General features: G+C 53.6%; 51 protein-coding genes (1 of these 51 running past the window's edge). 14 read left to right on the plus strand and 37 right to left on the minus strand.

What is annotated here, in order from left to right; translation table 11 throughout:
• On the minus strand, positions 1-340 hold a 340-nt coding region (locus ACYVHX_RS17480; RefSeq protein ID WP_460672961.1), incomplete at its 3' end, for a T9SS type A sorting domain-containing protein.
• A 190-nt stretch (positions 341-530) separates the two neighbouring features.
• Here ACYVHX_RS17480 and ACYVHX_RS17485 point away from each other — a divergent pair.
• From ACYVHX_RS17485 to ACYVHX_RS17520, 8 genes are all read left to right on the plus strand, one after another.
• Positions 531-965: a DUF1810 domain-containing protein gene (locus tag ACYVHX_RS17485; protein ID WP_460672962.1), complete on the plus strand. Its 435-nt coding sequence runs from the start codon at positions 531-533 to the stop codon at positions 963-965.
• 144 nt (positions 966-1,109) lie between these two features.
• Positions 1,110-1,997, plus strand: coding sequence for a YihY/virulence factor BrkB family protein (locus tag ACYVHX_RS17490; RefSeq protein WP_460672963.1), 888 nt, complete (start codon positions 1,110-1,112; stop codon positions 1,995-1,997).
• Between the two features lie 89 nt (positions 1,998-2,086).
• Positions 2,087-3,472 (plus strand): sulfatase-like hydrolase/transferase, encoded by a 1,386-nt coding sequence (locus tag ACYVHX_RS17495; RefSeq protein ID WP_460672964.1) that lies wholly within the window; start codon positions 2,087-2,089, stop codon positions 3,470-3,472.
• Positions 3,473-3,674: 202 nt separating this feature from the next.
• The gene (locus tag ACYVHX_RS17500; RefSeq protein ID WP_460672965.1) at positions 3,675-4,298 is read left to right on the plus strand and encodes a hypothetical protein; all 624 of its coding nucleotides are present in this window, start codon (positions 3,675-3,677) and stop codon (positions 4,296-4,298) included.
• A 2-nt stretch (positions 4,299-4,300) separates the two neighbouring features.
• Positions 4,301-5,641: a hypothetical protein gene (locus ACYVHX_RS17505; protein ID WP_460672966.1), complete on the plus strand. Its 1,341-nt coding sequence runs from the start codon at positions 4,301-4,303 to the stop codon at positions 5,639-5,641.
• Positions 5,642-5,875: 234 nt separating this feature from the next.
• Positions 5,876-7,093: a Tm-1-like ATP-binding domain-containing protein gene (locus ACYVHX_RS17510; RefSeq protein WP_460672967.1), complete on the plus strand. Its 1,218-nt coding sequence runs from the start codon at positions 5,876-5,878 to the stop codon at positions 7,091-7,093.
• A gap of 15 nt (positions 7,094-7,108) precedes the next feature.
• A complete protein-coding gene (locus ACYVHX_RS17515; RefSeq protein WP_460672968.1) occupies positions 7,109-7,966 on the plus strand; it encodes a phosphoenolpyruvate hydrolase family protein in 858 nt (285 codons plus the stop codon).
• 27 nt (positions 7,967-7,993) lie between these two features.
• Positions 7,994-9,034, plus strand: coding sequence for a glycoside hydrolase family 43 protein (locus ACYVHX_RS17520; RefSeq protein WP_460672969.1), 1,041 nt, complete (start codon positions 7,994-7,996; stop codon positions 9,032-9,034).
• Between the two features lie 63 nt (positions 9,035-9,097).
• Here ACYVHX_RS17520 and ACYVHX_RS17525 read toward each other — a convergent pair whose 3' ends face one another.
• Positions 9,098-9,631, minus strand: coding sequence for an RNA polymerase sigma factor (locus ACYVHX_RS17525; RefSeq protein WP_460672970.1), 534 nt, complete (start codon positions 9,629-9,631; stop codon positions 9,098-9,100).
• Between the two features lie 417 nt (positions 9,632-10,048).
• Here ACYVHX_RS17525 and ACYVHX_RS17530 point away from each other — a divergent pair, with 417 nt between their 5' ends.
• Entirely contained in the window at positions 10,049-11,284 is a 1,236-nt protein-coding gene (locus tag ACYVHX_RS17530) for a PQQ-dependent sugar dehydrogenase (RefSeq protein WP_460672971.1), read from the plus strand.
• 355 nt (positions 11,285-11,639) lie between these two features.
• Positions 11,640-12,047 carry a hypothetical protein gene (locus ACYVHX_RS17535; protein ID WP_460672972.1) on the plus strand — a complete coding sequence of 136 codons (408 nt, stop codon included), beginning with the start codon at positions 11,640-11,642 and terminating at the stop codon, positions 12,045-12,047.
• 118 nt (positions 12,048-12,165) lie between these two features.
• Here ACYVHX_RS17535 and ACYVHX_RS17540 read toward each other — a convergent pair whose 3' ends face one another.
• The 22 genes from ACYVHX_RS17540 to ACYVHX_RS17645 all read right to left on the minus strand — a co-directional run bounded on the left by ACYVHX_RS17540 (position 12,166) and on the right by ACYVHX_RS17645 (position 36,732).
• A complete protein-coding gene (locus ACYVHX_RS17540; protein WP_460672973.1) occupies positions 12,166-12,651 on the minus strand; it encodes a hypothetical protein in 486 nt (161 codons plus the stop codon).
• Between the two features lie 196 nt (positions 12,652-12,847).
• Entirely contained in the window at positions 12,848-13,159 is a 312-nt protein-coding gene (locus ACYVHX_RS17545) for a hypothetical protein (protein WP_460672974.1), read from the minus strand.
• A gap of 76 nt (positions 13,160-13,235) precedes the next feature.
• Positions 13,236-14,444 (minus strand): glycosyltransferase family 4 protein, encoded by a 1,209-nt coding sequence (locus tag ACYVHX_RS17550; RefSeq protein ID WP_460672975.1) that lies wholly within the window; start codon positions 14,442-14,444, stop codon positions 13,236-13,238.
• Positions 14,445-14,582: 138 nt separating this feature from the next.
• A complete protein-coding gene (locus ACYVHX_RS17555) occupies positions 14,583-15,335 on the minus strand; it encodes a glycosyltransferase family 2 protein (RefSeq protein WP_460672976.1) in 753 nt (250 codons plus the stop codon).
• The gene (locus ACYVHX_RS17560) at positions 15,332-15,907 is read right to left on the minus strand and encodes a WcaF family extracellular polysaccharide biosynthesis acetyltransferase (RefSeq protein ID WP_460672977.1); all 576 of its coding nucleotides are present in this window, start codon (positions 15,905-15,907) and stop codon (positions 15,332-15,334) included. Before ACYVHX_RS17560 ends, ACYVHX_RS17555 begins: the two co-directional genes overlap by 4 nt.
• Positions 15,867-16,790, minus strand: coding sequence for a glycosyltransferase family 2 protein (locus ACYVHX_RS17565; protein WP_460672978.1), 924 nt, complete (start codon positions 16,788-16,790; stop codon positions 15,867-15,869). Before ACYVHX_RS17565 ends, ACYVHX_RS17560 begins: the two co-directional genes overlap by 41 nt.
• Positions 16,787-17,938, minus strand: coding sequence for a glycosyltransferase (locus tag ACYVHX_RS17570; RefSeq protein ID WP_460672979.1), 1,152 nt, complete (start codon positions 17,936-17,938; stop codon positions 16,787-16,789). The genes ACYVHX_RS17565 and ACYVHX_RS17570 overlap by 4 nt, the downstream gene beginning before the upstream one ends.
• Entirely contained in the window at positions 17,935-19,116 is a 1,182-nt protein-coding gene (locus ACYVHX_RS17575) for a glycosyltransferase family 4 protein (RefSeq protein WP_460672980.1), read from the minus strand. Before ACYVHX_RS17575 ends, ACYVHX_RS17570 begins: the two co-directional genes overlap by 4 nt.
• 17 nt (positions 19,117-19,133) lie before the next feature.
• Positions 19,134-20,480 (minus strand): hypothetical protein, encoded by a 1,347-nt coding sequence (locus tag ACYVHX_RS17580; protein ID WP_460672981.1) that lies wholly within the window; start codon positions 20,478-20,480, stop codon positions 19,134-19,136.
• Between the two features lie 202 nt (positions 20,481-20,682).
• Positions 20,683-21,663 carry a hypothetical protein gene (locus tag ACYVHX_RS17585; protein ID WP_460672982.1) on the minus strand — a complete coding sequence of 327 codons (981 nt, stop codon included), beginning with the start codon at positions 21,661-21,663 and terminating at the stop codon, positions 20,683-20,685.
• 8 nt (positions 21,664-21,671) lie between these two features.
• Entirely contained in the window at positions 21,672-22,700 is a 1,029-nt protein-coding gene (locus ACYVHX_RS17590) for a glycosyltransferase family 2 protein (RefSeq protein WP_460672983.1), read from the minus strand.
• Positions 22,684-23,517, minus strand: a complete 834-nt coding sequence (locus ACYVHX_RS17595; RefSeq protein WP_460672984.1) for a DUF5672 family protein — start codon at positions 23,515-23,517, stop codon at positions 22,684-22,686. The genes ACYVHX_RS17590 and ACYVHX_RS17595 overlap by 17 nt, the downstream gene beginning before the upstream one ends.
• Before the next feature lie 173 nt (positions 23,518-23,690).
• A complete protein-coding gene (locus ACYVHX_RS17600) occupies positions 23,691-24,674 on the minus strand; it encodes a glycosyltransferase family protein (protein WP_460672985.1) in 984 nt (327 codons plus the stop codon).
• Positions 24,675-24,827: 153 nt separating this feature from the next.
• Entirely contained in the window at positions 24,828-26,030 is a 1,203-nt protein-coding gene (locus tag ACYVHX_RS17605) for a glycosyltransferase family 4 protein (RefSeq protein WP_460672986.1), read from the minus strand.
• The gene (locus tag ACYVHX_RS17610) at positions 26,027-26,680 is read right to left on the minus strand and encodes an acetyltransferase (RefSeq protein WP_460672987.1); all 654 of its coding nucleotides are present in this window, start codon (positions 26,678-26,680) and stop codon (positions 26,027-26,029) included. The genes ACYVHX_RS17605 and ACYVHX_RS17610 overlap by 4 nt, the downstream gene beginning before the upstream one ends.
• Before the next feature lie 74 nt (positions 26,681-26,754).
• The gene (locus tag ACYVHX_RS17615; protein ID WP_460672988.1) at positions 26,755-27,453 is read right to left on the minus strand and encodes a WbqC family protein; all 699 of its coding nucleotides are present in this window, start codon (positions 27,451-27,453) and stop codon (positions 26,755-26,757) included.
• 14 nt (positions 27,454-27,467) lie between these two features.
• Positions 27,468-29,495 carry an ArnT family glycosyltransferase gene (locus tag ACYVHX_RS17620; protein ID WP_460672989.1) on the minus strand — a complete coding sequence of 676 codons (2,028 nt, stop codon included), beginning with the start codon at positions 29,493-29,495 and terminating at the stop codon, positions 27,468-27,470.
• Positions 29,496-29,587: 92 nt separating this feature from the next.
• Positions 29,588-30,658, minus strand: a complete 1,071-nt coding sequence (locus tag ACYVHX_RS17625) for a DegT/DnrJ/EryC1/StrS family aminotransferase (protein WP_460672990.1) — start codon at positions 30,656-30,658, stop codon at positions 29,588-29,590.
• Entirely contained in the window at positions 30,651-31,916 is a 1,266-nt protein-coding gene (locus ACYVHX_RS17630) for an ABC transporter ATP-binding protein (RefSeq protein WP_460672991.1), read from the minus strand. Before ACYVHX_RS17630 ends, ACYVHX_RS17625 begins: the two co-directional genes overlap by 8 nt.
• A gap of 93 nt (positions 31,917-32,009) precedes the next feature.
• On the minus strand, positions 32,010-32,849 hold the full coding sequence (locus tag ACYVHX_RS17635; RefSeq protein WP_460672992.1) for an ABC transporter permease: 840 nt from the start codon (positions 32,847-32,849) through the stop codon (positions 32,010-32,012).
• Between the two features lie 159 nt (positions 32,850-33,008).
• Complete coding sequence (locus ACYVHX_RS17640; protein ID WP_460672993.1) at positions 33,009-34,112, minus strand: hypothetical protein; 1,104 nt, start codon at positions 34,110-34,112, stop codon at positions 33,009-33,011.
• 19 nt (positions 34,113-34,131) lie between these two features.
• Complete coding sequence (locus tag ACYVHX_RS17645) at positions 34,132-36,732, minus strand: polysaccharide biosynthesis/export family protein (protein ID WP_460672994.1); 2,601 nt, start codon at positions 36,730-36,732, stop codon at positions 34,132-34,134.
• Positions 36,733-37,051: 319 nt separating this feature from the next.
• On the opposite strand from ACYVHX_RS17645, the gene ACYVHX_RS17650 reads away from it, so the two are divergent.
• Positions 37,052-38,938: a DNA topoisomerase IV subunit B gene (locus ACYVHX_RS17650; RefSeq protein WP_460672995.1), complete on the plus strand. Its 1,887-nt coding sequence runs from the start codon at positions 37,052-37,054 to the stop codon at positions 38,936-38,938.
• A gap of 83 nt (positions 38,939-39,021) precedes the next feature.
• On the opposite strand, the gene ACYVHX_RS17655 is transcribed toward ACYVHX_RS17650, so the two are convergent.
• Positions 39,022-39,753: a LytR/AlgR family response regulator transcription factor gene (locus ACYVHX_RS17655; RefSeq protein ID WP_460672996.1), complete on the minus strand. Its 732-nt coding sequence runs from the start codon at positions 39,751-39,753 to the stop codon at positions 39,022-39,024.
• Complete coding sequence (locus tag ACYVHX_RS17660; protein ID WP_460672997.1) at positions 39,750-40,889, minus strand: sensor histidine kinase; 1,140 nt, start codon at positions 40,887-40,889, stop codon at positions 39,750-39,752. Before ACYVHX_RS17660 ends, ACYVHX_RS17655 begins: the two co-directional genes overlap by 4 nt.
• 267 nt (positions 40,890-41,156) lie before the next feature.
• On the opposite strand from ACYVHX_RS17660, the gene ACYVHX_RS17665 reads away from it, so the two are divergent.
• Positions 41,157-43,622, plus strand: coding sequence for a TonB-dependent receptor domain-containing protein (locus ACYVHX_RS17665; RefSeq protein WP_460672998.1), 2,466 nt, complete (start codon positions 41,157-41,159; stop codon positions 43,620-43,622).
• Between the two features lie 100 nt (positions 43,623-43,722).
• A complete protein-coding gene (gene pheA, locus ACYVHX_RS17670; protein ID WP_460673196.1) occupies positions 43,723-44,799 on the plus strand; it encodes a prephenate dehydratase in 1,077 nt (358 codons plus the stop codon).
• A gap of 63 nt (positions 44,800-44,862) precedes the next feature.
• Here the strand turns inward: pheA and ACYVHX_RS17675 are convergent, their stop codons facing one another.
• From ACYVHX_RS17675 to ACYVHX_RS17710, 8 genes are all read right to left on the minus strand, one after another.
• On the minus strand, positions 44,863-45,645 hold the full coding sequence (locus ACYVHX_RS17675) for a sterol desaturase family protein (protein ID WP_460672999.1): 783 nt from the start codon (positions 45,643-45,645) through the stop codon (positions 44,863-44,865).
• A 95-nt stretch (positions 45,646-45,740) separates the two neighbouring features.
• Positions 45,741-46,685, minus strand: a complete 945-nt coding sequence (locus ACYVHX_RS17680) for a bifunctional riboflavin kinase/FAD synthetase (RefSeq protein ID WP_460673000.1) — start codon at positions 46,683-46,685, stop codon at positions 45,741-45,743.
• Positions 46,682-47,368 carry a tRNA pseudouridine(55) synthase TruB gene (gene truB, locus ACYVHX_RS17685; RefSeq protein WP_460673001.1) on the minus strand — a complete coding sequence of 229 codons (687 nt, stop codon included), beginning with the start codon at positions 47,366-47,368 and terminating at the stop codon, positions 46,682-46,684. Before truB ends, ACYVHX_RS17680 begins: the two co-directional genes overlap by 4 nt.
• A 120-nt stretch (positions 47,369-47,488) precedes the next feature.
• Positions 47,489-48,265 carry an undecaprenyl-diphosphate phosphatase gene (locus tag ACYVHX_RS17690; protein ID WP_460673002.1) on the minus strand — a complete coding sequence of 259 codons (777 nt, stop codon included), beginning with the start codon at positions 48,263-48,265 and terminating at the stop codon, positions 47,489-47,491.
• Positions 48,262-48,465 (minus strand): DUF3098 domain-containing protein, encoded by a 204-nt coding sequence (locus ACYVHX_RS17695; RefSeq protein ID WP_460673003.1) that lies wholly within the window; start codon positions 48,463-48,465, stop codon positions 48,262-48,264. Before ACYVHX_RS17695 ends, ACYVHX_RS17690 begins: the two co-directional genes overlap by 4 nt.
• Before the next feature lie 40 nt (positions 48,466-48,505).
• The gene (locus tag ACYVHX_RS17700; RefSeq protein WP_460673197.1) at positions 48,506-49,387 is read right to left on the minus strand and encodes a cell division protein FtsX; all 882 of its coding nucleotides are present in this window, start codon (positions 49,385-49,387) and stop codon (positions 48,506-48,508) included.
• Positions 49,388-49,630: 243 nt separating this feature from the next.
• A complete protein-coding gene (locus ACYVHX_RS17705; protein ID WP_460673004.1) occupies positions 49,631-50,014 on the minus strand; it encodes a DUF779 domain-containing protein in 384 nt (127 codons plus the stop codon).
• Positions 50,015-50,113: 99 nt separating this feature from the next.
• Positions 50,114-51,652, minus strand: a complete 1,539-nt coding sequence (locus ACYVHX_RS17710) for an aldehyde dehydrogenase family protein (protein WP_460673005.1) — start codon at positions 51,650-51,652, stop codon at positions 50,114-50,116.
• Between the two features lie 199 nt (positions 51,653-51,851).
• Here ACYVHX_RS17710 and ACYVHX_RS17715 point away from each other — a divergent pair, with 199 nt between their 5' ends.
• Positions 51,852-52,781: an AraC family transcriptional regulator gene (locus tag ACYVHX_RS17715; protein WP_460673006.1), complete on the plus strand. Its 930-nt coding sequence runs from the start codon at positions 51,852-51,854 to the stop codon at positions 52,779-52,781.
• Between the two features lie 6 nt (positions 52,782-52,787).
• Here the strand turns inward: ACYVHX_RS17715 and ACYVHX_RS17720 are convergent, their stop codons facing one another.
• The 3 genes from ACYVHX_RS17720 to ACYVHX_RS17730 all read right to left on the minus strand — a co-directional run.
• On the minus strand, positions 52,788-53,222 hold the full coding sequence (locus ACYVHX_RS17720) for a DoxX family protein (RefSeq protein ID WP_460673007.1): 435 nt from the start codon (positions 53,220-53,222) through the stop codon (positions 52,788-52,790).
• 156 nt (positions 53,223-53,378) lie between these two features.
• Positions 53,379-55,535, minus strand: a complete 2,157-nt coding sequence (locus ACYVHX_RS17725) for a tetratricopeptide repeat protein (RefSeq protein WP_460673008.1) — start codon at positions 55,533-55,535, stop codon at positions 53,379-53,381.
• A 284-nt stretch (positions 55,536-55,819) separates the two neighbouring features.
• On the minus strand, positions 55,820-57,671 hold the 3' portion of the coding sequence (locus ACYVHX_RS17730; RefSeq protein ID WP_460673009.1) for an MGH1-like glycoside hydrolase domain-containing protein. It continues 842 nt past the right edge of the window; only the last 1,852 of its 2,694 coding nucleotides appear in the window; the start codon falls outside the window, past its right edge; its stop codon occupies positions 55,820-55,822.

Consider the following 57,671-nt stretch of genomic DNA (forward strand, 5'->3'; position numbering starts at 1 on the left):
GCGTCACTTCTTTGGTCGTCGTCTCCACCCCGTTGCTGATGGACACCTGGTAGACGCCGTCGGGCAGATTGCTTACATCAAATTTGTACCGGATGGCGTCCTGCCGTTTGCCAATTTTCTGATAATAAACCGCGTTGCCTTTCTGATCCAGCAACTGCACCATCACCGCACTGGTGGTTTCCTTCTGAACGGCAATCTGGAGTTTGCCGTCGATGGTCGTGAAGATGCCACTCTGGAAGGCAGCTACTTTTTTAGGTTCTTTCGGGTTAGCCTCAGCGGCATTGAAACTGGCCGCGGTCAAGGTCAGGGCGACGAGCAGGGTGTTGAAGATGGTTTTCATGGCGTATCTTGTTTAGAGTGTTTTTGTGTCTGTTTGGATAGATCAAAGGTCGGCACGCGGGCGCTGAAAGCCTGTCACAAATGGGTCAACTCCTGGTACTTTTGGGAAAACCGGAAGGATCCTGCTGAAACAATGTTTAGCGAAACCCGGTATTTGTATTGATTACCTGATTCACCTATCCTTATAGCCCATGGAAACCGATCACACCCTGCCGCGGTTTTTGGATGCCCAGCAAGCGGATTACCAACAGGCCCTGGCCGAAATCAAAAAGGGTCGTAAGCAGAGCCACTGGATGTGGTACATTTTTCCGCAGATCGCGGGACTGGGTTTTAGTGAAACGGCCCGGTTTTACGCCATTCGCCATCTGGAAGAAGCCCGGGCGTATCTGGAACATCCCGTCCTGGGCCGACGGCTGGTTGAAATTTCTCACGCCCTCCTGGAGCATGACGGAAAGACCGCCCGCCAGATTCTGGGCAGTCCGGATGATTTGAAACTGCGGTCAAGCATGACCTTGTTCGGCCTGCTCGAAAAAACCGACCCGGTTTTTCAGGCGGTTCTGGATAAGTACTTTGACGGTTTAAAGGATGAACGAACGGTGGAGCTGGTGCAGGCCGGAGGGGAATAAACGTGGTCCCGGTCCTTCCGTGAACTATAGCGTAGTCCTACCGTTTTAAGTTGTGATCATCCATCGAGCTCACTACCTGTTCGTTAGAATTGTAAACTTTGGTGCCTGAAAACGGTTGTGATCTGGATAGTAACTCATCGCGTATTGAAAAAGGTAGCGGTTTTTCTTCGGCTGTTTAAGCAAACCCTGACGAACTTTCAGGACAATGATCCGGTTCGCATGGCAGCCGCAACGGCGTTCTTTACCTTTTTTGCGCTGCCACCCAGTGTCATTATTCTGAGTACGGTTTTTAGTCCGGTTTTCAATCAGCAACAAGTGCGAGGGCAGGTTTTTCGGCAGTTGGGCCAATTATTTGGCTACCAAAGTGCCCGCCAATTGAACGACATCTCCAACCATTTGCAGCCCAATCCTTCCCATTTTTTGTGGACCGCCCTGAGCGTTGTTCTGGTGTTACTGGCCTCAACGGCTTTGTTCATGGTCATCAAAAATTCCCTGAATCAACTCTGGAATGTGAAAGCCACCGCCGAGCGAACAATTTTGAACACGCTGAAAGACCGGCTGGTGGCCCTGGGCATTATCATCTTTACCGGTTTACTGGTGACGGGCTCTTTGGCACTGGATCAGCTGGCTTCGCAGGTGGAAAGGGGGTCGATCCTGGATGAAACCGTGAACGGCGTCCTTTCGATTTTATTCATGGCGGTCTGGTTTGCTGCGCTTTTCAAGTGCCTGCCCGACCTGCGCGTGCCCTGGAAAGCCGTCTGGGTGGGGGCCTTTGTCACGAGCCTGCTGTACGAGCTGGGCGAAGCCCTTCTGGGCCGTCTCCTCGTTCCGGATCTGATCAATTCCCGGTATGGCGCTTCCGGTGCCTTTATTCTTCTGCTGTTATTTGTCTTTTATAGTTCCTTGATTTTCTATTACGGAGCCGTCTTTACCCGGCAGTATACCCAATGGCTTCACCTGGATGCCCAGCCTAAAAAGAGCGCGGTTCTTTACGAGATTACCGAAATAAGTGATTCCAAAAAGACGCCATGAGTTTGTATCGGTAAACGTTTCGCGTATACATTCGCTGGAATCTACCGGGAATCGCTTCTTTTACTTTCTAATTCGATGGCTTTGCGAAGATGAAAATTCACCTGTTCCTTCCCCTGTTTTGTATTGCGGTGCTGTTTAGCAGCTTTGAAACCTCAACTCCTGCGTTCAGGGCGAAGCCAATCCAGCGGCCACCCACGATTATCCTGATTCTGATTGATGATATGGGGGCTGCCGATGTCGGTTGTTACCGATCCAGCCTGACTGCCAATTCGTTGCCCCCGACCCCCAACATTGATCGCCTGGCTGCGGAGGGAATCCGGTTCACCAACTACTACAGTGCGGCTCCCATCTGTTCGCCTTCGCGCGTGGGCCTGATGACGGGCACCGTTCCCGGCAAATGGCGGATTACCTCGTTTCTGGCCGATCGAAAACACAACCGCACCTGCGAACAGGCTGACTTTCTGGCCGCTTCGGCGCCATCCGTGGCGCGTGAACTCAAAACGCAGGGGTATGTTACGGCGCACTTCGGGAAATGGCACATGGGGGGTGGGCGCGATGTGGATAATGCCCCCGGAATTCGCCAGTACGGTTTTGATGAATACGCCAGCACCTGGGAAAGCCCCGATCCGGACCCGCTGCTTACGTCCACCGACTGGATCTGGGCGAAATCGGACAGCGTCAAACGCTGGAACCGCACGGCCTACTTTGTCGATAGAACGCTCGATTTTCTGAAGCGCAACCCGGACAAGCCCTGCTACATTAACCTCTGGCCCGACGATGTGCACACCCCCTGGGTACCCGACGAAACAACCCTCAACGAGTTTCCGAAGGGCACCGAAAAACCCCGGGAATTCAACTTGGTTTTGTCCGAGCTGGACCAGCAGATTGGCCGGCTGATGGCCGGTCTGAAGGCCTTAGGCATCGATGAAAACACGCTTGTTGTTTTTACCAGCGACAACGGAGCGTTACCGACCTTTCAGGGAAGCCGGTCGGGAACCTTCCGGGGCAGTAAGCTTTCCCTCTACGAAGGTGGCATTCGAATGCCCTTCATCGTTCGCTATCCGGCCCGGTCGCCAAAAAACCGGGTTGATAACCAGACCATCGTGAGTGCCGTCGACCTGATGCCCACCTTTACGAATCTGGCCGGTAAAAAAAGAAAACGTTCTGAAGCCGACGGGGAAAACATGGCCGCAGCATTCCTGGGAAAACCGGCGGTTCGTAAAACCGCTTTATTTTGGGAATATGGTCGCAATTCGGAATCATTTCGCTACCCGGCCGGTCGCGCCAAAAGCCCAAATCTGGCCATGCGGCAGGGCAACTGGAAGTTGTTGGTCAACGACGATGGTTCGGGCATCGAACTGTATGATCTGGCCACCGATCCGTCCGAACAAACGGATGTAGCCGGTCAGCAGCCCGGGCTGGTCAACACCATGCGGCCAAAACTGCTGGCGTGGCGAGCGGGACTACCCAAGTAGCAACGAACCGGTGAACGACCCACCTACCTGCCTTATCCCCGCTTTCCCCTGATCCGCAGCGGAATGGCTGCTACAATTCAAACCCAGGTGCGTGCAATTGGCGAATCAAAGATCGCAATTGGTGCGGGATTGGATTTGGGTCGGGCCATTTGGAGGCCACTTTTGCCAATCGAAACGCAGAAGATCCCGCGTTTTGCCTCCTATGAACACGAAACAACTTTGTCTTCTGGCCCTGATGGGCGCCCCCTTTTTGGCCATCGGCGTGTACGTCGAAGCGTATTACGCCCCACTCGGAAACTCCTGGTGGACCGGTGTCTGGGGACTCTTGTACATCACCGGTTGGATGGGGGCCGTAGAAGCCATGCGCCGATTGCGGCTCACGGGAACCGACTGGCTGGGCCGACGAATTACCCCACTGGTCCTGGGTACGTTGTTGATTGCCAACCTGTCCAACCTCTGGCAACTGGTGGCGCCTACCTACAAGCCCCTGCCATTTATGGTCCTGGATCTGGCCTGGCCGCTGAGTAATCTGCTCATGCTGGTTGTTGGGGTAGCCACGCTGCGGGCCCGACAGCTCCGGGGCGTTGGGCGCTGGATTCCGCTGGCCGTGGGGCTGTGGTTCCCGCTGACGATGGCCGTCAGCCGAACTTCCATAGTTCTGCATTTTTCAAATCTGTACTCCGCTCTGCTGTGGAGCTTAATGGCGCTGGTCGTATGGCGGGCTGCCAACCACCAAAAATCGGATGGGGCACTCCGCGATCCATCCAGCCCCGAGAGTAACCGCGTCGAATCCAATCCCATCATCCCCACCGCATCCTCTTTTTAAGCATGAAATTTACCAGACTTTTACCCATTCTCGCCTTTGGCGCCCTGCTGGCCTGCCAGACGCCTTCGGATTCGATTGCACCCGTCGAAACCGGCACAACACCCGCCGACACGCTGGGAACTCCAACGCAGGTCGGAAAACTAACCGGTGCCCCCACCACAAAAGTCATTGGTCCGGCTGGCGGGACGATAGCGACATCCGATGGCCAGTTTGCGCTCAGCTTTCCGGCTGGTGCGGTTGGTAAGGAAACTACCATTACGATACAGCCGGGCGAAAACCAGGCCCCCAACGGCGTTGGTGCAGGAATCAGCATTAGCCCCGCCGGCTTGACGTTTCAGCAGCCGGTAACGCTGACGTACACGTACCGGGAGCAGGAACTCACCGGAGCCTCGGTGGATGCGATGGGCGTGGCGTTCCAGGATGCACGGAATGCCTGGCAGTTAACGGGACAGGCTACGATCAATACAGGGAAGAAAACCGTAACGACCCGGTTGAAAAAAACCGCCTGGTGGGCGCTGATCACCCAGTATAAGTTATCGCCGGAGCAAACCACCATCAACGTCAATGAAACGCTGGAACTGAAACTGACCCGCGTTGGGGGCGATGGGACCACGTTTGCCGAAGGGGATTTGCTCAGCGCGTTGCAGCTGCAGGATGCCAGCAAAGATGTTGCCAGGCTCTTTATCAACGGCACTGACTGGACAGCCTCCGCTCCGAAAGACCACCGGTACGGGACCATCTCCCAAAACCGGCAAACCGGAAAAATTCTGTATGTGGCACCCGCCCAAAAACCGGAGCCGAATCCGGTCGCCCTATCCCTTGAGTTGAAAAATCCGGGATCGAAGGCGGTTTTGCTGCTCCTTAGCAATGTAACCATCGCCAAAGGCGATTACCTGACCATCAATGGCCATTCGTTTGACAATCGCCTGAATGCACTGGCCGCGATGGTAAACGGACAGGTGGTGGTCTCGGTAATCGGCGACAATGGGGTAGGCAAAGACGGGACCCTTCAGATCACATTGGATAACCTGTCGGTCGGCGCCCACGCCTTTACGGCTGATTACCAGCACGGAACCACGATTCAGGCGATGGATTTTTCGGGGAAGCAGGATTACATCTCGGGGACTTCCTACTTCGATAAATGCCGGGAGGCACTGACCGAAGCCGGTACGGTGGATGTGGTGAGCGCCGAGCGGGTGACCGGAGCGGTGAAGGTCGTCCTGAAGCTCAGCGGCTCGGTGGTTACCGTCCACGAATCGGGTCCAACCGATGGGGGATGCGTGGTCACATCACATAAAACGATGCCGGTTCAAGCAGGGATCACCGTCCTGGTGAAACAATAGCCGGTTTTGTGGTTTAGGGTTTACGGTTATCGATGGCTCCAACGGCACCACGCTCAGGGCCATCGATAACCGTTAAATTACATTCGATTTTCCGGAAGAATAATGGGGGAATGTGCCGGATCGGCGGGGTGTTGCAATAACGCCAGGCACCGGTTTTTGTCATTTTCCGGGCCGAAAGTTTCGATAAATCAGCCCGTGGAGGGTTAGATTTTTACAAATCGCTCTTTCTGGTATATGCACCCCTCCATCGTCGTTATTGGCTGTTTTGATACGAAAGGCCCCGCCTTTTCCTGCCTGCTGAACGGCATTCGGGCGCGGGGTGAATCCGTTATTACCGTTAATTCCGGTGTGATGGAAACCTTCGTCGATTTTCCGATTGATTACGATGCGGAAGTCGTTGCCAAAGCCGCCAACCAGTCGCTGGCGGACCTGCGGGCAAGCCGTGACCGGGGCCGGGCCATCGAGATGATGGGCGCGGGTGCAGCCGCCATTGTGGCGCAACTGGTTCAGAAAGGACTGGTGAAGGGGGCCATTGGTATGGGCGGTGGGGGCGGCACGTTCGTGTCGCTCGCGGCCATGCAGCCCATTCCGTTCGGCGTGCCCAAGCTTTGCCTATCGACGATGGCCGCCAAGGACTTGACCCGGCAGGTGGGCACCAAAGACATCACCCTGATGACCTCGGTGGTCGACGTGGCCGGTCTGAATGGAATGCTGTCGAAGCTTATCGAACAGGCGGCTGCGGCCATTTGTGCCATGGTGACAGTGCCTCCGGCAATGCACCAAAAACCGGTCGGCCGGATTGCGATCAGTATGTTTGGCAATACCACCGCCTGCGTCGATCGTTGCACCGCTCAACTGGAATCCCTGGGCTACGAAGTCATCGCGTTTCATGCCAACGGCAACGGCGGACACACGATGGAAAGCCTGATTGAGGAAGGCCATTTTGATGCCGTTCTGGACGTAACCACAACCGAGCTCGCCGACGAATTATGCGGAGGGGTTTGCAGCGCCGGACCCGACCGGCTAATGGCGGCAGCCCGGATGAATATCCCGCAGGTGGTGGCACCGGGTTGTCTGGATATGGTGAATTTCAGCCAGCCGGACACGGTTCCGCCCCACTACCAGCACCGGCAACTGTACAGCTGGGCGCCCAGCGTCACCCTTTTGCGAACCGATGCCGCCGAGAACGAGCAGCTCGGCCGGCTGCTGGCCCACAAAGTCAACCAGTCGAAGGCCGGTGTAACGGTCGTTCTGCCGCTGAAGGGTCTTTCGCAGATTGACGCTGCCGGAAACATTTTTTACCAGCCCGAAGTCGACCGGGTGCTATTTGACGCCATCAAATCCAATCTGTCCGGGCGGGTCCGACTGATTGAGTCGCCCACGCACATTAATGATCCGGCCTTCGCGGAGGTACTGGTCGCAAGTTTACTGGAATTAGTAGATCGAAAATAAAGCAAGACGTATCTTATGCCGAACCAATGGACGGGAAAAGGAAATCCCTATACGAGAGCTGAAGTCCGGGCGCGCCTGCAAGCTACCCTGAATAACCAGAAAGCCATCATTGCCGCCGGAGCCGGAACGGGCATCAGTGCCAAATTTATCGAAAAAGGGGGCGCCGACCTGCTGATCATTTACAATTCCGGACGGTTTAGAATGTCGGGTCATGGTTCGACTGCGGGGCTGATGGCGTACGGTGATGCCAATGCGGTGGCGATGGAAATCGGTGAGTTTGAAGTCCTGCCGGTGGTGGAGGAAATTCCGGTGATTTGCGGAGTGCACGGTTCTGATCCCCGCCGGCGGATGTGGCACCATCTGCTGAAAGTGAAGGACATGGGCTTTTCCGGGATTAACAATTTCCCCACCCACTGCATTGTCGACGGACAGTTCCGGCAGGTGCTGGAAGAAACCGGCATGGGGTTTAAAAAGGAAGTGGAGATGGTGGAGCTGGCGAGTAAAATGGATTTGTTTTCCATCGTTTATGTCGCCACCCCCGAGGAAGCCCGCCAAATGGCCGAAGCCGGTGCGGACGCGGTAATTGCCCACGTCGGCACCACGGTCGGTGGGTCCATCGGCGTGACCGATGCCAGCTGCTCGATGGACGAAGCGATCGAGCGTACGCAGCAAATCATCGATGCGGCCAAAGCGGTCAATCCCGGCATCTTTTTTCTGGCGCACGGCGGACCCATCAACACGCCCGACGATGTTCGCGTGGTGCTGGAACGGACGAGCGTGCAGGGTTTTGTGGGCGCATCGTCGCTGGAGCGCATGGGTGTGGAAGAATCGCTGACCGAGTTGACCCGTAAATTCAAATCGCTCGCCCGTTAACGCTTTCCACTCTATTTCTTTCCGCCAATGATGTTCATTGTTGCCCGACCGGTTCTGGTGCTGCTGTTGCTGGTCAGTTTGTCCCATTGCGCTGCTGGCCAGAATCTTTCCAATGAAGCAACTTTCACGAATCCACTACTGGCTGCTGGCGCCGACCCGTGGGTTATTTTTAAGGATGGCTTTTATTATTATACCAACACAACCGGCCGTAATCTGACACTTTGGCGCACGCCGGACTTCACCAATTTAAGCCAGGCCGAAAAAAAGATCGTTTGGACACCGCCCGCTGCGGGGCCTAACTCGAAGGATATCTGGGCCCCCGAACTCCACAGCCTGAACGGGAAATGGTATTTGTATTATACCGCAACGGATCAGGCAAAACCGGGTGATTCGAATCGGTACGTTTTTGTGCTGGAGAACGAGTCGCCCAATCCGCTGATGGGCACCTGGACCGATAAAGGCAAGATAAACACAAACTATACCGGTCTGGACGGCTCGGTTTTTGAACACCGCGGCAAACACTATTTTTTGTACTCAGGCTATGTGGGTCCGCAAAGTAATTTGTTTATTGCGGAGCTGATTAATCCCTGGACGATCAGTGCGAAACAGGTGGAAATTGCCCGGCCGAGCCTGCCGTGGGAAAAATACGATGGGCGGGAAATTTGTGAAGGACCGCAGTTTTTGAAGGGAAAACGGGGACAGCTTTTCATCATCTACTCGGCCAGCGCCTGCTGGGACGACCATTATTCCCTGGGGATGTTGACTGCGTCCGAAACGAGTGATGTATTGCAGCCTTCCTCCTGGACCAAATCAAGCCAGCCCGTTTTTGCCCAGTCCCCCGCCCACAACGTTTTTGGTCCCGGCCATAACTGCTTCACCCAATCAGCCGATGGTCAGCAGGACTGGATTGTGTATCACGCTAAAACGGAAGCCAACAAGGCCTGCAAAGACCGAACTCCCCGGGCGCAACGCTTTCGCTGGCGAAGCGATGGCACTCCGGATTTTGGCATTCCCGTCAGTGTGGGGACGCCGTTGCCCAAGCCGGCAACGGCAACGAAAAAACAGTAGCCGGTTTGTTAATTTCAGTTCTCATTTTACCAGACCCACCCAAAGTATACTTCAAAAGCCTTTTCATTCTGCCGAAAAAGCCTTTTTTAGTTCCAGCAGTGCCTGCCGGACCCGGGTTTTGACCGTGCCCAGCGGTAACGATAACTGTTCGGCCACTTCCTGATGAGTGAAACCCCGGAAATAAATCATCTCAATAATGGGCTGGTGTTGAGACGAAAGCGCGGCCAGAACCGTCTCCTTCAACCCGATCAGGGTGACGTCGGTAAAAGTTAGTTCCCCCATCCGCACCTGAAACTCGGCTGCCTGTTCGTGCTGGGTACTCCGCAAATAATCCAGGGCGGTGTTGCGGGCCACCTGCGCCAGCCAGGTAAACAGCCGCCCCCGGGCCGGATCGTAGCGGTGCACATTCTTCCATACTTTGATGAACGTTTCCTGCAACAAATCCTGCGCAACCTCCTCGTGGTGAACCATCCGCTGAATTATACCCAGCAACGTGCTGGCATAGCGGTCGTACAACTCGTTGTAGGCTTTGCGGCTGTGCGTAATCAGGCCTTCCAGAAACAAGGCTTCCTGATCCGGCGAACTGGACTTTTTCAATAGAAATGGACAATTGGCGGAGTAGAGAACGTGCGCTAATCGAAGATAGTCTGGGGGTTGAACTCAGCTATACCTACGATGGTCAGGGGAAAACCGATTTTTATAAATTGAATTAGTTACATTTTTCAATACGAAAACCGCCGAAAAATCCCCCAGACCGAAAAGCCAATTTCGCGCCGGACGGGAGTTCTGAAATGCCGGATGCCAAGCGCTCCCCGCCGTCTTTCTGGACCATAGGATCATTCCTAAAACCCTCCGGGTACGAATCAGTTATGTAGGAGCACGGTTTTTTGTGTATTCCGTAGCAGCCAACCAATCCTTTCCCGCCTTTGGTTCCCTTCCGCAAACCAGCGGCCATTGAGCGGTATTAAAGAAACCGATACAGCTGGTTTGTTATACTCTATGATCACTTTATACATGAAAAATGTACGTTTTCTGTTGCCGCTGGCGGGTCTGGCGGGCCTGACTTTTCTCAATTCCTGTTCAAAAGATCACCTGATTGGTGCTCAGATTCCCGAGACCAACAAAGAACCGACTTCGGCCAGCATTCAGGGAAACGTCTTTGAACCGGCCCTGGTTGATGCCACCGATGAGCGGGTGGCCCAGCTACAACTGCCGGCCGGATTCCGCATTGCTAAGTTTGCCGACAAGCTCGTCAAGCCCCGGATGCTGGCGATCAGCGCGTCGGGGAACGTGTACGTCACCAGCCGGGAAGCGGGTACGGTCACCCTGCTGCGCGATACCAATGGGGATGGAAAATCGGATCAAAGCGTCGAAGTAGCTAAAATAAAGGCGGTTCACGGGATCACCATTCACCAGGATAAAATGTATATGGTGTCCGTGAAGGAGGTGTACCGGGCCGATATTGATCCAAACGACGGTACCCTAAAAAACCAGCAGCAACTGATCAACAACCTGCCCGATGGCGGACAGCACCCCAACCGGACCATCGGTTTTGGCCCGGACGGTTTGATGTACCTGACGGTGGGCAGCACCTGCAATGCCTGCGCGGAACCCAATGCCGAACACGCGACGATTCTGCGGGCCAATGCCGACGGCGGAAACCGGATTGTTTTCGCGAATGGCCTGCGCAACACCATCGGGTTTGGCTGGCATCCCGAAACCAAAGAACTCTGGGGACTGGACCACGGTATTGACTGGCTGGGCGATGAGCAGCAGAAGGAAGAACTGAACCTGATCAAGCAGGGCGCGTTTTACGGCTGGCCCTACATTTACGGAGACGGCAGCTACAATCCACACCCCCGGCCGATGGGCGACACCACCTACGCCCAGATTCTGGCCAAAACTACCCTGCCCAGTTTATCGTACGAAGCCCACGCGGCCCCGTTGGGCATGGTGTTTTACACGGGAACAGGCCAGACCGGCGGTTTTCCGGCGGAATATCAGAACGACGTCTTTGCTACCATGCGCGGCTCGTGGAACCGGGCCAAACCCTCGGGCTACAAAGTGGTGCGAATCCATTTTGAGGGCGGGAAACCCACCCGCGTTGATGATTTCGTGACGGGCTTTCTGGTCAATAACAACCAGGCCCAGTTTGGTCGTCCCGTCGGAATTGCCACGATGCCGGATGGATCGTTCCTGTTTACCGATGACAACAATGGCGTAATTTACCGGGTCAGTTACCAGAAGTAAAACCGGTAGAAAGTCAGTTTTGGGCTTTGGTTTTTCTTTGATTTTTCCCGTAAAAGCCTGCTGAATGAGTACGTTGCAAAACCCGGTTTTTTGAAAAACCGGGTTTTGTATTTTAGCCCGTTCTCTGGCAGCCTGGAGCAGGAGAGGTTTGTCGAGAACGAGACTTACGGTTTTTATCCGGCTTCTCCGGAGCAAACTCCAGCCATTTCATTTCTTTGAAATCACAGTTCTGACGCGTAGAAAGCGGTTTTCTCAAAAGTAGCAGGAGTTGACTCATTTGTGACAGGCTTTCAACGCCCCGTTGCGGACCTTTGATCCATCCAAAACGGACACAACAACTCAAACCCTGTACGCCATGAAAACCATCGCCCAAACCCTGCTCGTTGCCTTTTTGCTGACCTTCGGAAGTTTTACGGGTTCCTACGCTACGGCACCAGCTGCCGACGAGCCAAAACCTACCGGAAAAGTACTATCCTACAAAAGCAGTCTTTACACTGATGCCGAAGGGAAACTTCGCGTTGCCGTCGATAAGCTGGTGGGCGGAACCGTTGAGGTGCGGCTGATGAACAGTGCCGGAAAAGAATATTTTATTCAGCGGATTGGGAGACTGCAAAAAGTGGCGCGCATCAAGTTGGATGTAAGCGAGCTGCCCGACGGTGCCTATCAGGTGATCGTGACCGATGGGATCGAAGCGAAAGTAAACAACCTGACGCTGGCTACGCAGCAACCGGTTTTTACGAATCGGCTGATTGCCCTTAACTAAGTCAGCCACGCCATTGTATTCTGAAAACAACAGGCAAAAGTCGGTCCAGTGTTGGGTCGGCTTTTGCTGTTTTGAATAAGCGCAAGCCTGATCGGAACAGCCGGTTTTCGGTCGGGAGCTACTGCGGTTGTTGCGTAAACACAATCCGGATCATTTTGATAGTAGGTTGCTGAATATCCTGAATGGTTTCCAGCGCAACCACCTGCCTGGTCCGATCATCGCGGAATCGGCCGTTTTCTGTTTGTTGGTAGCCCGACGCCAGCAACCGGTTTTTGAGGGTGTCGGCAACCCAGGCTTTCTGGAGCATGGGCGTGCTGATCAGCTGAACGCAGCGGTTTTTGCTGGCCTGCGGAAAGCTGAGCGAATGCGAGAAAAATAAATCGACGCGCTTCGGATCGGCTTCGGTGGCGCTGTAAGAGAGGGTGGTGGCATCGCCCATCGGCGATAGTTGCTCCTGGTAGATAATCCGTTTTTGGGTTAAAGCGGATTTGACTTCGCCCAGCGACTTACCCAGAAATTGATCTTGAGCCACGCAAATTACCCCGGAAGTCACCAGGACGGTCATCAGACAAACGACTTTTCGGATCAGGCAGTGACGATGCATTAAACCGGTTGGGCTAGAAACAGGGTAGCAGTTTAATTCTGTCCCAAATCTACGAGCCGCCGGTTGAATTCCACCAAAATGACGTCCTGATTTTTTTGGTTTTAGGGAGGCTATTAAAACTAAAACGTCACCGTAGCAAACCGGGTAGGAATCACCGCAGAACCGGATCGAACGACACAATTCTGCGGTGAGTGAGCTATACCGTATCGTCGGGGTCAATTTCCACCGTCAAGTCGTCAATATCGCCTTCATACGCCAGCGAATTAGACCGGTTTTCGGCGGTGTTGATGGCCGTATGGGTATCGGTATACAAGAGCGTGTCCATCGCTTCGTCACCCCCTTTGTTGTAAGGGTCTTCAGCGCCTAAGCCGAGGTCGGTGTACATCGGTGCCGTATCGGCTTCCGACATGGGTGGTATGTCGTCCTGATCGTCCGAAGGTTGAGCGGTGCTGTTCTGGTCGGGTTTGCGGGTGTCGGCGTGCCGATCCCCGGTGTTCTGATTTTCCATAAGGCTTGTTAGCTGATTATGGAACTATAACAAGCAGAACAAATGATTGTTGGCAATGAACCCGACCGGTTTTCTTTTATAAATACCGCAAAATGTTTCTTCCGGTGAAAGCATTCGCCAACTGGCTGAGGTAGAGTCCCTTCCGGCGCGGCTTGTCGATAGCCTGAACCCGCGCCCGCATTTTCAGAAAAACGCCGAGCGCCATGTACAAAAAGAACATGCCGATCAGGATAAACAACGAGAGCGTGTTGGAAATGTCCCGGTGAAAGAGGAAAAAGAGCACCGTATTGATGAGCGAAATGCCACAAAGCACCGCCGTAGCAGCCGCGTGCGTCAGGCCGTTGTCGATCATAATGTGGTGCATGTGGTTGCGGTCGGCAGAGAACGGCGATTTTCCGGCCATGATCCTGACCAGAAAAACCCGCAAGGTGTCGAAAATCGGCACAATCAGGATGACGATGGCGATGATGGGGGCGTTGAAAAACGAGGTGGGATCAAACCGGAACGAGTTGTTCAAGTTTATAAATCGGACCGCGAAAAACGACAGCAGAAAGCCCAGAATCAACGACCCGGTATTGCCCATGAAAATCTTGCTGGTGTGCGAAAAATTAAACCGCAGAAAACCGATCAAGGCACCCGCCAGGGTGAACGCCAGACAGGCCATGGCAAAGTGATTGGTGAGCAAAAACCAGCTTCCGAACGTCAGACTGGCCAGGGTAGAAATGGCACCAGCCAAACCATCGATGCCGTCAATGAGGTTAATGGCGTTGATAATGGTGATAAAAATCAGGCAGGTAATCAGGACCGAAAACACGTCGTTGATGTGGTACATCCCGAAAATACCGTACAAATAATCGATGCGAAGTTTTCCGAAGAAAATCAGAATCAGCGAGGGCAGGACCTGGAAGAAAATTTTCTTATTCGGGTCGATGCCCACCATATCGTCTTTGATGCCGATAAAAAACAAAATCGACATGCCCACGATGGAAAGGTTTGTGCGATAAATGTCGGTCTGGTCGATGGCGGGCCAGAGAAAATAACTGATTAGGATGGCCGCGAAAATTGAAATACCGCCGAAAGTCGGCGTGGCAGTTTTGTGGGAACTCCGGTGGCCGGGTTTCTCCATGAGAAACTTCAACTCCGAAATTTTGATGACAACCGGGATGGAAACAACCGCAACAAAACAGGCTACTAGAAAGGATAACAAGCACTGATAAAGCCCTAATTGGAACAGATCGTCGGTTAGCTTGTTTTGGATATAAGAAAGAAGTAATTCAAGATTCATGGCGGTGGTGTGATAATATGTACGAGTATAAAATCACTGGATATAGCACGTAAATGTTACCTATTTCTTCTTTTGGTACAATTTAAAATGACTTTTCGGTCATTAAATTTATCATGCGGTGCAAAAAAAGGCTATTTTTTAGAACTTTGGTAGTACTTGGGTTATTTTTCTTATCGGTTTGAGAAAAAGTGTAAAAAAATAAGGGCGCAGGCCGTTGATGCGCCACGCCTGACGGTCTTCCCGGTTGGCCCGCCAGCGGTGTTTCAGCGTGGCATTGCTCATGCCGCCCGACCGCATGGCGACGGTGACTTCGGGCAGGTAGCTCAGCTTGATTTTATGTTTATGGATAAACCGCAGCAGCAGTTCGTAGTCCGATGAACTCTTGAGCTGCAACGTATAATTGCCGAATTTTTCGTACACTGAGCGTTTGATAAAGCAGGTCAGATGGGGGGGCATCCAGCCCCAGAGAAAATCCCCTTCCTTGTATTCACCGACCTTCCAGTAGCGGTCGATCTTTTCGGTATCCTCGGGATTCACGTAGATTTCATCGCCGTAAACCGCGTCGCAGTCCGTGGTTTCAAAAAGCCGCACCACCTTCTCGACCACCTGATGATGTTTGTAGAAATCGTCGGCGTTGATAAAACCGATGACATCGCCCGTAGCCAGCCGCAGCCCTTTGTTCATCGCATCGTACAAACCTTTATCCGGCTCCGAAACAAATCGCGTAATGCGGGGCCCGTACGAACGGACGAGCTCGGCGGTTTTGTCCTTCGAGTTGCCATCGACAACGATGTACTCAATGTCCGGATACGTCTGATTCAGCACCGATTCGATGCTGTCACGGATCGTTTTTTCGCCGTTATAAACTACCGTTATGATCGTTACTTTCATTCAATTTCGCGGTTTTTGACCCATACGGCCGGATTCCCCTGGTAAATTCCGTAGGCTTCCAGGGATTGCGTGGCCACCGAACCCATGGCCAGAATGGAATGCGAGCGACAGGTAACCCCCGGTGAAACCACCGACTTGGCACCCAGCCAGGCCCCGTTTTCCAAATGGATGGGTTTGATGAATAAATCAAAGGTCCGGATGCGGTAATTGTGGTTGCCGGTTTCCAGCAAGGCCCCCTGCGAAATGCAGACATGATCGCCAATGGTAACCGGCGCCAGGTTATCGATCCAGACTTCCTCGCCAATCCAGACGTAATTGCCGATGGTCAGCAACCAGGGAAATTTGATATTTACCCGCGGTTTGATGGCCAGGCCAACACCAATTTTAGCCCCAAACAGCCGCAGAATGCCCCGCTTGAGCGCCATCGGAACCGGGAGGTACGAATTGATAAAAACCGGGTTAACCAAAAACCACAGAATGATCTTCCACTTGGGTCCGGGTTTCCACCAGCTGTTGTCGTAAACCGACAGGTCAGTGCTGGCCCGGCCTTTGAGCCAGGAGGTCTTTTCCATATTCAGTTCGGAAAAAATCAATAATCGCTTGTCTGTCCGTTCCTACCCGGTGAAACACTTCGTACAGTTTGGCATCGACCAGAAACCGGTACCAGAGTCCCTGCAAAAAATGCCACATCAGACCCGGCCGACCGTCGATCAGTCCCAGCCGTAGAAAATACCGGTAGAAAAAATATAAAAAGGGTCGCGTAAAAAGCGGCAGCGACGCATACCGGAGTTTCAGATACCGCTTGCGCTGTTCCTGCGTCCCAAACAATTTGGGTTCAACCCGAATCGACTGGTCAAAGTTATAGCGGATGTTTAAAATATCGATCACCTCGCGGATGGCATAGAGATTATGTTTTTGCGTCCACCACGTTAAATTATTCAGGTTGTGATCCACAATATCGTGCTCAAACTGGAGGGAGCGTCCCGTCGAAAGCTTGATGTGTTCGTCCATCCAGGTTTCTTCGCAGATGCCCTGCCCGCTGCGCCAGAGCCGGAGCAGCCAGATCGGGTAATAGTCGCCGTGTTTCATCCAGCGGTTCATGAACACCACCCGCCGTTTGACGTAAATGCCGCTTACATCGTTGGGCAGGGTCCCCAGGCGGTTTTTGATTTCGGTCGCCAGTTCGGGCAACACGTACTCGTCGGCGTCCATTCGCATCAGCCAGGTGCTCTGGAAGGGCGTATGCTGAATCCCGTAGTTAAACTGCGTCGCGTAATTGACCCAGGGGTTTTGCACCACCACGGCACCCATCGAGCGGGCAATTTCGACGGTTTGATCGCTGGAAAACGAATCGACAATAAAAACCTGGTCGGTAAACGGCAACAGACTGGCCAGACACCGGCCAATGTGCTTTTCTTCGTTATGCGTCAGAATGATGACGGAAATGCTGGTCATACCGGCTGGGAAACAAGTTGATAATACGCTTCGAGCACCCGCTTGGCTACCACATTAATGTCACACACTTCGCTGATCATGCGCCGGGCGTTGCGGGCCAGCCGGGCCGCGTCGTCGGGATGGTCAAGCAGATACGCCAGTCCTTCGCGCACCGAATCAACGGTGGTATCACTGATGTAGGCGGCATCGTACGCCCGCAGGTAATCACCAAAACCGACATTGTCCGTCAGCAGCGACGGCACGCCCGTCGTCAGGGCTTCCATGGCCGCCACCGAAAACCCTTCCGAATAGGAGGGCAGCGCAAACACATCCGCATCGGCAAAAGCGGCCAGTTTCGCTTCCTTGATGAGCATTCCTGGCAAGACTACGTTTTTCTGCAACTGATGGGTTTCGATAAACCGCTGAATCTCCGTTAAGTAGCCATCGTCAGGGCCAGCCAGCACCAAAACCGCATCAGAATGACTTTTTAACAACTGTTGAAAGGCCGGTAACAAAATATCCAGTCCTTTCTTGATGTGAATCCGGCTCAGAAACAGAATCACCGGCTGGCTGTCGCTAATGCCGTGCTGCCGGCGGAACGTTCCGCGGGCGGGCAGATTCTGGTATTCCGAAATCCGAATGCCGTTGGGAATGATCTGAACGTTCGGGTGTTCATAGCCCAGATACCGCCGGACGTCTTCCAGCTCGCGGGTGTTGTTTATCAGAATCAGGGGCGTTTTTTTCAACAGCCGCTTCTGGAGCAGCCACGACATGATTTTCTTCTTCCAATACCCCTGCCGGATGGTCCAGCGGTCGAGCAGGCCGTGGATGGTGATGACCTTGGCGCCCCGAACCGGCGCAAAAAAAGGCGCAACCGACCCGAAATGCCAGATACCGTGGATATGGATCACATCGTATTCCTGGCCGTGTTCGCGGAGATAGCGGTATAAACCGGGTGAAAATTCGGGGAAAAACCGGGCGAACCAGTGCCGCTTGACCTCCACCACCCGCACCCCCGGTGCAACGGTGTAGAGAACTTCCCCCTCGGACATGGGCGTTAGAATCGTGATTTTTTCGCCCTGATCCGCCTGAACACTGGTGTAATCGTAGATAATTCGGGGCGGTCCGCCAATGTTCCAGGAGTAAGCGCAGATGTGGAGAATGTTCATACGGAAGGCTGAAATAACGACCCACGATTCACTTTTACAAATCCTTCCATCATTTTCTGCCCAACGGTGTGCGGGTCAAAACCGGCGATGATTTGTTCCGAACGCTGGCCCATGGCGCGCCGGTCGGCCTGATTATCGAGGAATTTTTGCAAGCAATCCGCCACCGCATCTTGCCGGAGCGGATCGAACACGTACCCGTTTTGACCCGGCTGCACCAGATCGAACGCGCAGCCGCAACGCTCCGACACCACCACCGGCATACCACACGCCATGGCTTCGTTGACCACCAGCCCCCAGGGTTCGGACCGGCTGGGCAGGACCAGCACGTCGGCCAGTGCCAGCGTTTCGGGCACCCGGTACCAGGGCTGATTGGGTAGAATTTTGACGCAGGATGACAGGTTCAGGTGTTCAATCTGCTGTTGAAGGTTCGCTTTCTGGTCGCCGTCGCCCAGTAGCAGCAGCCCCCAGTCTTTCGCGCCGGTGGCCGCCTGGCGGGCCTGATCAAACGCATTGAGCAAAACCGTCAGATTTTTTTCGGCGGCCAGGCGGCCCACGTAAATAAAATTAGCCGGTTTTAAGCCGAGTTCGGCTTGTTTCGCGGCTCGGTGGGGCAGGGCCGCATCGTGGGTTTTGCGCAGTTTTGCATTGTCCACTACGGCGTTGTTCTGCACCAGAATTCGCTCCGGCCGGACGCCCAGCTGCTTCAGGTAATTGGCCTGTGGGGTGCCAAAACAGAAAAAACCGTCGGCCATTGCAATGATCCGGCTTTTCAACCATTCTTTCGGAGCGCTGCGGGTCAGATCGACGGGGGTTGATTCGGTTTGGATAATGACCTTGATGCCGCTTGCTTTGGCCAGCAGCAGAAGGACGATCTGGGCCGGATCGTAATAACCGGTCAGCAACAGCACATCCGGTTTTATAGCACGCATCCGGCTCACCAGCGCCTTGATTTTCGCCGAGGTGCTGACCTGTTCGATGTAGGTGTCAAACAGCAGTTCGTAGCTATACTGATCCGGCAACTGGTCCGGCTTGCCCAGCAAAACCCGGGATTGCTCGCTTTGGGCAATCTGAAGGACGTGAACAGTGCTTCCGAATTGGGGTGCAAGCCGGTGCAGCTCACTGAAAACCGTTGCCTTATAGTGTGCCCACAGGATGTTGTGAACAATCAGAATCTTCATAGAGATGGGTGTCGACCTTAAACCGCCGGTGCGAGTGTCGGCCCATTTCGCAGGCTGGGCGGATACAGGTGACTGATACCAATAAACCGGATCATGAGGCAGAAGGGGTGCCAGAACGAAATTTCGTAGGGCCGTCCGTTGGTAAACAGCTGGACAAACAGCATGATGTAAAAGTAAGCCAGAAACGTTGAAAGCGAATCAGGATTATCGCGGATGGTTTTCAGGCTGTAAAACAGCATCGAAAAACAGAAGGCCGTAAATGTTACAAAACCGGGAATGCCGTGGTTGATCAGGGCTTCCATCAATGGAACGTCCAGGTACGTCGCTTTGTACCCGCGTCCGAACAGAATCAGGTGCAGGTGACCTTCCAGCACGTTCCGCAGGTATTGAAAGCTGGTGGCCCGGTTTCCGGCCGATGCGTCGAAGGTGGCCGTAAACTGGTTCTGCACCTTAATACCCAGCAGCGCATAGACGTTCTCCATGTTCCGTTCGATAAACGCCACAGCGTAGCCGTACAGAATGGCAATCAGGTCGCCGTTCCGGTTCATGAACACCGTGATGCCGATAAACGCCAGCACCATGAGCGCAATCGAACCCGGCCGAAACAGGCCCCGAATGGCGGTTTTTATCTGACGGGGCCGAATGTTGAACATGAAAAACAGGATAATGATCAGGATCAGGGCGACAATGCTGGAGCGGGTCTGGGTCATCACCAGAATTCCCATGCTGAACACGCAGGCAAAAAGCGACAGAATCCGGGGGATAAACGTGGTATTAGGCTGAAAGGCCCAAATGGCGCAGGCCACCACACTCATCAGCGCGTTTCGGGAAAAAACGTGCGGGTTTCCGGTGCGGTATTCCCCTTCCCCGAACTGGATGGCCGCCCGCTGCCCGATGTTCCAGGTCGGGTCGGTCAGCAGCGCGTAGACCAGCGCAATGTTGGAAACCACCGTAAAAGCCACGGTGATGGGAATAAATACCTTAATAATGTCATTCGGAATGTTGACCAGCAGAAACAGAAAAAGCAGAACGTAGATGTAATAAATCGTGTCCAGCGTACCGTCCTGAAACCACTGATCGCGGTAAAACGCCATGTAAAACAAGATGACGGCAAAGAAGATCAAGGCCTGCTTCAGCAGCGTGGTGTTAATCCGGTAGAGCTTGTGCAGGAAATGGAACGGGATCATCAGAATGAATCCCAGCGCCAGAAAAGCGGCCGTAAACGCCGTGCTGCCCGGCGCCAGCCGCAGCGTCTCCTTGAAAAAGAAAATCAGCGGATAGCCGTCGATAACGATCATGATACCGACCACATACCGCATTAAATTCAGGTTTCGCCAGGAAAATAATTCTGATAAGGACAGCATAAAATAACGGTTTTAAACGACTCTGACCGCTGGCTCGTTGCGTTGGTCCGAGTATTTGAGCAATTGTATTTTTTCAATACCCGTACAAATATAACGAAAAGTATAGGGAAGATGGAATAGCGGCCCGTCAATAAAGAAATATCAAATAACGAATGGTGAATGCTGACTATCGGGGATCGACGGGTCGAATAACGCTACACGCCTAGTTTTTCATATTCCGGGGAACGTCAACGGTTTCGATGAATGCCAGCGTTTGGCGGAGCGATTCGACGGTTTTTTTTCGCCAACCCCGCAAGGGCGGTTTAAAGGGCTGCTGGCCGTACGCCGGAGTCACGCCATCCAGCGGACTGGATAAGCCCGCCCGATTAAACGAGCGGACCCGGTTCTGGTAATCCCGCAGCAACTTTTTGATGACTGGATAAGCCGAAAGCCGGATGCGGTCCTGGGCCTGAAAAAAACCTTCCTGATCCGCTAATCCTTTGTAATTCACAAAAACCGGCTGCGTGTTTTCCGGAATCGGTCGTTCGTGGAGGTTCCAGAGGCCCAGGTGCCAGGCGGAGTTTTTCACGATCGTAACGCCATCGAACAAGCCGGGGGTCAGTACTAGCCAGATCTGGTCGGTGTACATGCCTTCGCAGGGCCGCGCAAATGCCCGTTCCGGCACGCGGCTGCTCCACCAGTCCAGAAACCGCCCTGCTTCGGGCGTTTGCCGCAGCGCCAGAAAACCGGAGCTGTACAAACCGATGTTCTGCACGTACTTTTCATCCGGAAACGCGCTGTCGGTCAGCGGTTTCAGCAGGTGGGGCGTCAGCAAAAGCGTAGCCTGCTGATACCGGCCCGCCAACTCCGTCAGCGGCTGGTACAGATAAACCGACGGATCGAGATACACCAGCCACTCACCCGCCGGGCAGTTTTGAAACCGATGGTTGATAAACAGCGATTTGCAGGCCGCTGCAAACTCGGCGGGCGTGTATTGCTGTGAGAGCTGGGCCACATCCGGAATGCGCAGCTCCGGGAGTGTAACCAGCGCGTACGGACTTTGAAAACCGGCCGGAAGTCGGGCCGCATCGTCGCAAAGCCCGATCACGAACGATTCGCCGGGATGGTGTCGCTGCAAACTTTCGCCCAGCGCGAGCGCCTGGGGAAGTTGCCGGATCGTGCAAACTGTCAAAAATGTACTCATAGCGTCTGTTACTCTACTAAATCGCCCAGTGCCGCAAGGTAGGGCGCATACGGATTGGCTTCCTGGTCGGCGTAGCGGTGATAATTTCCGGCCAGCAACTCCCGCATCACCGGCCCGATGCGCGAAAACCGCCCGTCGGGGATCGTACTCCGGCGGGCGTAGTGGCTCAGCCGCCGATCAAATTGCCGGATACCCGGCGTTTGGGCCGAAACCCGCTCCGTTACCAGCGCATGCAACTGGCTCAGGCCCTGGTATTTGTGAATCAACGGGTCGAGCTTCTCGTGGTGGGCCCGTGAAAACCGGTCTTTCAGGCTCACCGCTTTTCCGGCCGCCGGTGGCCGGGTGCCCACCTGCTGCTTTTCGTGCGTCCGGTAGAGGATAAGCGGTTTTTCGTAAAAGTCAATGGTGCCCTTGGCGGCCGCTACCAGCGCCATCCAACCGTCGTAAATGTAGTTGGGGAGGTTCGGAATGGGCAGAAACGTGGTCAGAAACCGCCGACGCAGGGCCGACGTGCAGCCCATCACCCGGTTTCCGTCCAGCAACACCTCCATCGCTTCACCCCGACGCCACCGCTGCCGGATGGGTTCGGTAAACCGCACCGTATCCCAAAACAAACGACCCGTATCTTTCAGGGTTTCGTCGGCAATGTGGGCGTTGGTAAAAACCAGGTCGGTGTCCGGATGCTGATTCAGGTAAGCGGCCAAGGTCTCGATTTTTTCGGGCAGCCAGGCATCGTCCTGATCACAGATAAAAATCAGATCGCCGGTGCAGAGCGAGAGCGCTTTTTCAAAGTTTTTGTTGAACCCCAGCCGGTTTTGGTTCCGGACAATCCGGACGGCAAACGGAGCCTGCGCGGCAAACTGCTCCAGAATGACCGGCGTCCGATCGCCCGAGTCATCGTCGCAAACGACGAGTTCGTCCGGCAACCGGCTCTGTTGCAGCAGGCTTTGCAGCTGCGTTTCCAGGTAAGCGGCTCCGTTATAGGTACAAAGCGCAATGGAAATGCCCGGCCGGATCGGGTCAGATGGTGTAGCCATAGGTTGCAAAAATAGGCCGCCAGTAGTCGGTTCCGTGAATGTTCCAGGCATGACAGCCGAACGGCAACTGCCCTTGGTTATACACCTGAATGGCCCGCTCGGGATAAAATTCGACCGAAAACCGCATCGCCGTCCGGAAATCCGGAACCTTCAGCAAGGGCAGATACCGGTTGATTTCAATGCCCCAGAAAACATCTTCGTTGTACTGGTGGGCGTGTATTTTTTCGTAATTGGCAATTTTCTTCCGGAAAAACTGGATCCAGCGCAGCAGCGACGGAATTTTCCGCAGCGAAAAACCGCCATTGCCCACCCCGTTAAGGGACGTAATTTCGCGGGGCGTAATGCCGTCTTCTTTTTTCAGATCAAACAAAATAGCCACCTTTTTCTTGACGTTGAACACCGCTTCCTCGGTTCGGCTCGTAAAATCCAGGTCGCGGAGCCAGGGCGCGCCAACGTATTCATACCCTTTCTGACACCATTCGGCCAGTTCGTCCTTGAAAACAAACGCATCCAGTTGGTAAATCAGCATGTAATCGAAGTCGGTAAACGCCTGGTAGAATTCCTCGGAAAGCATCAGCCGGTTGTAGGTCTGCACATCCCGGAAAAACGAGTCGTCGAACGCCTGAATCCGGAGCGACGGGTGGGGCGTGGTCAGGTACGAAACATCCAGCGATTTCGGCTTCAGGAGTATGATTGGATAATTCCCCAGCACCCGCAGGCACTGATTCAGCGCGATCTGCTCGTAATCCGTCAGCGATTTCTGATAAACCGGAATGACAACGCAGGCTAACTGCGGATTCGTGCGTAGTTTATTCATGGTACGGTTTTTCGGCGTACGGTTTACGGTTTTCAGTTTTTGGTTTACGCCGGGCCGTCGCTACGGTTCTCGGTGGAAGTGCTCATCCCGATCAGCAGCCGTTGAATGCGTCAGCCACTGAAAACCGTAGCGACGGCCCGGCGTAAACCAAAAACCGTAAACCCTAGCACCGCTCACCGGTTTTCCAGCGTCGAAATTAACGCATTGATCGGAGATTTCAGCGCTTTTCGTACTTTCTGGTAATACAGCATCTTCGGCGGCTTGATGTAAAAGCACGGGAAAGTGCGGTAGGTTTCGTTGTGATTGTCCAGCAACCGCTGCCGGTAAAGGTCAAACAGCGGAATAATGTCGGGGCGCTCCCCGAACGTAAACCGGTTCTGGTACTTGGAGACTTCCTGCGGTTTGTGAATGCCGTAGCCGCTGTAGTGAAAAAAACGCAAATCCGCCGTTTCGTTGACTTTCCAGACGCCGTTCTGTTCCGAGAAAACCCGTTCGTGCAGGTTCCAGTAGGCGGCATTGTACCCCGGATGTTTGTCGATAAAAACCCGGTCGTAGTAGATGGGGGCAAAATTTACCCAGTGCTGATCGACGAACAGGCCGTTGCAGAGGTCGATGCGGCATTCGTTCACCAGCCGTTTTTTCCACCATTGCACAAACCGGTTCGCTTCGTCGGTTTTCTGCAAGCCGATGAAACCGAGGTTGAAGGTGCCGGTATTGAGGTGATTCAACTCGTTGGGAATCAGCCAATCGGTGATGGGGTGGCAGATGTGGGGCGTCAATACCAGGTTGTACTGGCCCAGGTTCTGCTTCAAGTCCGTCAGCGGCTGAAAAATGATGATATCCGGGTCGAAGTAGATAACCTCCGTGGCATCGGTATAGTGCTTGAAAAAGTAATCGATGTAAAACGGTTTGACGGCGGTATTCAGTTCCGTAATGTCGTAACGCTCGCACATGCCCGCAAAATCCTCAATCTCGATCTGATCCACCTCCAGCATGGGGTAGTCCGGAAGGAGCGAAGCGGGCAGATTGGACTGATCCAGTTTATCGACCAGACCGATGACGTACTGCCAGTCGGGGTTGGTTTTTCGCAGCGAATCGCCCAGGGTGCGGGCCTGAGCCAGGTAATTGATGGAGCAAATCGTGAACGCTAACGTCATGCCGTCGGGATTGAATGCGTAAACTATGAGATGGTTGACCGGTTTTTCGATCAGGAACCCGAGGAGGGCAACCACGCGGGGGCTTCGCTGGTCAATTCGGAAAACCGGGTGCAAGGTTGGGTCAGGAGGTCATTAAAGCCGGTTTTTGCAAGCCTACCCGGTTTTTTCGGTGGTCAATGAATCGACAAGAAACAAAAAAGAATCCAGACTTTTTTCGGACGAATGCCGCTCAATGACTTTTTTCCGAAGGTTTTGTCCCATCGTCCGACGCTGTACCGGATCGTCGATCAATTCGCCAATCCGGTCGGCCATCGCGACCGTGTCGAGGTAGGGCACCACAAAACCGCCGTCGGTTTCGACCAGTTCCGGCGCTCCGCCCGCTTTCTCGAAGCAAACGACCGGCGTTTCGCTCAGGGCGGCTTCCAGCACCACCAGCGGATACGGATCTTCGCGCGAGCACAGGGCAAACAGGTCAAACCGGGTCGTATACCGGAACACCTCGGGCGTGGGTTCGATGAGCAAGACCCGTTCGCTCAGGCCGGCTTTTTTCAGATCCAGCGCCAGGTCTTCGTAAAGTTCATTGCGCGGCATCCCGACCCAGACGAAATAAATCGGCCGGTCCGGAAACCGGGCGATCACCTGCTGGGCGATCCCGTTAAACAGGTCGTTGCCCTTGCGCCACTCGGCATTGCCGCAGCCGCCGACGATGATGGCCTGTTCCGGAATGCCGTGCTGAACCATCACGTCCGGCAACTGGCGCGCCCGGTCAATCTTTTGCAGCAGGTTCGGGATATCAATGAGTTGAAACGTGCTGATGTGCGCCGGGTCAAAACCGTAGGTGGTCACGTAATGATTCGCCACGGCTTTTGAAACCGCAATCAGCCGGTCGGTATGATCGAGCATGAACCGCAGGTTGTCCGGTTCCGTGTACATCCGAATGGCCATTTCCAGTTCGTGCACGAACAGAATGACGGGCAAGCCCTCCACCAGATCATAAATGCGCCGGTACGCCTTTGAATTCGTAATGGTGTTGACCATCACCAGGCCGATGTTCTGCGCCCGGAGTTCGGCTTCAAAAACCGCCTGCCGCCGTTGTTCCTCACGCCGGTGCAACCACTGCCCGATGCGCAACAGGTAGAGCACTTTGTCGATCCAGCGACCAAACAGTTTCTCAACGGGCCGGGGCCATTTGGAAACCGTGGTCAGTTGCCGGTAGTCGGGTTCCAGCGGACCGTCGCCACACAGCAGCAGGTGGGTCGGAATGTTCCGCTGGTTCAGCAGTTGAAGCAGTTGCAGCAACACCAATTGCGCACCGGCCCGGTTGGCATCGTGGCCGATGAGAAGAATCTTTTTCAATACACTTTATGGCTTGGCACGGGTTTCTTTTCGGCGGGGTTGCCGATGTAGACCCCCCAGGGTTCGGTTGATTTGGTAACGGCCGAGGCCATGCCGACCAGGGTGCCTTCGGCCAGGTGCAGGTAATCCCGAATGGTGCTGTTGACGCCCAAAAAGCAGTACGAATCGACGACGCAGTGGCCCGACAGCACCACGTGGGACGTAAAAAAGACGTGATCCCTGATCTGGCCGTGGTGCCCGATGTGGTTGCCGCTCCACAAAACGACGTTGTTACCGATGGTCGTAAAGGGTTGAATGGTGTTATCTTCGAGAATAAAGCAGTTCTCGCCGATCGGGTTGTTGAAAAGCGTGACCTTCGAACTGACGTACGAGATGAATTCGTAGCCTTTGGCCTTGGCTTCCAGATACACTTTCTCCCGGTTTTTGTTCATTTTCCGGCCGGTCATCGGGGCAAAAAACCTGAATTCCTGCGGAGGATAAAGGGTTTCCACGTCTTCGAAGGCGACAACCGGCAGTCCTTTGAACTCGGTTTCCTTCAGATAATCGCGATTCACCGTAAACGCCACCACCTCGTCTTCGGAGTCGTGCGTCAGGTAAAAATGGGCCAGTTCGGCCGTATCCAGAACCCCAAAAATAACAACCTTTGCCATAAGTATTGAAGGAGTAAGGGAGGAGAGGAGGAAGGGAAAAGAGGTCTGCTCTCCTTCCTTCCAGTGCTCTTCCTTCAGATCAATTCATAGTCGTCCAGCAGCCTTTCCACGGCGGGGATGTCGTTGAACATCAGCACGTCGAGAATCGAAAGCCAGGGTACAAATTCGTTTTGAAACTGCGGGTAAACCACCGGTTTTGACCGGATAAAAAACAGTTCGACGCCTTCGTCGGCAAACCGCTGCCGGTCGTACAGGTCCTGGCCGCCGATCGGGTTGATGTACCGCGTGGCCTTTTCCCGCCCGCAGATGTCCAGAATCCGCGCCTGCGCTTTCAGGTCTTCGTTGCCATACACCGTCGAAGACAGCACGATCTCCGTTTGAATGCCGAGGTATTCGTTCAGGACCGGAAGGCTACCGCCGATCAGGGCGGCAATCGTCCCGGCCTCCAAGTTTACGATTTTTTCCAGCAAGGGATAAACCGTTGTGTAAAAAGGTGCTTTCCGGTACGCCTGTTCGACGGTTTTCAGCAGTTTCGACCGCCATTTCGGATCGTCGCCCAGTTCCACGTCGCGGATGCGCTTGTTCTGACTGGCGTCTTTCAGCGGAACGGTGAACAAATGGTCTTTTCCGTTCAGCAACAGCCGGTTGCGATTGATCCACCCGCGGTTAATGAACGCAACGTCGTCGTAAAGTATAAACTTATCAACGGCTTTCATCAGTTGCAAATAACCGATGTACGGCAGAAAATAAGGCTGCATGATGGCGATGGTCATATCCGTGAGCCGTCCTACTTCAGTTTTCGTAAATAATAATCTTCGCCCGGCACAATCAGGTCGCGCATCGTCGTGTCGGTTCCGAGCCGAAGGTCACCCGGCTGCGGTTTGATGACGTTTTTTGAAAAGAACAGGTAATCAGTTCCTTTTGGAATGGGCTGCACCCCTTTTTCAAAGGGATTAATCGCAATGAGTCGGCGGGAAAGGTGTTTTCCGTACAACGGATATTCAAAATCATCATTGATCGTGCCCAGCGCCACCGTGGCGTTTTCCGGGACGATCTCGTCGAAGCGTTTGTAGGGAACGTAACTGTCGGGCCGGAACATCATCTGAAAATACATTCGTTCGGTCGTGAAAGCCGATGAGCGACCGTAGGCCGGAAAAGGCAGACAGCGTTCGTTCAGAAAAACCGCAAACAGCGCCGAAAGAGCGCCCAGGCCAACCACAACGCCCACGTAGGTTTTCAGAACCACGTTCCCCGGTTTGGCCAGATTCAGCCAGCGATTGGTAAACAGCAGGGGCAGGAACAGCGAACCAAACAGGCCGGTTTCGATGAAATACCGTCCTTTGAACGGATCGTACGGCGCCGAATAGGAGAGGGCCAGAAAGTGCAGGGCAAAGGCCAGTGCCAGGAAAAAATGAACCCGCGACCGCATCACGCCGATCAGGCTCAGAAAAACCAGCGGCAAAATCAACGCAAAACCGATGATGCCCCAGTACGGATTGGCGTTGTAAAACACAAACCGGCGGCTGAATTCAAAGGGCAGAATGGAAAAGTCGGTTTCTTCGTCCAGCCGGAGCTTGGTGACTTCTTCCAGTTTCACCAGCGGTTTTCGCATCGCCTGATTCAGATCGAGTCCCCACTGCGTATTCCGCAGCCCATCCAGATTGATGTGGTCGTAGCCGTAGCGAATAACGTTGCGCGTGCCCTGTTCGAACAGGTTGGCCAGTGGGCCGGCCCGTTCGATCGACTGGTGTTTGAGCGCCGTCGGGGGGCCAATCGGGTGACCAAACACCTGGATGTTTTTCAGGTACCCGGTGGGCAGCATAAACAGACAGACGCCCACTGCAATGGCCGGTGTCAGGTATTTTAGCCGGTTCAGGAAAACCGACACGTTCGGCGACCAGAAAACCGTGTAGACCATAACCACGAAAACCGATGGCAACAGCAACGTAAACGTCACTTTGTGGCCGTAGGCAATTCCGAACGCCATGCCGGTCAGGTACAGATAGCGCACATCGCGGGTTTCGTAATAGGCAAACAGGAAATACAGAACGCAGCCCAGATACGCCGTCAGCACAATGTCCGTTTCGGTTGAAATGGCCTGCATCAGAAAATCGGGCAGGAGCGCGTAACACAGGGCCGCGAAAAAAGCCGCCGTTACCTTCCTGCTGATCAGTCGGGTGATGCCAAAAACCGCCACAATCGCCATCCAGTAGGAGAGGTGATGGATCAGCTTGAACGCATTCTCGAAGCGCCCCGTGATCAGGAACGAATAAATCTGGATGGTGCAGACACTCTTTGGGTAGGTGTCCATGTTCCAGTTGGTGCCGCCGAAATGCCGCATGGTACCGCGCTGGATGTACTGCATGGCCCGGTTCAGGTGGCCGGTCATGCTGTCCCATTCGTTCGGCGGGGTGAACAGAATCAGCAGCAGGTTGGTGACGGCAATGAGGCCCAGCGTTGCCAGCAGGGTGCTGAAAATAAGCTTAAAATAGGGCGTCAGGGATTTGTACCAGTCGCCGAAAGCCAGGCGGTTTTCCCAGAGCATCCGGTTTATCGACCAGGTGCGTCGCTCGATCAGCCGACCGAAAATCAGCCGGAAGACGGTGGCCGTGATGAAAACGGAGAAAGCCCAGGCCGGGGGGCTGGCCGTTAAGCGAAAGTAGGAAAGGCAAAAACCGGTCAGAATGATGCTGCCCGCAAACAGCATAAACGAAACCAGGAGCCATTCGGGGAGTGACCGTCGACTGATACCGGTTGCCGTGTTGCCAATGTAAAGGACAAACAGGACAAACGTGAGCAGGTAAAAGAAGGTCATGGTGGGTGGAAGATATGAGTGAAGAGTGAAGAGTGGTGAGTTGGCTAACGCACTCGCATTCGGCTTGCGTTAGCCAACTCACCACTCTTCATTCATACCTCATTTATGATTTTGCAGATGGATTCAATGATTTCGATTTCCAGATCGGGGTACATGGGCAGGCAGAGAACGCGCAGGGCAATGTCTTCCGAAACCGGGCAGGGCTGGTACGTCTTCAGGAACGGCAGTTGATTTAGCGACGGATAGAAATACCGCCGGGGAAAAACCTGGATTTGTTCCAGGGCGGCTTTCACCGCCAGCAGCCTGGCTTCCGACTCGAAAACCACCGGATAATAAGCGTAGTTATAGGCTACGTTGGGCCGGATGGTGGGCCGTTCCAGCTTCGAAAGGTCCAGCAGCGAGTCGTAGAGGGCAAACCGTTCTTTGCGGGCCTGAATCAGATCGGGCACGCGCGGGAGGTTGCAAAGGCCCATGGCCGCGTGGATTTCTGAGTTCTTGCCGTTGATGCCGTAATCGAAATACTCGTCAAACCGGTGGCCGAAGCTCCGGTACTGGCTCAGTTTTTCGGCCAGGGCCGGATCTTTGCAGGTGACCAACCCGCCTTCGACCGTATGAAACACCTTCGTTGCGTGAAAGCTGCACGTACTGATATCGCCGTAGGCCAGGGCCGACAGCCCGTTGTATTGGGTGCCGAACGTATGCGCCCCGTCGTAAATGACTTTCAGGTTGTACCTGTCGGCAATGGCCTGAATTTCCTCCACCCGGCACAGGTTGCCGTAGACGTGCGTGGCCAGAATCGCTTCGGTATTTTCGGTGATCAGCGCTTCAATCTTGGCCGGGTCGATCGTGAAATCGTCGGGAAGGATATCGGCAAAAACCGGGGTGCAGTTTTCCCAGAGAATGACGTTGGAGCTGGCGCAGTACGAAAACGGCGTCGTGATGATTTCCTTCGTCAAGCCCAGCGCCTTGATCGCCATCTGCAAAACGATGGTTCCGTTTCCGCAGAACAGCAGGTTCTGAATGCCCAGGTATTCTTTCAGCCCGTCTTCCAGTTGCCGGACGAGCGGACCGTTGTTGGTCAGGTAGACGCGTTCCCAGATTCCCTCAAGGTGCTTGACGTATTCTTCGAGGGGCGGTAGGTACGATTTTGTGATGTTAATCATTCAGAATATTTTCTTCCATCATTTCGGCGTGGAACGAGAGTTGCGGGCGGACATAACCCGGCCACTTGCCATACCAGGCCACCCCGTCACGGTAATCAGCGACGTCAAAGATAAGTCCTTCTTCCATATTGTACAGAGGAGTGGCCGTATCTTTTACGATCATCATGGAAACATTGTACGTACCGTCGTTCAGAAAGTGGCCCGGAACCAGGCACTCACCCGAGATAATTCCTTTGGGAAACGACTGCGACTGGGTGCCGACGTTGAAAATACATTCGCCGGTCATGGAATTCAGGTGCAGACTCAGGTTGAGATTGGCCCGGTCCATGAGGTTCCAGTATTCGAACCGAATGCGGAACGGCGTCCGGACGTCAATGAAAAGCTGATCGTCGACGTATTCGGGCAACAGTTCAATCTTTTTGACCCGCACCAGATCATTACCGGGCGCTTCTTCCGGCGTGTTCCATTCCCGGATGAGCCGGGTTTTGGAAACTTTGCTCAGATACGACGCAATCACCTGATTGGTTTCGCCCTGTTCGATCAACTGGCCGCGTTCAAAATACATCGTCCGGTTGCACAGCGCCGAAACGGCCGTCATGTTGTGGCTGACGAACAGAATGGTCCGGCCGTTGGAGGCCACATCCCGCATTTTACCGAGGCATTTTTTCTGAAATTCGGCATCACCGACGGCCAGAACCTCGTCGATAATCATAATTTCGGGATCGAGGTGGGCGGCAATGGCGAAGCCCAGCCGGACGTACATCCCCGACGAATACCGCTTCACGGGGGTGTCCAGAAACTTCTCAATACCCCCAAATTCAACGATTTCGTCGAATTGACGCCGGATTTCTTCGCGGCTCATTCCCAGAATGGCGCCGTTCAGAAAGATGTTTTCGCGGCCGGTGAGTTCCGGGTGAAAACCGGTGCCGACTTCGAGCAGACTGGCCACGCGCCCCCGGATGTGAATGCTACCGTGGGTGGGTTCGGTGATCCGGCTGAGAATTTTCAGGAGGGTGGATTTCCCGGCCCCGTTATGACCCACAATGCCAATCCGGTCGCCCTGTTCAATGGTAAAGCCGACGTCCTTCAGCGCCCAGAAATCTTCGTGCTCGATGCGCTCCCGATCCGGATCTTTCTTGCCGCCAAATACTTTGCTCAATTGTTCGGTCAGGGCATCTTTAATACTGGAGCTGCCCTTCCCCTTTTTATGGTCGATGATGTATCGTTTGCTGATGCCTTCTGCTGTGATGACCGCCATAGCTACCCAGGTTGTAAGTGGACTTTACCGCTGCTGTGATTTGTGATAAAGATAAATTCTTCAAAGCCCGAACTCAGCGGCAAAAACCGGATTTTAAATGTCGTCTACAAATGTATTTTCCCGCTTCCGGAAAAAATACAGGGAAACAACTAGAAATACCCCGATGATCAGAACCGAATTAATAACACTTTCCGGTTTGAAAAATGCATTCTCGCCCAGCAGTGACCATTTGAATCCGTCGATAATGCCCACCATCGGATTGAAGTAATAAATGGGATACCACCATTCACCGGCGTTTTCCTGCACCAGCCGGCTGCTGTAGGCAATCGGACAGGCGTAAAAACCGATCTGAACGATAAACGGAATCAGCTGACCAATGTCCCGGAAACGCACGTTCAATACCGCAAAGATAAGACCAAATGCAAAGGAAGCCAGCAGGGCCAGAATGATAAAGAAGGGAAGGAATAAAATGTGCCAGTCGGGCCAGAACTGGTACCAGATGGCCAGCACGACGAACAACCCCAGCGCCACCAGAAAGTCGATGAAACTCACAAACGACGAACTGAGCGGCATGATCAGCCGGGGAAAATACACTTTCGTGACCAGGTTGGCGTTGGCCGTAATGCTGGTGCTGATCTGGGTGAAGGCGTTGGAGAAAAACGTCCAGATCGTCAGACCGGCCAGAATCATGAGGGGATACGGAATGCCGGGATCCCCTTTCAGTTTGGCCACTTTGCTGAATACGAAAAACATAATCAGCATGGTAATCAGCGGGCGAACCAGACTCCAGGAAGTGCCGAGGATGGTTTGTTTGTAGCGGACCGAAATGTCCCGCATCGATAAAATGTAGAGCAATTCCCGGTTTTTCCACAGGTCCCGCCAGTAATTTTTTTCTGACCGGCCTGGTTCAATAACCACTTCGTGTGTTTTCACAAACTTTCTTCAATGAATGGTGAGTGGGCGCAATTTACAAGGAATAACGCACAATGAAGAATGAACAAATGACAATGAATACGTAGCAAAGAATACTGAACAATGAAAAGCTACTGCCTGAATTCATCGTTCAGTATTCGTTGTTTACTAAAATCAAAATTAGCTCTGCATAATGGTTTGGTACGTCTGGCGGAGGAAAATAAACACCAGACCGAGCATGAGGCCCAGCACCAGACCGGCCTGCATGGCGTAGGGTTCGTGGGATTCTTTGTAGAGCGGGAGTGAAACCGGCTCCACAATGGTGAACAGCGGGGCTTCCTTGATCAAGCTAAGTTTCAGGTTGTCCACGCTTTGCACCGCAGCGTAATAGAGTTGTTGCAGGAAGGTCGAGTTGCGGGTCAGTTTCGACTGCTGCAATTGCCCTTCGGCCACCACCACCTGCTGGTTCTGATCCATGTACCGGGCCAGATTCGAATCATTTCGGCCCAGCACCCGGCCCAGTGAATCCCGGCGGCTAATCATCAGGTCCAGCATTTCCTTGGTCTTCTTATTTTGCTTTTCCGTATAATCCTCCTGGACGGTTTCGAGCAAAACGTTCACCCAGGTGGCCGCCAGCGGCTCGGAGTGCAAACCGGTTTTCAGGGTCAGAAACGAGGATTTCCGGTCGAGCTGGGCGATGGTTGTTTCCCCCTTCAACCGCGTAAAGACGCCATCGAGGGCTTTGTTTTCGAGCCGGGTAAACTCTTTGGGGTTTTTTCCGCGAATAAACCGGAAGTTCCGCAGGGTATCGTCGTCTTCCCACTCGTCATCACGGATGCCGCTGTAGCGGATGTAATAATTGACCATCAGGTCTTTCTGACCCGGAACGGACGTCGTATCGACCTCTTTGAGCAGCGAGCGGGTGATGATGGGCTTGGAAACCACGTAATACATGAAGTTTTCGCCCGTGAAAATGTTGGCATCCGGTGCGCCCCCCGACAGGCCGAACATCCCGGCCAGGTTGCCCAGTTCGCCCATCGGACTCTGGCCCGTTCCTCCGCCGAGGTTGAACGTGATCCAGGCCGTGTAGGTAGGCCGCTTGTCGAGGTTCAGGTCAATGATAAAACCGATGGCCCCGCAAACCGCCATCAGAATGGCAATCAGTTTCCAACTGCGGATCAACTGATTCTTGAACAGAATAACCCGGTTTACGACCTCTTTGGGCGAAATCTGATCGGGGGGCAGCTGATTTTTGTCTGTGTTTCTTGAATCGATGGTTTCCATACGAACTGCTTGACCGTGATTAATTGGCTAATGCTCTAAGGGCCACTAAAGTGGTAACCAAACCGATGATCGAACCGGCAATACCGGTGGTGCTTTGAATAATCTGCAACGGTGTCAGCTCGCCTTTGGTGGATTGGGGAACGATGATTTCGGAACCCGGTTCGACGCGGGGATACACGTTAAAGAACGCAAACCGGCGCGTACGGTCGGCCGAACCGTTGGCATAAACCACATACGCTCGCTTGCGGGCCGAACGGCTGGTAAATCCACCGGCCTGTGAGATGTAATCCTGGAACGTCTGGCCTTTGCGGAATTTGGCCGTCGTGGGCAGCAGCACTTCGCCACCCACGCGTACGGTTTCCAGTTGCTTCGGAATCCGCAGCACGTCACCTTCCTGCAGAATCATGTCTTCCGTCGAGCCCGGACTGTTCAGGATTTTCCGGAGGCTGATGCCGATCTGCTGCTCCTGGCTCTGGTCAACGGCGCCGGCTTTCACCACCGCCTTGGGGCTGTCATCGGCCAGCTCGGTAATGGTTTGCTGCCGCATCTGTTGTTCGGCTTCGCTGAGCTGAATGGTACGCACGAGCGTAGCTCCCTCTGGATAAGCAAATGGAGAAAGACCACCGGCCATTTTAATCAGATCCGAAATCCGCTGATCTTTGGTGATAATCGGGTATTCACCTGGCATAACCACCTCGCCGTCGACGTTCACGAACGTTTGCTCCTGGTAGTTGGGCGACCGGCGCACAATAACCTGATCATACGGAAACAGGGGGAATTTACTGTCAGTGGACTTAATGCTCAGGTCACGGTCGACGTTGAAGCGGAAAATTTCGGAAACCTGGGCGGTTTTGGACGTAATGTCCACGTCTTTTTTCCGGCGAACGACCTCAATCTGCGCGGCTGCCGCCGATTCTTTCAAACCGCCCGCCCGCAGAATCAAATCCTCAAGGGTCATATTAGCCACGTAGGGCGTGGCTTCAATCGGGGTAATGACTTCACCCACAATGCTGATTTCGGCAAATTCGGCCATCTCGAACCGCGACGGAATGATCACCTGATCTTCGCGCTTCAGTTCGACATCCGGTTCGGTGCCGCTGATGATGTTGGCCAGATTCAGCGAAATGTTTTCGATGGCCATGTCGTCGCGCGTCCGGACAATCTGAACCCGACCCGTAAAGGCTTCCCCTTTTAGTCCTTCCGCACTGTTAATGAGTTGCTTTAGGGACTTGTTCTGATCCAGTGAATAAACGCCGGGCCGGAAAACCGCCCCCTGAATACCGACCTGGTTTTCGTAACGGGCCAGCACGGCTTCCACCACCACCTGATCGCCGTCAACCATCACGAAGTTCGGGAATTCGGATTCTATGACATCGACAACTTTCAGTTCGCGGTTCGTAAAGCGCGTCACCTTAACCCGGGCTTTGTAGGCATTGCTCGTGAAACCGCCGGACAGATCCAGCAGGCGGCTCATGGTTTCTCCGGGCAGCATTTCAAAAATGTTGTTGCGCCGGGCTGAACCGTTGATTTCGACGTGCGATTTGAACGGCGCAAACCGGATGTTGTCGTTATCCTGCAGGCGAATGTCGTTGCGCTGGATACCGGTGGTCAGAAAATCGTACAGGTCGAGCGTTGCCGCCACCCGGTTATTCCGAATCACCTGAACGTTCCGGAAAGAACCGATTTCGTTGGGACCACCCGCCTGATAAATGACGTTCATGGCCGTTGAAAGCGAAGAAACCGAGTACGTGCCGGGGCGGATGGCCTCGCCCGTTACCGTTACGCGAATGCTGCGGATGTCGCCCAGCGTTACCACCATGTACGTATTGGCGGCACCGTAGGGGCCATTTTTCAGGCCGACGAAGATTTTTGAAAGGCGCTCAAAAATCCGGGTTTTGGCCTGATCAATCGTTAGGCCCGAAACGTGGATGGGGCCAACGCGCGGCACGTAAATAAAACCGTCGGGATTCACCGTTGTCGGGTAAACCGCTTCCGAAAAACCGTAGATATTGATGTTTAACTGATCGTTGGGACCCACCACATAGCCTTTCGGCGTGGCAATGTTGAGGTTGGGCTGGAAAGTATTGGCATTGGCGGGATCGTTGAACAACTGATACCCAAACAATTTCCGGCGTTGAGCCGCCAGTTCCCGTTCCCGCAACAACTCCTGTTCGGTTTTCTGCTGATCGCCGGCCACCTCCTGGATGGGTTCATCCGTTGCGTTGGCGCTGTTGCCATCGGCGCCAATCTGCTGGCCCTGTTGCAGTTGGGTTCCCGGAACCGTTCCCTGCTGGCCGGCTTGCCCGGCCTGTCCAGCCTGCCCGGTTTGCGTCCGGCCGCCCTGTTGGGTGGTTCCGGTGCCCTGGCCTTGCTGGCCGGTGGGCTGACCCGCCTGACTGCGGGTACCCTGCTGGGTAGCTCCCGGCTGGGTTGCGCCCTGGCTGCGGGGGGTGGTGCCGGTCGTGCCCGGTACCTGGCCCTGGGTCGGACGGGGGACGCCGGCGGGGAGCGTGGAAGGCGCCGAAGTCGGGGCGGACGGAGCCTGAATAACCTGCGCAGTTGCGTTCAGACCCGTGCAGACCAGCAGAAGACCAAGGATGGTTTTGTGGAAAAATTGCATCGAAGAGACGGCGAAAAATTTTGAGCTAAAACAGTGGAAATGTGGAGATTTTTGCATATTTTTAAGAAAGTATACGGCCGCATTCCGGCGCTCAATCTCAGGTGCTTTTTTGTAATATCGGTTGTAAAACGTTCATTGCCGTAATTTAACGCACTTTGCGCTACAAAGTAAACGAACTTTTACTACTTTTTAAACATTTTCTTTTTAAACGATAAAATTTCATATTTTGCGAACAGGGAACAGGCCGTTTTAACGCGTTCCGGTCTTGGTAAAACGGCTCTTTTTCAGTTTCTGACATAAAACCAGTTTTAAAAGTCACATGGACAGTAATCAACAATATACCGAAGACAGCATCCGTTCCCTCGACTGGCGTGAGCACATCCGGCTTCGGCCCGGCATGTACATCGGAAAGCTGGGCGATGGCTCGGCGGCCGACGACGGTATTTACGTTTTGATCAAAGAAGTTATTGACAACTGCATCGACGAACACGTGATGGGCAACGGGAAAGCCATTGACATCAAAGTGAGCGACCACCGGGTGGAAGTCCGGGATTTTGGCCGGGGCATTCCGCTGGGCAAAGTGGTCGATGTGGTTTCCAAAATCAATACCGGCGGTAAATACGATTCGGGCGCGTTCCAGAAGTCGGTCGGTTTGAACGGCGTCGGTACCAAAGCCGTCAATGCGCTTGCGACGTTTTTCCGGGTGCAGTCCTACCGCGACGGCAAAACCGTCTGGGCCGAATTTGAGCGGGGGATCCTGATCCGGCAGGGCGAAGACAGTACCAACCAGCGCAACGGAACCTCCGTGATTTTTGAACCGGACAATACGGTTTTCAAAAATTTCCACTACATCCCCCAGTATCTGGAAAACATGATCTGGAATTATTGTTACCTGAACGCCGGGTTAATGATCAATTTCAACGGTCAGAAGTTTGTATCGCAAAACGGCCTGCTCGACCTGCTCCGCAACAAAACCGATGAAGAAGCGCTGCGGTACCCGATCATTCACCTGAAAGGCGGGGATATTGAAATTGCCCTGACGCACGGCAACCAGTACGGCGAAGAGTATTACTCGTTTGTTAACGGGCAATACACCACGCAGGGTGGAACCCACCTGGCGGCTTTGCGCGAAGCGGTAGTGAAAACCGTGCGGGAGTACTTTAAAAAAGAATACGATGCCTCCGATATTCGGGCGTCGATTATTTCCGCCATCAGTGTTCGGGTGCAGGAGCCGGTTTTTGAATCGCAGACCAAAACCAAGCTGGGGTCCATCAATATGGCGCCGGACGAAAACAGCCAGACCGTTCGTTCGTTTGTGGTTGACTTTGTAAAAAACCAGCTGGACGACTTTCTGCACATGCACACCGAAACGCGCGAAGCCCTCAAGAAACGCATCGAGCAGTCGGAGCGCGAACGGAAAGAACTGGCCGGTATTAAAAAACTGGCGAATGACCGGGCGAAAAAAGCCAATCTGCACAACAAAAAACTCCGCGACTGCCGGAATCACCTGCCCGACCTGAAAGCCGACGACCGGTACAACACCACGCTGTTCATTACGGAAGGCGACTCGGCCAGTGGCTCCATCACCAAGTCACGGAACGTGTCGAACCAGGCGGTTTTTAGTCTGCGCGGCAAACCGCTCAACTGCTTTGGCCTGACCAAGAAGGTGGTGTACGAAAACGAAGAATTCAACCTGCTGCAACACGCACTCGACATTGAGGACGGGCTGGAAAGCCTGCGCTACAACCGCATCGTGATTGCGACCGATGCCGACGTCGATGGTATGCACATCCGGCTGTTGATGATGACGTTCTTCCTGCAATTTTTCCCGGATCTGGTGCGGAACGGCCACCTGTACATTCTGGAAACGCCCCTGTTCCGGGTTCGGAATCCGAAAAACCACAAGGAAACGATCTATTGCTATTCGGAAGAGGAAAAACAAAAGGCCATTAACAAACTGACCAAAGGCGGCAAAAAAGTGGAAATCACCCGGTTTAAGGGCCTGGGCGAGATTTCACCGGACGAATTTGGGTTGTTTATTGGCGACAATATGCGGCTGGAGCCGGTGATCATGGAAAAAGAAACGTCCGTGCCGAAACTGCTCAGCTATTACATGGGCAAAAACACGCCCGACCGCCAGCGGTTTATCATCGACAACCTCCGCATCGAGAAAGACCTGGAGGAAGTGGCGCTGGTGTTGAATTAAGCGGTAGAAGAGTTGTTTCGCGAAGTTAAGGAGAGGCTCCGCTTCCTCTTTTAAACTCCGCTTAACTCCGCGAAACAACTCCTCTAACTCTTCTTCCAAAGCTTATCAGTCAGCACTTCATTCAGCACCTGGTCGCGGTAGTTGCGGCTGATCGGAATCCGGTGGGACTGGATGAAAATCTCGTTGCCTTCGATGCCTTCTATTTTGCGGACGGCCACCAAATAGGATTTATGCACCCGGATGAACGGCTGGCTGACTAAATTCTGCTCTAGATTTTTGAGGTTCAGCAGCGTCATGTATTTGCCTTTCGTCGTGAAAATGGTGACGTAATTTTGCATTCCCTCCACAAACAGAATGTCGTCAAAATAAAGCTTTTCGAATTTGTTGCCGCATTTGATGAAAAAGTAATCCGCCCCGGTTTCCGGTTTTTGCGGGTTGGTCGGGGTCGTTTGCGTCAGGAGCCGGTGGTAGTCTTTCGCTTTGTTGGCCGATTTGAAAAACCGGTCGAAGGTGATGGGTTTCAGCAGATAATCGAGCACATTGAGCTGGAAACCTTCCAGGGCAAAACTCGGATAGGCCGTTGTAATGACCACCAAAGGCGGTTTTTGCACGGTTTTTAGAAAATCGATGCCGCTCATCTTGGGCATCTGAATATCCAGAAAAATCAGGTCGACCGGGCGTTGATCCAGCAGGGTGATGAGCTCGAGCGGGTTTTCGCAAGTGTCCACCAGATGCAGGAAGTTGACCTCCCGCACGTAACTGGCCAGCCCCTCCCGGGCGAGCGGTTCGTCGTCGATTATGACACAATTCATCATGCGTTGTGGAAGGCTTGCAGGGCCGCAATCGGTGCGTACTCGGCTAGTGACAGCTGAAGGTTCACCGTAAAGCGGTTTTTGTCGGTTTGAATCGCCAGCTCATACTGGCCCGGATACATCAAATCCAGTCGTCGCTGGACATTTTTCAGGCCAATGCCCCCGGAATGCAGTAGCTCACTGGCGGTATTCGGCGCGGTGCTGTTGGTCACCCCAAAATCCACAACCTGTTCGTTTAGCGTGAGTTTAATCGTAATCCAATTGGGCTGATCGCTGTGTTTGGAAACGTGCTTGAAGGCATTTTCGACAAAGGTCATCAGGATGAAGGGTGCGATGGCCAGATGATCCGTAAAAACCGGCTCGATCTCACACGTTACGCTAACGTTGGTGTTCTGACGGAGCTTTTCCAGCTCGATAAAATTTTCCAGGTACGCAATTTCTTTGCCCAGCGGAATTTGCTGGTCGTTGCACTCGTAGAGCTGATAGCGCAGCAATTCGGAAAACTTCGCCAGCGACGCCGAAGCCATGTCCGGGTTTTTATGAATCAGGAAAAAAATGGAATTGATGGTGTTGAACAGAAAATGCGGGTTAAACTGGTTTTTCAGAAATTTCAATTCGGTTTCCAGCTTTTCTTTTTCGAGCAGTTGGTGCCGCTGCCGGGTCTGAATCCAGTTTTTGGCCAGTTTGATGCTCATGCCCAGCGTGATGCTGGCGACGGTAGAAGGCAGGGCATTGCCCAGAAACCGGTAAAAACAGTCGGCATCCGAACCGCCACCGTACAGCTCATCCATCGATCGGCCCGAAATGGAACTGCTGAAATAATAGCCGGAAATGATAAACAGCGTGGCGGCCGTAATCGTCAGGAACAGGTAAAGCCCGTAGCTGAAAAACCGGTTTTTCTCCAGGTATTTCGGGATCAGGAAATACAGGTTGAAGTAAACCGCCAGCGCCTGAAAAACGACGTAGAAGCTGTATTTCACCGTAAACGGGAAAAAGAACAGGGAGTGAAACGCCTTAACCGGATTTCCGAGGGTCACTACCCACCAGAGATAATGGTACACAAACCAGAACGGAAGGTGGTACAATTTGTATTTGAGAAACCAGTTCTGGCTGGCCGATCCGGGGAATAAGGCGCTCATGGTCGTTCGGCAAACGGAATGGAAAAACCGATTCAAGGTACGGGAATTGTCTGGTTTTACGCCGGTTCTATCCACGAACGACCGGAAATAATTGACCAGCAGTCACCCCGGCTGGATGACCGGTTCGTTTCGCTGGTAATCCGGTCAGTTGCGGCTGGTTGACGGTTTTTGTGCGGCTGGTCAATTAAATCCCGCCCGTGGTCATTCTGCTTTTTAAGAGGGTTCAGCCGGTTTTTTCTTTGGTGGTGAAGTCTGATCAAAACCGCCATGAAAACCGTCTTTACCAGTCTCCTCCTCTTTTTTCTTTTCCACCCGGCTGTGGGTCAGGTGTCGGGCCTGTTGAACACCGCCAGCGGACAGCCCATTCCGTTTGCCAATGTTCTGCTGCTCAACAGTAGCGATAGTTCGCTGGTGAAAGGGACGCTGACGGAGGATAGCGGACAGTTTCGGCTGGAAACCGTGGTGCCGGGAACCTACCGTCTGCGGGTCAGCAGCCTCGGCTTTCAGACCTGGCACTCCCCGGTTTTTGAATTAACGGCCACGCAGCCGGTCAAAGATTTCGGAACGCAGAGGCTAATGGACGATTCCCACCAACTGGGTGAGGTGGTGGTGCGGGCGCAAAAACCGCTGTACGAACCGACGGCGGAAGGCACGGTGGTCAACGTGGAAAGCAGCATCCTGTCCAAAGGAAGTTCCGCCCTGCAAATTCTGGAACGCTCGCCCGGCGTGGTGATCGACTACCAGAACGGCGGAATTAACCTGAACGGAAAAACCGGGGTGACGATTTTGCTCAACGGAAAATCCGTGCGTATGCCGATTGAGCAGGTAGTGGCCTTGCTAAATGGCCTGAGCGCCAACGAAATTGATAAAATCGAATTGCTCACCACGCCCGGTGCGCGCTACGATGCGGAGGGCAGCGCGGGCATCATCAACCTAGTGCTGAAGAAAAATACCCGGGAAGGCACGAACGGTTCGGTGTCGCTCACGGGCGGTTACGGCTGGGGCGAAAAAGGCACCGCCAGCCTGAACCTGGCGCACAACCGGCAGGCCATCAGCCTGTATGGTTCGTACGCGTATTTGCACGACCGGACCTACAGCGACATGGCCATTGATAGCTGGCAAAACATGCCCGTGCTGGGCGGAAACCTGCACGTTCTGGCGACCGATACCACCAAAGCCACCCAAAACAATCACGATGTGACGGTGGGTCTAGATGTCCGGGCCGGAGACAAAACCCGGTTGGGGGGCAGTGTCAACTGGAACCGCAGTACGCGGGCCAGCACGGATTTTAATGAAGCCAATTACCGGATTCTGCCGGATTCGGTGCTTTTTTTTCGGGGCACGATCAACGGGGCCAACCGCTGGCAAAATGCAATTGGTTCGCTGTTTGTCGAGCGGAAAATGCGGGCGGGCGAACAACTGACCGGAACCTTTGATTACCTCTTCTTCTGGAATCGCAGTCCGACCGAGGTGCGCAGCAATTTTGTGGCCGAAAACGGCGCCCAGGCCGGCAACAACGACAGCCTTTTTGCCCCCCGGCAGCGCGGTTTTGCCAACACCCGCCTTCGGGTGGGCGTGGCTAAGCTGGATTACGTCCGGCAACTCAGCAAAACCATCAAGCTGGAAGCGGGTTTGAAAGGCACGCGAACCCAAAATGGCAGCAGCGCGGGCATCGAAAGCCTGATCGACGGCGACTGGGTGAGCCGGACCGAAACCGCCAACGAAATTGCCATGCACGAGAGCATCGGCGCGGTGTACGCGTCCGTCACTTCCCCAGTGAATCCGAAAACGAATCTGGTGGTGGGGCTGCGGTACGAATACTCCCGGACGCGGATGAATACCCCCCAAACCGCCGAAACCGTCGTGGACCGGAAACTCGGAGCGCTGTTTCCTAGCGTGTTTCTGTCCAGCAAGCTGGGTGAATTTTCGGAATTGCAGTTTTCCTACACCAAGCGGCTCAGCCGGCCTTCGTATACCGACCTGGCTTCGTTTGTCCGCTACAGCGACCCGTCGGCGGTTTATACTGGCAATCCGTTCCTGAAACCCTCGCTGACAAACACGGTAAAACTCGGGTTTACGTACCGAAACTACAACTTTTCGGTGCTTCTCAGCCGGGACGACCATCCGATCGCGCGTCACCAACTGACCGAAGGACCGGCCCGGAACCTGTTGTATATCTCCCCGCAAAACCTCGCCTGGCAGAACAGCCTCACCGTTCAGCTAACGCTGCCGGTTAAAGTGACCGGCTGGTGGGAAATGAGCTACGGGTTCAGCGGTGGGCCCCGGCAGTTCAGGGCTGTGCATCTTCCGCAGCCGGTTCAGAAAACCTATCTGGGATACTCGGCGACGCTCAATCAGTCCTTTAAACTGCCCCGCCGGTTTTCCGCCGAGGTTTCGGGCTGGTTCAATTCGGCTTCGTACAACGGAACGACGCGGGTGGACGCGGTGGGCGCGGTGAATGCCGGAATTAAAAAGGAGCTGAAAAATAACGGCGGTACCCTGCAACTGGCCGTCACGGATCTGCTCCAAACCATGCGCATCCATATTCGGTACGGAACGCTGACGCAGGAAGCCTTTTCGATCAAAAACCACGTTCGCATCGACACCGAATCCCGGGTTTTTCCGATTCTGAAGCTGACCTACACCCGCTCGTTCGGTTCTACTACGCTGAAGCCACAGAGCCGGCAGGACGGCGGATCGCAGGAGGAGCGCAACCGAATCCAGAAGAATTAACGGCTGGTAGCTATTTTTTGGGTAATATTGTACGTTGGATTGCCAGCAATGGCATACGGTTTTTGACCCGTATCCGGTTTTTACCCAAAATTTTCTGAACGTGACGCTCGAATCCCTTCGCACGCAAATTGATAGCATCGACGAACAATTGTTGCACCTCCTGAACCAGCGCATGGAGGTGGTCAGGCAGGTTGGCGAGCTGAAAAAATCCAGCAAAACCGTCATTTACCGACCGGAGCGCGAAAAGCAGATCCTCGACCGCTTGCATTCGCTCAGTAACGGCTTGCTAACCCCGGCTGCCATCGACGCCATTTACCTCGAAATCTTTGCGGTTTCGCGCAATCTCGAAATGCCGGAGCGCGTGGCTTACCTGGGGCCGGAAGGAAGTTTTACGCACCAGGCCGCCGAAAGCCGGTTTGGGGCCATGAGCGAATACCTGGCGCTGCCGACGATCCGCTCGGTTTTTGAAAGCGTGGAAACGGGCCGCAGCCGGTTTGGCGTGGTGCCGATTGAAAACAACCAGGAGGGCGTGGTCAACGAAACCATCGATCTGCTGTACGAAAAAGAACTGCTGATTGCCGCCGAAGCCCAGATTCCGGTGCACTTTACGTTTGCCACCCAAACCGACGTGCTGAGCGAAATCACGCATATATATTCGAAAGACATTGCGTTTGGGCAGTGCAGCAAGTTTTTGCGGGATTATTTCGACGGTTTGCCCGCCGAATTGGTGCCGGTCGAATCCACCTCGAAAGCCGCTAAACTGGCCGCTCAGCAACCCAAAGCGGCCGCTATTTGCTCCAATATTGCTTCCAAATTATTCGGTGTGCCGGTTTTGTTCGACAACATTGAGGACACCGATCTGAATCGGACGCGGTTTTTAATCCTGGCGAAAGATTTCACCAATCAGAAAAGTGGTCACGACAAAACGACCCTGGTGGCCCGCCTGCCAAACACCAACAAACCGGGGGTGCTGGCGAATTTCCTCCAGGAATTTGACGCCCGCAACATCAACCTGACCAAAATTGAAAGCCGCCCGCTGCGCGAAGGGGCAACGTTCCGCTACTGGTTTCTGATCGAATTTGAAGGTCACTACAGCGACGAAGGCGTGCAGGAAATCCTGCAACACCACGGCGCCGATGTCAAATGGCTGGGCAGCTACGTGAAAGCGCTGGGGTAAAAATCAAAGGATGCGTTAGGACGGGACCGTCCGTGGGAGATGAATTGCTTTATGGCAGCCCATTCAACGTTCATCCTTCATCATTCTTTTCTTCCAAACCGCCAGCCGGAATTCGTTGAGAAGGGCGAACCATTCGTGGAATACGATGGAAACGATGGAGCCATTGGCGTGCGGATGATCCACGCCGTAGGCATGGCGCTCGGTTTCTTCACGGAAAGTCCCGAAAAGCCGGTCCCAGAGGATGAGTACGCCACCGAGGTTTTTGTTGTGATAGTCCGGGTGCCGGAAATGATGCACCCGGTGGTGCGAAGGCGTCATAAAAATAAACTCAACCGGCTTCCAGAATTTGTCGATGGCTTCGGTGTGAATCCAGAACTGATGAATAAACCGGACCGTGTGCATCACCAGCAGAATCATCGGATCGACGCCCAGCAGGGGAATCCAGGCCCAGATCAGGAAGGTGCCGGTTAGGTTGCCCGTAAAGCTTTGCCGCAGGTTCGTCGAAAGATTAAATTCGTCGGAGGAGTGATGGACGACGTGGGAGGCCCAGAAAAACCGCCATTTGTGCGACGCCAGGTGCAGCAGGTAATAACTCAGGTCGTCGGCCAGAAACGCCAGCACCCACACCCACCAGGCCGTTCCCAGGTCAAAAAGCCGGTATTGATACACCCAGAAGTAAGCGCCCAGCACCCAGGCTCTGGTCAGAAAACCGACAATGTTGTTGAGCACGAACAGGATTCCGTTGTGGGTGTAATCGCGGGGCGAAACCGTGCGCCTGGTCCGGTATTTCCAGACGAGTTCGAGGACAATGAATACGATAAAAATCGGAAGCAGATATTTGTTCATACCTGTTCGGGCAGCGTTGGATAGAACGCGAAACTACCAAAAACCGCCTTGAATTGATTGACCGCTAAATAAATGCCCTAAACCAGCGGGCTGAACTAGAGCCCCAGCAGCGTTTTGGAGCGCTCGACATCCAGGTGCATCTGGTCGACCATAGCCGCCAGCCCCTCGAATTTTAGCTCGGGTCGCAGGTATTCGATAAACCGAACGGTCAGGTGTTCGCCGTAAATTTCCTGCTTGAAATCGAAAATATACACTTCAATCGTGCGGTGGGTTCCGCCGACGGTCGGGCGGGTACCAATGCTCATGGCTCCGCCCAGTTTTTCGCCTTTGTAGAGTACCTCGGCGGCATAAATCCCATTCGCCGGCACCAGTTTGCTGGGATCATCGACCTGAATGTTGGCCGTCGGAAAACCGATGGTGCGGCCCAGCTGCTGTCCTTTGACGATGGTGCCGCTCAGGCTGTAGGGGCGACCCAGAAATTTGGTGGCGGTTTTCAGATCACCTTCCAGCAGCGCCGTGCGGATTTTGGACGAACTGACGCCCACATCTTCCACGTCCTGGCGCGGAATCTCCTCAATTTCAAAACCGTAGTCGGGGGCGTGTTGCTTCAGGTACTCAAAACTTCCTTCGCGGTTTCGGCCAAAATGGTGGTCGTAGCCAATGACCAGCTTTCTGGTGCCGATTTTATCGACCAGAATTTGCTGAATGAACTCCGCCGACGACAGTTCGGAAAAGGAGCGCGTGAACGGAATCACCACCAGATGATCGACGCCCGCGGCTGCGAGCAGTTCGGTTTTTTCCTCCAAGGTCGACAGCAGTTTCAGGCCCTGGCTGTCGTTGGAGACGACGGTGCGCGGATGGGGCCAGAACGTCAGCACGACGGTTTCCCCTTTGGGGCCCTGCGCGTCTCCGCGTCGGGCGATTTCGGTCAGTCGGCTAATGATTTTCTGGTGGCCCAGATGCACCCCGTCGAAGGTTCCGCTGGTGACAACGGGGTAGGGAATGGGCTGAAAGGTATCGGTTCCGTGGTAAATCTTCATGAAGGTAATGACTCTACAGCACGGCTTTTGCGGATGAACTCATCGACCGTATCGGCGTTTTCAACCCGAAAATCACCGATCCGCGTCCGCCGGAGCGCTTTCAGATACGCACCGTTTTGCAAAAGCAGTCCCAAATCGCGCACTAAGCTACGGATGTAAGTCCCTTTCGAGCAAACAATCCGGAAATCAATTTCGGGAAATCGTTCCGTATTGACTTCAAATACAGAAACCGTAATGGTACGCGATTTAATTCCCCCTTCGACTTTATCGGCGGTTTCGCCCCGGCGCGCGCGTTCGTAAAGCCGCTCACCGTTGACCCGAACGGCGGAATAAATCGGTGGAATCTGGTCGATCACGCCGGTCAGGTGCTGCACCGCCTGCTGAATGGCGTCGGGGGTAATGCCGGAAACGTCATAATCGGCGTCAAACGCCGTTTCCAGGTCAACGGAAGGGGTAGTTTTGCCCAGAACGAGCGTTCCGGTATATTCTTTTTCCTGCGCCTGATAGGTGTCAATCTGCTTGGTCATTTTGCCGGTGCAGAGAATCAGCAGGCCCGTCGCCAGCGGATCGAGCGTCCCGGCATGACCGATTTTCTTGAATTTTCCGGCAAATTTAAGCTTCTTGACCACGTCGAACGAGGTCCAGGTGAGCGGTTTATCGATAAGAATAAGTTGGCCGTCCATAGTTCTGAACTCGGATTATACAGATTAAGGGATTAACTAAGATGATCCGCAATCATTCTAAATCTTTTATATCCTAGTGAATCCTTTAATCTGTGTAATCCGAGTTCAAGACAATTAAGTTCAGAGATCTATTTTTACACCAGCCGCCATCAATCCGAGCAGCAACAAGCCCAGCACAATCCGGTAGTAGCCAAACACCTTAAAACCGTATTTGGTCAGAAAACCGACAAAACCGCGAATGGCCAGCAAACCGACAATAAACGCGACGACGTTTCCGATCAGGAGAATCTGGATGTCGTCGGGCTGAATGGTTTTGTAGGTTTTCAGCAGTTTGTAACCGGATGCGGCTGCCATCGTGGGGACGGCCAGGAAAAACGAAAACTCGGCGGCCTGTTTCCGCGTCAGTCCCTGCGACATGCCGCCGATGATGGTGGCGGCCGAGCGGGATACGCCCGGAATCATGGCAATGCACTGGAAGAAACCAATTTTCAGCGCTTCGGGGAAAGTAACATCGAAGTCGCGCGGGAACTGCTTGAAAATCTTGTCGATGTAGAGCAGCAAAATACCGCCCAGCAGCAGGGTAATGGCCACTACGGTCACGTTTTCAAGGAGGGAATCAATGAAATCGTTGAGTAAAAAACCGATGACGGCGGCTGGCAGAAACGCCACGAAAAGCTTGAAATAAAAGTCGGTGGTTTGCAAAAACCGGCGTCGGTAGAGCACCAGAACCGAGATAATGCAGCCAAACTGAATATTAACCGTAAAAAGCTTGGTGAATTCGGACTGGCTGATGCCCACCAGCGACGAGTAAATAACCATGTGACCCGTTGAAGAAACCGGCAGAAATTCGGTCAGACCTTCAATGATGGCCAGGATAATCGCGTGAAATAAACTCATTGATTCGTGGGTCGGCGCAGGATTGCGAAAAATTCGAGAATAAAACCGCCCATCACAATCAGGGGGCCGACGGTAAGACCCAGGGTGCCGAAGCCGAATTCTTCGGAATCAAGGCTCATGACAATGAAGCCGAACAGGATGATGACCACGCCGATGATCATCAGGGTATAATTGGCGCGTCCGAAGGGGAGTTTACTCATGATTCAATGGTTGTATGGTTAAAAACGGTTGGATGGTTCGTTAGTACAAGTCGTCGAGTGACAGGCGCAGGTAGCGGTGCACGGCCTGGAACGTGCTGATGAGACCAATAATGATGCCGAGAACAATGACGGCTCCCAGCAGAAAGCCGGTTTTTTCGGGTTCCTGCAACGTGACCAGTCCGTCGATGTTCCGCAGGGCCAACTGGAGCAGAACGAACAGCAGCGCTGCGGCAATCAGTCCGCTGATGAGGCCCTGCGTCATCCCGCGCCGAAGAAAGGGGAGTTGGATAAATCCGTTCGTTGCACCGACCAGTTGCATACTCCGGATGAGCAGCCGCTGCGAATACAGCGCCAGCCGGATTGTGTTATTCATCAGTACGATGATGATGACGAGCATAATCACCGCAAAAACCGACATGATGATGTAGATTTTCGTGATGTTTTTGTTAATCTCATCGACGATATTTTCCTGGTAAATGACTTCAAAAACGCCATTGACGCTTTCCAGATCGGCTTTCACCTCCTGAAGCCGGGCTTCTTCAAAATAATCTTCCTGAAGCTTGATGCGGTAACTGTCGCGGAGCGGGTTTTCGTTGAGAAAATTGCTGAAATTCTCTTTCGTATCGGCCATGAACTCTTTGGCGGCCACATCCTTGCTCACAAAAATTACCTGCGGAGCTGTGCCGTTGTAGAGCACATACGGTTTTTTGATCACTTCGGCGTTGAGCTTGTTGAGCTTATCCGCATCCAGATCTTTATCCAGAAATACCCGGACCTCGTTATTTTCGCGGATGTACCGCACCAGTTTTTTGGATTGCAGCACCAGCATGCCGCAGAAACCGATCAGAAACAATGCCGAAGTCAGGCTGAAAAGAATCATCCCGCCCGGATACGCACCCACTTTCTTTTTTGCCATACGAATCAGAATCGGGAAATTGCGGTTCGCAGACCGACCCTGAGCACAAAAATACGGATTTTGCCCGAACAGCAATTCATTCCCGGTCCGGGAGCGGGAGATTTAGGAAAAATTAAGAGTTCGGTGGTTGAACGACAACGGACCCACGGCCTTCAGTCTGTCCAGCGCCAACCAATTACGTTCTCCATTAAAGACGCGCACGCCAGTTCGTGGGTATTGCGAAAGAAAACCGCCAAAAACCGGGCGGGCTTAGTCTTCCTCCGCCCCAACCCGAACGGGCGGCAACTGCTCAAACTCTGCCATTTCGAACAGACGCGACCGGATGAAGAACCGGATTCCGAGCGGAATTTCGAGGGAGAAACTGGCTCCCCGGCCCGGCGTCACATCAATGGTCAGATGCGTATGCTTCCAGTATTCGAACTGGTCTTCCGACATGTAAAAATCGCAGCCGTGAATCTGGCCGAGCCAGACATCGGAGGAGCCGATCAGGAAGTCGCCCTGCGCAAAACACATGGGCGACGAACCGTCGCAGCATCCCCCGCTCTGGTGGAACATCAAATCGCCATGCTCCCGGCGCAGTCTGTCGATGATGATTTTAGCGGCTTCCGTTGCTTCTACGCGAGTGAGATTCATACCTTTTTCATTGAGTGATTGAGCGAATGCGTAATTGTGTGAATCGATCAAAGATCATTTCTTACTCACACAAGTACGCATTCACTCAATCACAATTCATTAAAAGAATCCTAATTTATTCTTGCTGTAGGAAATCAGCAGGTTTTTCGACTGGCGGTAGTGGTTGAGCATCGAGAGGTGGTTTTCCCGTCCGAAACCCGATTTCTTGTAACCGCCAAACGACGCGTGCGCCGGGTAGTTGTGGTAGCAGTTGACCCACACCCGACCGGCCTGGATAGCGCGCGGCACCTGGTACAATTCGTGGGCGTCGCGGGTCCAGACGCCCGCACCCAAACCGTATAGGGTATCGTTGGCGTATTCAATGGCTTCATCGACGGTTTTGTAGGTCGCGACCGAAACCACCGGGCCGAAGATTTCTTCCTGGAAAATCCGCATTTTGTTGGTGCCCCGGAAAATGGTCGGTTCGATGTAATACCCGTTTTCCAGACCGTTGTTCAGCCGGGCCGGGCCACCGCCGGTCAATACTTCGGCGCCTTCCTGCCTGCCAATGTCGATGTACGACAGGATTTTTTCGAACTGGTCGTTGGAAGCCTGCGCGCCCATCATGGTCGTCGTGTCGAGCGGATGCCCCATTTTGATGGCGCGGGTGCGTTCGACAACCCGTTCCATAAACCCGTCATAAATGCTTTCGTGCACCAGCAGCCGCGACGGACAGGTGCAGATTTCGCCCTGATTCAGCGCAAACATCACCGCCCCTTCGATGCATTTGTCAAAAAACTCATCGTCGGCATCCATGATTGATGGCAGGAAAATATTCGGCGATTTGCCACCCAGCTCCATCGTCACCGGAATGAGGTTTTCGGAGGCATATTGCATGATCAGTCGGCCGGTGGTGGTTTCGCCCGTGAAAGCAACCTTAGCGATGCGCTTCGATTGGGCCAGCGGTTTTCCGGCTTCGGGGCCAAAACCGTTGACGATGTTGATGACGCCCGCCGGAATTACGTTTTCGAGCAATTCCATCAGCACCAGAATCGAGGTTGGGGTTTGTTCGGCCGGTTTCAGCACGACACAACAACCGGCGGCCAGCGCCGGAGCCAGCTTCCAGGTGGCCATCAGCAGCGGAAAATTCCAGGGAATGATCTGCCCGACAACGCCAATGGGTTCTTTGATGATCATGGAAACCGTGGTGGCATCCAGCTCGGCAACCGAACCTTCTTCGGCCCGGATCACGCCCGCAAAATACCGGAAGTGATCGACCACCAGCGGCAGGTCGGCCGCCAGGGTTTCGCGGACGGCTTTTCCGTTTTCCACGGTTTCGACGCGGGCCAGAAACTCAAGGTTCTGCTCAATAATATCGGCAATTTTGATCAGCATATTGCTGCGTTCGGTGGCCGACGTTCGCGACCAGCTCGGAAACGCTTTGTGGGCGGCATCCAGCGCCAGTTCAATATCGGCGGCTTTTGATCGCGGCACCCGGGAAATCAGGCTGTCATCGACGGGGGAGTTATTCTCAAAATAGTCACCACCAACCGGTGGAACCCATTTGCCACCGATAAAATTTTCATACTGACTTTTGAACTGAGGACGTTCCAATTGAGTAGCCGAGCGGGTGGCTACGGGGGCTTCTAAGGTCTCCATGACGTAAAGAATGGGTTAAACTGATTTTGGGAATTTGAATTGTGACAAATTTTGCCGAAATCGTGCAAGAATATTTTCACAATCGTCTCAAAAACTTACGGTATTGTCTCTTTCTCGCTGGGAGCCTGGAGGCAATCGAAAACCGGCTTTTTTAGGGTTGAATCATCACAAGCCGCTCTGAAACGGAATCGTTCATCGTATGGGATCAGGAAAAAAAACACGACAGAAAGAGGACAGCTTACCATCCTGGGGAGGGCGCCTGAATGCCTTGGTTGAGAATAAATTAACGCTCAGTCACGAGGTCGCCGAACTCAACCTGTACGAAACATTTCAGCGGGCTCAACTGGTCGAACTGGAGTTTGGATCGCCGGTTTTGACGAGTATGCTGACGGGCAAGAAAGTGATGCACATCGACGCGCTGAAACCGTTTGATTACTTGCCGGGCGAGTCGCTGGTGTTACCGGCTAACAAACCAATGAAAATTGATTTTCCGGAAGCGTCCACCGCGAATCCCACGCGCTGCATTGCGCTCACCATTTCGGGTGAGTTTATTCAGCAAACCGTCAATCACCTCAACGAAGAATACCCCCGCAGCGAACCGAGGGAATTGTGGGAGGTCGATACCAACAATTACCACTTCCAGAACGGCTTCGAAATCAGTTCGTTGATCGATAAAATTATCCGGCTGTATCGGGAGAACAACGCCATGAAACCGTTCTTCATCCATAATTCGCTGCAGGAGCTGATTGTGCGGCTGATGCAGACGCAGGCCCGGCGCGTGCTGATCGATCAGGCGCGGCAACACATGAACACGCACCGGCTGGCGTTTGTGGTGGAGTACATTAAAAACAACCTGACGAAGACCCTGGCAATCGACGAATTATCGAATCAGGCCTGCCTGTCCAAGTCCCATTTCTTCCGCTTATTTAAAAACGAACTCGGCATTTCCCCGATTCAGTTTATTCTCCAGGAACGCATCCGGCTGGCGAAACAGATTCTGACCAATCCGGCCAAATCCATTACGGATGCGTGTTACGAATCAGGTTTTAACAGCCTGACGCACTTCAGCAATGCGTTCCGGACCGTCGAGCGCATCAGTCCTCGTCAGTATAAACAACAGGTGGCCTAGAAACGCTCAGTGGTCGTGTCGGCGCATCCAGTCGTCTACCGAAAACTTGCCGGAGCCGACGACCAGAAACATCAGCATCAGAAAGAGCACGACGATGGAGAGCCAAAGCTCGGAGTTCAGCGCGGAAAAACCGCTGCGGATGTTGACGAAAAAAACCGCCCCAATCAGAATCGGTAGTTGAAGCAGAATGGCCAGTCGGGTCAGACAGCCCATTGCGATCAGTAAACCCCCGACAATATGGGTAAATGCAACGTAGTGCACCACAAAAACCGGTGTCAGCCCAAATTGCTTATTGCCCACCAGCGAATAGAGGTGTTCGGTATCCCCAATGAAACTAATACCTTTCAGGAACAGAATAATTCCCAGCATAATGCGAAGAGCGTCAATCCAGGCGGGGTGATGCGCATCACCCCAGTGTTCAACACGTTGGAGCACATTCATGAGCTTGCTTTTAGGGTATGACTACCCCAAGCTAGATAAAAAATTAGACAAAAGCAAGATAAAATTGGGAAAAGAGGAGGAGGGCAGGAGGGGGGTATAGGAAGAAGGAATGACAACCAATCTTAGTCCGCTCTACTTATACCCTCTTCCTCCTGCCTAAATAATCTTAGGACATTTGGTGCTTCCGGCCAGCCGGGATCGGCGGGGTTTGGGCATTCGTTTGGTGGTGACGCGGATGGAGGAGGGTGGTTGGGCCACCGAAGGGTTTTTCAGCACCTCCATTGCGAGCAGATCGTTCAGCGGGCGGTAATCCGGGGGCGTTGGTTTGTCGACCTGGATGGGAAAAAAGTGGTCGCCGGGAAATTCGTAGTGCTCGAAATCGTAGTCGTACAGGTAAATATTGATGTAGCCATCTTTGCTGTATTTTGAACTGATCGAGTTGGTCGGCATCAGGTCCTGCGCCTGTAAAATGTCCGGCCGTTTGGCGAGCGAATCCTTGAAATATTCCTTATAGACTTTGTAGCGGTTAAATCGGTAGACCAGACTGGCCGAATCGATCGTAATGGCAATGTTCAGGTAGTGCCGTCCGTAGTCGGCTTTCCCATTCCGGGCGTACAGCACCCCCAGGTTGTTGATGGCGCTGCGATCGAGGTGGCCTAGGTAACTTTTAACGGCCTTGTCGTATTCTTCCGTGTTTTTATAAACGTTTCCCAGGTTGTTGTAATAGGTTTTGTGGGTTGAATCGAGGTCGCGCGACCGCTCGTAGTCGCGAATGGAGCGGTAGTAATATTGCCGGGCGTTGTGCATGTCTCTCTGTTTCTCGTACTTGAGTGCCAGATACGAGCGGACAATGCCCCGGTTGTTGTGCAAAAACGCTTTATGATGACCCCGGTTGATCAGGCTGTCGAGCACGTCTTCGGCCTGCTCGATGCGGTCTTTTTCCAGCAGCGAAATGGACAAGCCGTTCAGCGCGTTGATGCTCTGCGGGTTATGGTGTAGCGCCCAGGAAAAGTTGTCGTAAGCTTCGTCCATGTTGCCCGACTTCAGGTACATGTTCCCTTTGTTGGTCAGCATTTTGTCGTTTTGCGGAGACAGGCGAATGGCTTTTTCCAGGTAGGCCAGGGTGTAGCGGAAACTGTCTTTTTTGCGGTAGACTTCACTGGCACCGGCGTAGGCTGCCGGATGGTCCTTGTTGAGCCGCATGGCTACGTTCAGGTGCACCAAGGCTGAGTCCAACTGGTTCATTTCCAGACGGGTCAGTCCAAGGCTCAGAAAGCAATCGGCGAGGTCTTTGTCTTTTTCGTCAAATAAGTCCGGCGCTTTGGCAAAATGCTCCATGGCCTGTTCGTGCAACCCCTGCCGGTGGCTCACCACACCCAAGCCGAGGTGAATATGCGGGTTGTCGGGGTCGAGCGCCAGCGCAGCTTCGTACTCAATGCGGGCGGAGCGGTAATCCCGAATGCTGCACAAGGCATTGCCCAGACCCGTGCGGGCTTCGATCCACTGGGGCCGAAACTGCACCGCCCGCCGAAATTCGGCAACGGCTTTGGGAAATTCTTTCTCGCCGTACAACGCATTGGCCAGTCCAAACCGGGCGGCAGCCTGGAACGTTCGGTCGCCGGATGTCAGGTAATTGGTGAATTGCTCGGCCGCATCTTCGTAGTCTTTCAAACCCAGCAAGGCATCCCCCAGCCGAACCGGCAGCATTTTGGTCAATTCCGGTTCGTTTTGGAGGGGTTTGTAGGCATTCAATGCCTCCCGGTATTTTCCCAGACCGAGCAACGCATCACCTTTCACCAGTTTATAAACCGGCTCGCCGGCCCGCATTCGAAGGGCTTCCGAAGCGGCCCGGTTGGCTTCCTCGTACTGACCCGCGTGCAGGTGGGCAACGGCCCGGTTGAACGCAATTTTGTCGGCTCCTTTTCCGCCCGTCGTATTTTCCAACAGGGCCAGACCCATTTTCACATCGCCGGTCATGCAGTAAAAAACGCCCTGATTGGCCTGGGCGTGCGCGAAAGACGGAATATTCTGCAAAAGATGAGCAGCTTCTTCGTAGCGTTTCAGATGACTTAGAATGATGGCCTGGTTGTAAAGAAGGGTGTCGGAGGGACGACCGGCTGCGGCCCGTTGCAGCAATTGGAGAGCGCCGGCGAAATTCTTGTTCCGGGCCAGTTTGAGAGCGGTATTGTTGAGTCGGGGAATTGAATCCGGATCAGGTTGACGATCCGGCGGTGGTCCCAATGAATGCCCGGCTATCGGTAGGAAAACGACGTAGAAAAACAACACAAATACATTGCGTAGCAGTTTAATCATTCCTGGTAGTTCGTTAAGACGGGCAGGTGAAGATACGGTTTTTGGAAATACCACCCAAAGAAAGTGAGTTGCCGGTTGATTTTTGTGACCTTTTGGCTTACTAAATAAGCCCATTTACCGTTACCAACCCATAACTGCCAGCAGGAGCGAAGGATGTTTTGGCCGGAAATCAATCCGGCGGAAACACGTCAGCCGAAAAAGAAGAGGGGTAAAATTAGGAAGTTGAAAACCGCCTTTTTCCGGTTCCCGGTTTTCAATTTCAAAAACCGGGAACCAGGGATCCTTTAGAGGACTTTGGCATGAACCGGTTCCTGTTGCAGCCGGTGCTGGTATAAAAATTCAATCAGGTCCGCAACCAGGCCCGTCCAGCCGGTTTGGTGATTGGCCCCAAGGCCGCTGCCGTTATCACCGTGAAAGTATTCAAAGAACAGGTGCAGGTCTTTAAAATGCGGATCGTCCTGGTATTTGGTATAGCCATTGTAGGCCGGTATTTTACCCGTATCGTCGCGCCGGAAAATGTTCACCAGCCGTTCGGCCACTAAAACCGTAGCTTCCTTGATGCTCATCACCTGACCCGAATGGGTCGGGTATTCAATCTCAAAATCGTCGCCGTAGTAGTTGTAAAACTTCAGCAGGGAGTCGATGAGCAGGTAATTGACCGGAAACCAGATCGGGCCGCGCCAGTTGGAATTCCCGCCAAACAGACTGGTTTCGGATTCGTTCGGAACGTATTTAACCGAAAAGATTTCACCGTTTACGTGGAACTGATACGGGTTGTCGCCGTGGTATTTGGATAGCGCCCGGATGCCATAATCGGATAGAAACTCGGTTTCATCGAACATCCGTTTCAATAGCATCTTCATCCGGTGACCACGCAGCAGCGACAGCAGGTGGGTGGCACCCTTGCCCGGCTCGTGCCAGCGCGAAATGAGCGACGCCAGATCCGGCCGGTTCGTCAGCACCCACTCAACCCGGCGTTTGAAATCCGGCAGTTTTTCCAGCAGGCTATCATCCAGAATTTCAACGGCAAAGAGCGGAATCAGGCCCACCATCGAGCGGATTTTCAGCAACGTACTGTTGTTATCCGCCGTGTGTAGCACGTCGTAGTAAAACTGGTCGTCTTCGTCCCACAGGCTGATTCCCTGTCCGCCTAGGTTTTTCATGGCGGCCGCAATGTGGAGAAAGTGCTCGAAGAATTTCGACGCCATATCCTGGTACGTTGGCCGGGTGAGGGCAATCTCGCAGGCAATCCGGAGCATGTTCAGCGTGTACATAGCCATCCAGCCCGTACCGTCGGCCTGCTCGATGTGCCCGCCCATCGGCAACGGCTGGCTACGGTCGAAGACCCCGATGTTGTCCAGGCCGAGGAACCCCCCGCCGAAGATGCTGTTGCCGTTGACGTCTTTGCGGTTGACCCACCACGTAAAGTTGAGCAGCAATTTATGGAACACCCTTTCCAGAAAATTGATGTCGCCTTTCCCGTTCATGTCGCGGTCAATTTCGTACACTTTCCAGGTGGCCCAGGCGTGGACGGGGGGATTCACGTCGCTAAAGTTCCATTCGTAGGCCGGAATCTGGCCGTTTGGATGCATGTAGTATTCCCGCAGAATAACCGCCAGCTGACGTTTGGCAAAATTGGGGTCTAGCCGGGCCAGCGTCAGCGTATGGAATGCCAGATCCCAGGCGGCAAACCACGGATATTCCCATTTATCGGGCATCGAGAGGATGTTGGCCGTGTACATATGCCGCCAGCCGGAATTGCGCTGGTAGGCCCGCCCGTGGAAAGGGGTTGGCATTTTGGGGTCGCCCTTCAGCCACTCGTTTACGTTGTAATAATAAAATTGCTTGTTCCAGAGCATCCCGGCGTAGGCCTGGCGCTGGATGTTTCGCAGTTCGGGATCGGTAACGTTGTGCTGCAACTGGTCGTAGAAGGCGTCAGCCTCCTGAACCCGCTGCTCGAAAATGCGCTCAAAATCGGCAAAAGGCTGGCTGTTGTGCGTATCTTGACTAAACCGGAGCCGGATCGTGACGGAATCCTCCGCCGGAACCGTTCGGGCGTACCGGGCCGACGCTTTGGAGCCAATCTGGTTGGGATTGACAAACTTTTTGTCGCCCGAAATGACGTAATTATTGACT

The sequence above is a fragment of the Larkinella ripae genome, from assembly GCF_054780775.1.

Coding starts and splice junctions, on each gene's coding strand:
- ACYVHX_RS17675 (WP_460672999.1), bottom strand. CDS start 45,645: ATGAACAAATATCTGCTTCCGATTTTTATCGTATTCATTGTCCTCGAA.
- ACYVHX_RS17650 (WP_460672995.1), top strand. CDS start 37,052: ATGGACAGTAATCAACAATATACCGAAGACAGCATCCGTTCCCTCGAC.
- ACYVHX_RS17640 (WP_460672993.1), bottom strand. CDS start 34,112: ATGGAAACCATCGATTCAAGAAACACAGACAAAAATCAGCTGCCCCCC.
- truB (WP_460673001.1), bottom strand. CDS start 47,368: ATGGACGGCCAACTTATTCTTATCGATAAACCGCTCACCTGGACCTCG.
- ACYVHX_RS17570 (WP_460672979.1), bottom strand. CDS start 17,938: ATGAACATTCTCCACATCTGCGCTTACTCCTGGAACATTGGCGGACCG.
- ACYVHX_RS17500 (WP_460672965.1), top strand. CDS start 3,675: ATGAACACGAAACAACTTTGTCTTCTGGCCCTGATGGGCGCCCCCTTT.
- ACYVHX_RS17550 (WP_460672975.1), bottom strand. CDS start 14,444: ATGAATCTTGAATTACTTCTTTCTTATATCCAAAACAAGCTAACCGAC.
- ACYVHX_RS17660 (WP_460672997.1), bottom strand. CDS start 40,889: ATGAGCGCCTTATTCCCCGGATCGGCCAGCCAGAACTGGTTTCTCAAA.
- ACYVHX_RS17610 (WP_460672987.1), bottom strand. CDS start 26,680: ATGGCAAAGGTTGTTATTTTTGGGGTTCTGGATACGGCCGAACTGGCC.
- ACYVHX_RS17615 (WP_460672988.1), bottom strand. CDS start 27,453: ATGACCATCGCCATCATGCAGCCTTATTTTCTGCCGTACATCGGTTAT.
- ACYVHX_RS17530 (WP_460672971.1), top strand. CDS start 10,049: ATGAAAAATGTACGTTTTCTGTTGCCGCTGGCGGGTCTGGCGGGCCTG.
- ACYVHX_RS17620 (WP_460672989.1), bottom strand. CDS start 29,495: ATGACCTTCTTTTACCTGCTCACGTTTGTCCTGTTTGTCCTTTACATT.
- ACYVHX_RS17590 (WP_460672983.1), bottom strand. CDS start 22,700: ATGGCTACACCATCTGACCCGATCCGGCCGGGCATTTCCATTGCGCTT.
- ACYVHX_RS17520 (WP_460672969.1), top strand. CDS start 7,994: ATGATGTTCATTGTTGCCCGACCGGTTCTGGTGCTGCTGTTGCTGGTC.
- ACYVHX_RS17705 (WP_460673004.1), bottom strand. CDS start 50,014: ATGAATCTCACTCGCGTAGAAGCAACGGAAGCCGCTAAAATCATCATC.
- ACYVHX_RS17495 (WP_460672964.1), top strand. CDS start 2,087: ATGAAAATTCACCTGTTCCTTCCCCTGTTTTGTATTGCGGTGCTGTTT.
- ACYVHX_RS17595 (WP_460672984.1), bottom strand. CDS start 23,517: ATGAATAAACTACGCACGAATCCGCAGTTAGCCTGCGTTGTCATTCCG.
- ACYVHX_RS17485 (WP_460672962.1), top strand. CDS start 531: ATGGAAACCGATCACACCCTGCCGCGGTTTTTGGATGCCCAGCAAGCG.
- ACYVHX_RS17535 (WP_460672972.1), top strand. CDS start 11,640: ATGAAAACCATCGCCCAAACCCTGCTCGTTGCCTTTTTGCTGACCTTC.
- ACYVHX_RS17505 (WP_460672966.1), top strand. CDS start 4,301: ATGAAATTTACCAGACTTTTACCCATTCTCGCCTTTGGCGCCCTGCTG.
- ACYVHX_RS17710 (WP_460673005.1), bottom strand. CDS start 51,652: ATGGAGACCTTAGAAGCCCCCGTAGCCACCCGCTCGGCTACTCAATTG.
- ACYVHX_RS17695 (WP_460673003.1), bottom strand. CDS start 48,465: ATGAGTAAACTCCCCTTCGGACGCGCCAATTATACCCTGATGATCATC.
- ACYVHX_RS17600 (WP_460672985.1), bottom strand. CDS start 24,674: ATGACGTTAGCGTTCACGATTTGCTCCATCAATTACCTGGCTCAGGCC.
- ACYVHX_RS17540 (WP_460672973.1), bottom strand. CDS start 12,651: ATGCATCGTCACTGCCTGATCCGAAAAGTCGTTTGTCTGATGACCGTC.
- ACYVHX_RS17690 (WP_460673002.1), bottom strand. CDS start 48,265: ATGAGTTTATTTCACGCGATTATCCTGGCCATCATTGAAGGTCTGACC.
- ACYVHX_RS17645 (WP_460672994.1), bottom strand. CDS start 36,732: ATGCAATTTTTCCACAAAACCATCCTTGGTCTTCTGCTGGTCTGCACG.
- ACYVHX_RS17665 (WP_460672998.1), top strand. CDS start 41,157: ATGAAAACCGTCTTTACCAGTCTCCTCCTCTTTTTTCTTTTCCACCCG.
- ACYVHX_RS17715 (WP_460673006.1), top strand. CDS start 51,852: ATGGGATCAGGAAAAAAAACACGACAGAAAGAGGACAGCTTACCATCC.
- ACYVHX_RS17655 (WP_460672996.1), bottom strand. CDS start 39,753: ATGATGAATTGTGTCATAATCGACGACGAACCGCTCGCCCGGGAGGGG.
- ACYVHX_RS17545 (WP_460672974.1), bottom strand. CDS start 13,159: ATGGAAAATCAGAACACCGGGGATCGGCACGCCGACACCCGCAAACCC.
- ACYVHX_RS17565 (WP_460672978.1), bottom strand. CDS start 16,790: ATGACCAGCATTTCCGTCATCATTCTGACGCATAACGAAGAAAAGCAC.
- ACYVHX_RS17510 (WP_460672967.1), top strand. CDS start 5,876: ATGCACCCCTCCATCGTCGTTATTGGCTGTTTTGATACGAAAGGCCCC.
- ACYVHX_RS17580 (WP_460672981.1), bottom strand. CDS start 20,480: ATGCTGTCCTTATCAGAATTATTTTCCTGGCGAAACCTGAATTTAATG.
- ACYVHX_RS17560 (WP_460672977.1), bottom strand. CDS start 15,907: ATGGAAAAGACCTCCTGGCTCAAAGGCCGGGCCAGCACTGACCTGTCG.
- ACYVHX_RS17725 (WP_460673008.1), bottom strand. CDS start 55,535: ATGATTAAACTGCTACGCAATGTATTTGTGTTGTTTTTCTACGTCGTT.
- ACYVHX_RS17575 (WP_460672980.1), bottom strand. CDS start 19,116: ATGAAGATTCTGATTGTTCACAACATCCTGTGGGCACACTATAAGGCA.
- ACYVHX_RS17515 (WP_460672968.1), top strand. CDS start 7,109: ATGCCGAACCAATGGACGGGAAAAGGAAATCCCTATACGAGAGCTGAA.
- ACYVHX_RS17720 (WP_460673007.1), bottom strand. CDS start 53,222: ATGAATGTGCTCCAACGTGTTGAACACTGGGGTGATGCGCATCACCCC.
- ACYVHX_RS17680 (WP_460673000.1), bottom strand. CDS start 46,685: ATGAAGATTTACCACGGAACCGATACCTTTCAGCCCATTCCCTACCCC.
- ACYVHX_RS17625 (WP_460672990.1), bottom strand. CDS start 30,658: ATGATTAACATCACAAAATCGTACCTACCGCCCCTCGAAGAATACGTC.
- ACYVHX_RS17555 (WP_460672976.1), bottom strand. CDS start 15,335: ATGAAAGTAACGATCATAACGGTAGTTTATAACGGCGAAAAAACGATC.
- ACYVHX_RS17630 (WP_460672991.1), bottom strand. CDS start 31,916: ATGGCGGTCATCACAGCAGAAGGCATCAGCAAACGATACATCATCGAC.
- ACYVHX_RS17585 (WP_460672982.1), bottom strand. CDS start 21,663: ATGAGTACATTTTTGACAGTTTGCACGATCCGGCAACTTCCCCAGGCG.